This is a genomic window from Vibrio sp. La 4.2.2, from assembly GCF_027586995.1.
In the GTDB taxonomy this organism is placed as follows: Bacteria; Pseudomonadota; Gammaproteobacteria; order Enterobacterales; family Vibrionaceae; genus Vibrio; species Vibrio mediterranei.
Window position 1 is genome coordinate 1 of sequence record NZ_JAPPTJ010000019.1, and the last position, 55,791, is coordinate 55,791.

General features: G+C 45.0%; 55 protein-coding genes and 5 tRNA genes. 37 read left to right on the forward strand and 23 right to left on the reverse strand.

What is annotated here, in order from left to right; translation table 11 throughout:
• Positions 1-92: 92 nt before the first annotated feature.
• Together OH456_RS24815 and OH456_RS24820 are read left to right on the forward strand one after the other, a co-directional pair.
• Positions 93-183: transfer RNA gene (locus OH456_RS24815), tRNA-Ser, on the forward strand.
• 126 nt (positions 184-309) lie between these two features.
• Complete coding sequence (locus OH456_RS24820) at positions 310-1,302, forward strand: phosphotransferase (RefSeq protein ID WP_270034413.1); 993 nt, start codon at positions 310-312, stop codon at positions 1,300-1,302.
• A gap of 39 nt (positions 1,303-1,341) precedes the next feature.
• On the opposite strand, the gene OH456_RS24825 is transcribed toward OH456_RS24820, so the two are convergent.
• The 4 genes from OH456_RS24825 to hemC are packed head-to-tail and all read right to left on the reverse strand — an operon-like array spanning position 1,342 to position 5,394.
• Positions 1,342-2,523, reverse strand: coding sequence for a heme biosynthesis protein HemY (locus OH456_RS24825; RefSeq protein ID WP_270034414.1), 1,182 nt, complete (start codon positions 2,521-2,523; stop codon positions 1,342-1,344).
• Positions 2,523-3,707, reverse strand: a complete 1,185-nt coding sequence (locus OH456_RS24830) for a uroporphyrinogen-III C-methyltransferase (protein ID WP_006074692.1) — start codon at positions 3,705-3,707, stop codon at positions 2,523-2,525. Before OH456_RS24830 ends, OH456_RS24825 begins: the two co-directional genes overlap by 1 nt.
• Positions 3,691-4,449, reverse strand: a complete 759-nt coding sequence (locus tag OH456_RS24835) for a uroporphyrinogen-III synthase (protein WP_124940434.1) — start codon at positions 4,447-4,449, stop codon at positions 3,691-3,693. Before OH456_RS24835 ends, OH456_RS24830 begins: the two co-directional genes overlap by 17 nt.
• Positions 4,450-4,455: 6 nt before the next feature.
• Complete coding sequence (gene hemC / locus OH456_RS24840; RefSeq protein ID WP_062463229.1) at positions 4,456-5,394, reverse strand: hydroxymethylbilane synthase; 939 nt, start codon at positions 5,392-5,394, stop codon at positions 4,456-4,458.
• Between the two features lie 346 nt (positions 5,395-5,740).
• On the opposite strand from hemC, the gene OH456_RS24845 reads away from it, so the two are divergent.
• Positions 5,741-8,266 (forward strand): class I adenylate cyclase, encoded by a 2,526-nt coding sequence (locus tag OH456_RS24845; protein WP_270034415.1) that lies wholly within the window; start codon positions 5,741-5,743, stop codon positions 8,264-8,266.
• Here the strand turns inward: OH456_RS24845 and cyaY are convergent.
• Positions 8,263-8,577, reverse strand: a complete 315-nt coding sequence (gene cyaY, locus OH456_RS24850) for an iron donor protein CyaY (RefSeq protein ID WP_006074697.1) — start codon at positions 8,575-8,577, stop codon at positions 8,263-8,265. The genes OH456_RS24845 and cyaY overlap by 4 nt on opposite strands.
• Positions 8,578-8,651: 74 nt before the next feature.
• On the opposite strand from cyaY, the gene lptM reads away from it, so the two are divergent.
• From lptM to yigB, 6 genes are all read left to right on the forward strand, one after another.
• Positions 8,652-8,771 carry an LPS translocon maturation chaperone LptM gene (gene lptM / locus OH456_RS26015; RefSeq protein WP_006074698.1) on the forward strand — a complete coding sequence of 40 codons (120 nt, stop codon included), beginning with the start codon at positions 8,652-8,654 and terminating at the stop codon, positions 8,769-8,771.
• 36 nt (positions 8,772-8,807) lie between these two features.
• The gene (lysA, locus tag OH456_RS24860; protein WP_006074699.1) at positions 8,808-10,061 is read left to right on the forward strand and encodes a diaminopimelate decarboxylase; all 1,254 of its coding nucleotides are present in this window, start codon (positions 8,808-8,810) and stop codon (positions 10,059-10,061) included.
• A gap of 10 nt (positions 10,062-10,071) precedes the next feature.
• Complete coding sequence (gene dapF, locus OH456_RS24865; protein WP_107307522.1) at positions 10,072-10,902, forward strand: diaminopimelate epimerase; 831 nt, start codon at positions 10,072-10,074, stop codon at positions 10,900-10,902.
• A 97-nt stretch (positions 10,903-10,999) separates the two neighbouring features.
• A complete protein-coding gene (locus OH456_RS24870; protein ID WP_006074701.1) occupies positions 11,000-11,713 on the forward strand; it encodes a DUF484 family protein in 714 nt (237 codons plus the stop codon).
• Positions 11,691-12,632: a tyrosine recombinase XerC gene (gene xerC / locus OH456_RS24875; RefSeq protein ID WP_006074702.1), complete on the forward strand. Its 942-nt coding sequence runs from the start codon at positions 11,691-11,693 to the stop codon at positions 12,630-12,632. The genes OH456_RS24870 and xerC overlap by 23 nt, the downstream gene beginning before the upstream one ends.
• Complete coding sequence (yigB, locus tag OH456_RS24880) at positions 12,633-13,352, forward strand: 5-amino-6-(5-phospho-D-ribitylamino)uracil phosphatase YigB (protein WP_006074703.1); 720 nt, start codon at positions 12,633-12,635, stop codon at positions 13,350-13,352.
• Positions 13,353-13,358: 6 nt separating this feature from the next.
• On the opposite strand, the gene OH456_RS24885 is transcribed toward yigB, so the two are convergent.
• Together OH456_RS24885 and OH456_RS24890 are read right to left on the reverse strand one after the other, a co-directional pair.
• Positions 13,359-13,949 carry a tRNA-uridine aminocarboxypropyltransferase gene (locus OH456_RS24885; protein ID WP_270034416.1) on the reverse strand — a complete coding sequence of 197 codons (591 nt, stop codon included), beginning with the start codon at positions 13,947-13,949 and terminating at the stop codon, positions 13,359-13,361.
• A 2-nt stretch (positions 13,950-13,951) separates the two neighbouring features.
• Positions 13,952-14,980 carry a COG3650 family protein gene (locus tag OH456_RS24890; RefSeq protein ID WP_006074705.1) on the reverse strand — a complete coding sequence of 343 codons (1,029 nt, stop codon included), beginning with the start codon at positions 14,978-14,980 and terminating at the stop codon, positions 13,952-13,954.
• 54 nt (positions 14,981-15,034) lie between these two features.
• Between OH456_RS24890 and OH456_RS24895 the strand changes: the two genes are divergently transcribed.
• Positions 15,035-15,493 carry an EVE domain-containing protein gene (locus OH456_RS24895; protein WP_006074706.1) on the forward strand — a complete coding sequence of 153 codons (459 nt, stop codon included), beginning with the start codon at positions 15,035-15,037 and terminating at the stop codon, positions 15,491-15,493.
• Between the two features lie 80 nt (positions 15,494-15,573).
• Here OH456_RS24895 and OH456_RS24900 read toward each other — a convergent pair whose 3' ends face one another.
• Together OH456_RS24900 and OH456_RS24905 are read right to left on the reverse strand one after the other, a co-directional pair.
• Entirely contained in the window at positions 15,574-16,395 is an 822-nt protein-coding gene (locus OH456_RS24900) for a Cof-type HAD-IIB family hydrolase (protein WP_006074707.1), read from the reverse strand.
• 141 nt (positions 16,396-16,536) lie between these two features.
• Positions 16,537-17,529, reverse strand: coding sequence for an alpha/beta fold hydrolase (locus tag OH456_RS24905; protein WP_006074708.1), 993 nt, complete (start codon positions 17,527-17,529; stop codon positions 16,537-16,539).
• Between the two features lie 126 nt (positions 17,530-17,655).
• Here OH456_RS24905 and rhtB point away from each other — a divergent pair, with 126 nt between their 5' ends.
• Positions 17,656-18,273, forward strand: coding sequence for a homoserine/homoserine lactone efflux protein (gene rhtB, locus OH456_RS24910; protein WP_006074709.1), 618 nt, complete (start codon positions 17,656-17,658; stop codon positions 18,271-18,273).
• 16 nt (positions 18,274-18,289) lie between these two features.
• Positions 18,290-19,516 (forward strand): EAL and HDOD domain-containing protein, encoded by a 1,227-nt coding sequence (locus tag OH456_RS24915; protein ID WP_006074710.1) that lies wholly within the window; start codon positions 18,290-18,292, stop codon positions 19,514-19,516.
• Here OH456_RS24915 and OH456_RS24920 read toward each other — a convergent pair.
• Together OH456_RS24920 and OH456_RS24925 are read right to left on the reverse strand one after the other, a co-directional pair.
• A complete protein-coding gene (locus OH456_RS24920; protein ID WP_006074711.1) occupies positions 19,513-20,523 on the reverse strand; it encodes a hypothetical protein in 1,011 nt (336 codons plus the stop codon). The two genes, OH456_RS24915 and OH456_RS24920, sit on opposite strands and share 4 nt — an antisense overlap.
• 66 nt (positions 20,524-20,589) lie before the next feature.
• Positions 20,590-20,910 (reverse strand): DUF2500 domain-containing protein, encoded by a 321-nt coding sequence (locus tag OH456_RS24925; protein WP_124940427.1) that lies wholly within the window; start codon positions 20,908-20,910, stop codon positions 20,590-20,592.
• Between the two features lie 260 nt (positions 20,911-21,170).
• On the opposite strand from OH456_RS24925, the gene OH456_RS24930 reads away from it, so the two are divergent.
• From OH456_RS24930 to OH456_RS24945, 4 genes are all read left to right on the forward strand, one after another.
• Positions 21,171-21,542, forward strand: coding sequence for a hypothetical protein (locus OH456_RS24930; RefSeq protein ID WP_006074713.1), 372 nt, complete (start codon positions 21,171-21,173; stop codon positions 21,540-21,542).
• Between the two features lie 861 nt (positions 21,543-22,403).
• Positions 22,404-23,024 (forward strand): lysoplasmalogenase, encoded by a 621-nt coding sequence (locus OH456_RS24935; RefSeq protein ID WP_006074715.1) that lies wholly within the window; start codon positions 22,404-22,406, stop codon positions 23,022-23,024.
• An 89-nt stretch (positions 23,025-23,113) separates the two neighbouring features.
• Complete coding sequence (locus tag OH456_RS24940) at positions 23,114-23,350, forward strand: YecH family metal-binding protein (RefSeq protein WP_038231115.1); 237 nt, start codon at positions 23,114-23,116, stop codon at positions 23,348-23,350.
• A gap of 77 nt (positions 23,351-23,427) precedes the next feature.
• Positions 23,428-24,015, forward strand: a complete 588-nt coding sequence (locus tag OH456_RS24945) for a YhgN family NAAT transporter (RefSeq protein WP_268667807.1) — start codon at positions 23,428-23,430, stop codon at positions 24,013-24,015.
• A gap of 30 nt (positions 24,016-24,045) precedes the next feature.
• On the opposite strand, the gene OH456_RS24950 is transcribed toward OH456_RS24945, so the two are convergent.
• Both OH456_RS24950 and rsmD read right to left on the reverse strand, forming a co-directional pair.
• On the reverse strand, positions 24,046-24,351 hold the full coding sequence (locus OH456_RS24950) for a DUF1145 domain-containing protein (protein WP_006074718.1): 306 nt from the start codon (positions 24,349-24,351) through the stop codon (positions 24,046-24,048).
• On the reverse strand, positions 24,348-24,992 hold the full coding sequence (rsmD, locus tag OH456_RS24955; protein ID WP_268667806.1) for a 16S rRNA (guanine(966)-N(2))-methyltransferase RsmD: 645 nt from the start codon (positions 24,990-24,992) through the stop codon (positions 24,348-24,350). Before rsmD ends, OH456_RS24950 begins: the two co-directional genes overlap by 4 nt.
• A 206-nt stretch (positions 24,993-25,198) precedes the next feature.
• Here rsmD and ftsY point away from each other — a divergent pair, with 206 nt between their 5' ends.
• From ftsY to glpG, 6 genes are all read left to right on the forward strand, one after another.
• A complete protein-coding gene (gene ftsY, locus OH456_RS24960) occupies positions 25,199-26,431 on the forward strand; it encodes a signal recognition particle-docking protein FtsY (RefSeq protein ID WP_270034417.1) in 1,233 nt (410 codons plus the stop codon).
• Between the two features lie 65 nt (positions 26,432-26,496).
• Positions 26,497-27,168, forward strand: coding sequence for a cell division ATP-binding protein FtsE (gene ftsE / locus OH456_RS24965; RefSeq protein WP_038231118.1), 672 nt, complete (start codon positions 26,497-26,499; stop codon positions 27,166-27,168).
• On the forward strand, positions 27,158-28,114 hold the full coding sequence (gene ftsX / locus OH456_RS24970; RefSeq protein ID WP_006074723.1) for a permease-like cell division protein FtsX: 957 nt from the start codon (positions 27,158-27,160) through the stop codon (positions 28,112-28,114). Before ftsE ends, ftsX begins: the two co-directional genes overlap by 11 nt.
• A 301-nt stretch (positions 28,115-28,415) precedes the next feature.
• Positions 28,416-29,270, forward strand: a complete 855-nt coding sequence (rpoH, locus tag OH456_RS24975; protein WP_038231119.1) for an RNA polymerase sigma factor RpoH — start codon at positions 28,416-28,418, stop codon at positions 29,268-29,270.
• A gap of 470 nt (positions 29,271-29,740) precedes the next feature.
• Positions 29,741-30,061, forward strand: a complete 321-nt coding sequence (gene glpE / locus OH456_RS24980; protein ID WP_006074964.1) for a thiosulfate sulfurtransferase GlpE — start codon at positions 29,741-29,743, stop codon at positions 30,059-30,061.
• Between the two features lie 2 nt (positions 30,062-30,063).
• Complete coding sequence (glpG, locus tag OH456_RS24985) at positions 30,064-30,897, forward strand: rhomboid family intramembrane serine protease GlpG (protein ID WP_006074965.1); 834 nt, start codon at positions 30,064-30,066, stop codon at positions 30,895-30,897.
• A gap of 10 nt (positions 30,898-30,907) precedes the next feature.
• Here the strand turns inward: glpG and OH456_RS24990 are convergent, their stop codons facing one another.
• Positions 30,908-31,315, reverse strand: a complete 408-nt coding sequence (locus tag OH456_RS24990; RefSeq protein WP_006074966.1) for a flagellar basal body-associated protein FliL — start codon at positions 31,313-31,315, stop codon at positions 30,908-30,910.
• A 159-nt stretch (positions 31,316-31,474) separates the two neighbouring features.
• On the opposite strand from OH456_RS24990, the gene OH456_RS24995 reads away from it, so the two are divergent.
• On the forward strand, positions 31,475-32,014 hold the full coding sequence (locus OH456_RS24995) for a chorismate lyase (RefSeq protein WP_031494467.1): 540 nt from the start codon (positions 31,475-31,477) through the stop codon (positions 32,012-32,014).
• Positions 32,014-32,871, forward strand: coding sequence for a 4-hydroxybenzoate octaprenyltransferase (ubiA, locus tag OH456_RS25000; protein WP_006074968.1), 858 nt, complete (start codon positions 32,014-32,016; stop codon positions 32,869-32,871). Before OH456_RS24995 ends, ubiA begins: the two co-directional genes overlap by 1 nt.
• Positions 32,872-32,928: 57 nt before the next feature.
• On the opposite strand, the gene plsB is transcribed toward ubiA, so the two are convergent.
• The gene (gene plsB / locus OH456_RS25005) at positions 32,929-35,388 is read right to left on the reverse strand and encodes a glycerol-3-phosphate 1-O-acyltransferase PlsB (RefSeq protein WP_236111972.1); all 2,460 of its coding nucleotides are present in this window, start codon (positions 35,386-35,388) and stop codon (positions 32,929-32,931) included.
• Positions 35,389-35,672: 284 nt separating this feature from the next.
• Here plsB and lexA point away from each other — a divergent pair, with 284 nt between their 5' ends.
• From lexA to hemN, 5 genes are all read left to right on the forward strand, one after another.
• Complete coding sequence (gene lexA, locus OH456_RS25010) at positions 35,673-36,293, forward strand: transcriptional repressor LexA (protein WP_006074971.1); 621 nt, start codon at positions 35,673-35,675, stop codon at positions 36,291-36,293.
• A gap of 147 nt (positions 36,294-36,440) precedes the next feature.
• The gene (locus OH456_RS25015; protein ID WP_031493661.1) at positions 36,441-37,079 is read left to right on the forward strand and encodes a class I SAM-dependent methyltransferase; all 639 of its coding nucleotides are present in this window, start codon (positions 36,441-36,443) and stop codon (positions 37,077-37,079) included.
• Entirely contained in the window at positions 37,079-37,639 is a 561-nt protein-coding gene (yihI, locus tag OH456_RS25020; protein ID WP_006074973.1) for a Der GTPase-activating protein YihI, read from the forward strand. Before OH456_RS25015 ends, yihI begins: the two co-directional genes overlap by 1 nt.
• 14 nt (positions 37,640-37,653) lie before the next feature.
• The gene (locus OH456_RS25025) at positions 37,654-38,148 is read left to right on the forward strand and encodes a DUF2489 domain-containing protein (protein ID WP_006074975.1); all 495 of its coding nucleotides are present in this window, start codon (positions 37,654-37,656) and stop codon (positions 38,146-38,148) included.
• Positions 38,149-38,340: 192 nt separating this feature from the next.
• Positions 38,341-39,732 (forward strand): oxygen-independent coproporphyrinogen III oxidase, encoded by a 1,392-nt coding sequence (gene hemN / locus OH456_RS25030; RefSeq protein WP_038223144.1) that lies wholly within the window; start codon positions 38,341-38,343, stop codon positions 39,730-39,732.
• Here the strand turns inward: hemN and OH456_RS25035 are convergent.
• The 5 genes from OH456_RS25035 to glnA form a co-directional block, all read right to left on the reverse strand.
• On the reverse strand, positions 39,725-42,286 hold the full coding sequence (locus OH456_RS25035; RefSeq protein WP_270034419.1) for an EAL domain-containing protein: 2,562 nt from the start codon (positions 42,284-42,286) through the stop codon (positions 39,725-39,727). The genes hemN and OH456_RS25035 overlap by 8 nt on opposite strands.
• Positions 42,287-42,462: 176 nt before the next feature.
• Positions 42,463-43,866, reverse strand: a complete 1,404-nt coding sequence (gene glnG / locus OH456_RS25040; protein WP_270034420.1) for a nitrogen regulation protein NR(I) — start codon at positions 43,864-43,866, stop codon at positions 42,463-42,465.
• A gap of 50 nt (positions 43,867-43,916) precedes the next feature.
• A complete protein-coding gene (gene glnL / locus OH456_RS25045; RefSeq protein ID WP_031494559.1) occupies positions 43,917-44,966 on the reverse strand; it encodes a nitrogen regulation protein NR(II) in 1,050 nt (349 codons plus the stop codon).
• Positions 44,967-45,110: 144 nt separating this feature from the next.
• Entirely contained in the window at positions 45,111-45,629 is a 519-nt protein-coding gene (locus OH456_RS25050; RefSeq protein ID WP_270034421.1) for a DUF4124 domain-containing protein, read from the reverse strand.
• A 116-nt stretch (positions 45,630-45,745) separates the two neighbouring features.
• The gene (gene glnA, locus OH456_RS25055) at positions 45,746-47,155 is read right to left on the reverse strand and encodes a glutamate--ammonia ligase (protein WP_006074981.1); all 1,410 of its coding nucleotides are present in this window, start codon (positions 47,153-47,155) and stop codon (positions 45,746-45,748) included.
• Between the two features lie 510 nt (positions 47,156-47,665).
• Between glnA and typA the strand changes: the two genes are divergently transcribed.
• Entirely contained in the window at positions 47,666-49,498 is a 1,833-nt protein-coding gene (gene typA / locus OH456_RS25060; protein ID WP_006074982.1) for a translational GTPase TypA, read from the forward strand.
• An 85-nt stretch (positions 49,499-49,583) separates the two neighbouring features.
• Here typA and pssA read toward each other — a convergent pair whose 3' ends face one another.
• Positions 49,584-50,924, reverse strand: coding sequence for a CDP-diacylglycerol--serine O-phosphatidyltransferase (gene pssA, locus OH456_RS25065; protein WP_270034425.1), 1,341 nt, complete (start codon positions 50,922-50,924; stop codon positions 49,584-49,586).
• Between the two features lie 91 nt (positions 50,925-51,015).
• A complete protein-coding gene (locus OH456_RS25070) occupies positions 51,016-51,447 on the reverse strand; it encodes a GNAT family N-acetyltransferase (RefSeq protein WP_006074984.1) in 432 nt (143 codons plus the stop codon).
• Between the two features lie 59 nt (positions 51,448-51,506).
• Here OH456_RS25070 and murB point away from each other — a divergent pair, with 59 nt between their 5' ends.
• Positions 51,507-52,541 carry a UDP-N-acetylmuramate dehydrogenase gene (gene murB / locus OH456_RS25075; protein WP_006074985.1) on the forward strand — a complete coding sequence of 345 codons (1,035 nt, stop codon included), beginning with the start codon at positions 51,507-51,509 and terminating at the stop codon, positions 52,539-52,541.
• A complete protein-coding gene (birA, locus tag OH456_RS25080; RefSeq protein ID WP_006074987.1) occupies positions 52,538-53,497 on the forward strand; it encodes a bifunctional biotin--[acetyl-CoA-carboxylase] ligase/biotin operon repressor BirA in 960 nt (319 codons plus the stop codon). Before murB ends, birA begins: the two co-directional genes overlap by 4 nt.
• A 130-nt stretch (positions 53,498-53,627) precedes the next feature.
• Here birA and coaA read toward each other — a convergent pair whose 3' ends face one another.
• Positions 53,628-54,551, reverse strand: a complete 924-nt coding sequence (gene coaA, locus OH456_RS25085) for a type I pantothenate kinase (protein ID WP_006074988.1) — start codon at positions 54,549-54,551, stop codon at positions 53,628-53,630.
• A gap of 212 nt (positions 54,552-54,763) precedes the next feature.
• Here coaA and OH456_RS25090 point away from each other — a divergent pair.
• From OH456_RS25090 to OH456_RS25110, 5 genes are all read left to right on the forward strand, one after another.
• A tRNA-Thr gene (locus OH456_RS25090) sits at positions 54,764-54,839 on the forward strand.
• A 48-nt stretch (positions 54,840-54,887) separates the two neighbouring features.
• A tRNA-Tyr gene (locus OH456_RS25095) sits at positions 54,888-54,972 on the forward strand.
• A gap of 35 nt (positions 54,973-55,007) precedes the next feature.
• Positions 55,008-55,082: transfer RNA gene (locus OH456_RS25100), tRNA-Gly, on the forward strand.
• A gap of 13 nt (positions 55,083-55,095) precedes the next feature.
• Positions 55,096-55,171 (forward strand) — tRNA-Thr (locus OH456_RS25105).
• A gap of 137 nt (positions 55,172-55,308) precedes the next feature.
• The coding region (locus OH456_RS25110) for a GTP-binding protein (protein ID WP_270034423.1) at positions 55,309-55,791 on the forward strand (483 nt) is incomplete at its 3' end.

Genomic DNA, 55,791 nt, shown 5'->3' on the forward strand with positions numbered 1-55,791 from the left:
GGCTTCCCCATGTGAGAGTAGGACATCGCCAGGCTTTGAACAACATCGAACTAAAGCAATTAAAGTAAGACTTTAGGACGATTACATATTGTGGAGAGATGGCTGAGTGGTTGAAAGCACCGGTCTTGAAAACCGGCATACGTTAATAGCGTATCTAGGGTTCAAATCCCTATCTCTCCGCCACATTAAAAAGCCCGCTGAGTAATCAGCGGGCTTTTTTACATCTTGAGAAACGCTGATCTTTCGTTTCATCATTAACTCTGTCAAAGTAAGAGTCCGTTTTATGGCAGCCAACCTAGGAAGTCTACTTTGATATTATCTGACTTTACGGTCACTCCAACCCTTCGAGAAGTTATTGGTAATGAGGCTCAGGTTTTCTCCTGTGAGCTTATTCAGACTCTATGGAGTGGCTATGGGTATTTAGTTAGACTTGAGCTCGCACAATCCCATTTATCTAGTGTTATTGTCAAAGCGATTCAATTACCAGATGAAGTACCAGCTAGCCACCCTAAAGGATGGAATACTCAACTTTCACATCAAAGAAAGCTCCAGTCGTATCAAGTAGAATTTTCTTGGTATCAGGAGTTCGTATCGACAATGCCCTCAGGTTGGGCTCCACAGTGTTTCTCTGCTCATAAGTATCAATCTCACCTTGAGCTCATTCTTGAGGACCTGAAGTCATTAGAGCGCGCTAGAGTAGTGAAAACCGCAACAGAGATGGAGATAAAAAGCGTTCTAAAATGGCTTGCTCAGTTTCATGCTTTTTGGCTTGGAGCGAATACGAATGGGCTTTGGAAACAAGGTACTTACTGGCACTTAGCGACTCGTCCTGACGAATGGCAAGCAATGCAAGATGAACGCTTTAAACAAGCCGCGCACATCATTGATGATAAGTTAAACGTGTGTCCATACCAAACGCTGGTACATGGGGATGCAAAGCTGGCTAACTTCTGTTTCAATAAACAAGGCAATGCTGTATCTGCGGTAGATTTTCAATACGTAGGGGGTGGTGTAGGGGTTAAAGATGTCGCTTTGTTCTTTACCACAACATTAGACTTTTCAACGGCTGACTTAAACGTAGCGGGTTACCTTGACTATTACTTCATACAGCTGCACTCAGCGATAGAACATTTTAAACCGGAAATTAATGCTAACCGTGTTTGCGAGGAGTGGCGCGCACTATTTGGATTGGCCTGGGCTGACTATCAACGTTTCTTGCTAGGCTGGAGTCCAGATCACAGTAGAATTAATGCATTTACCAGCAAGTTTACTCAACAAGCATTAGATGATTTTCAGTTATAAAAAAAGCTCCGTTAGGAGCTTTTTTAACAGTAATAGTGCCTACTTACTATCAATAAGTGTCAACGCTTTTCTCGACACTTCACTTGCTGCTTTAGATAAATTCTGTTTTTCTAAAGTATCAGCTAGATAGGCATAGTCAGAAACATCAGGACGAAGCGATAGGGCACGCTCGAAATGACGTTGCGCTTCTGGCCACTTTTCTTCTCGGAAGTAGAATTGTGCTAGTGCACTTTGTGCTTCAGGTGTATCCGGTTGCTTTTTAACAACATCTTCAAGTAGCACAACAACAGGGTGTGTATCTGCAAGGTTTAGTTCTGGTAATACCTTATACAAGTCCTCATGACCCTGTTTTTTCAACGTTTCTTTAATTACAGTGAACGCTTCTGCATCAGCTTTTCGAGCGATAAGCTGTTTACTAAAACAGCCCACTAAGTGGGTACTTTGGCGTGTTTTACGTGGCAACTTATTCCAATGATTGATTAAACCTTCACTGCCTTGCTGACTAGCAATATCTTCTAGCAATCCACATTGAGCGCGTTCGTTCAGTTCATTTTGCTCTAGTTCATCAATGAGCTTTGCCTTATGGAGTTTAGGCAGTAAATCGATTAAGGCTTGCCACTCGCCAAGTTCTCGATAGGTTGTTTTTTGCAAGCTCAAAACAATGGAATTGTTTGGGTGTTCTGCTTTGAGAGTTTCTAAAGTACTCGCGGCAACTTCCCATTCCTCTTCTCGAACCGCTTGTTTCGCTCTAGTTAGCTGAACGGCAAGATCGGAGTTTTCCTGTTTAGCGGCCAGCGCTAGATAATGGTCACGCTTCGCTTTGTCACCTTGCCCTAAGGCAGCTTCAGAAGCGACGAGATAACATAAAAGCGGCATATCGTGATAGTTAGCCCAACGTGTTACCTTTTTCTCTGCAAGCTTCCAATCACCTTCTAGCAGCTTAACGATACCCTCATTGGTATAGCGGCGTGAACGACGCATTTTACGAACGCTGAAGTAATTAAATGTCGTGACGCTGGTGTAAAGCACTTTCTTGATGATGTATTCGAGCAGAAACAGCCCCGCCAAAGCCGCAATAACAAACACGACTAGAGTTGTAACGCTCATCTCGATGGTTTTATTGGCAATTGAGATGAGCACATAACCTTGCTGGCCCGAAAACTGGGTACCAACAAATAGACCCGCACCAAGTACGATGAAGAGAAAGATTAATCGAATCATTATTTCTCCTCCGTGATGATGGTGGTGACTTCACGGCGCAGACGTTCGTTGATGACATCGGATAATTGAGCTTGAGTTTCCAATTTGACAGGATAGTTAACTTGAATGTTTTGTTGGCTCAGTTTGCCTAGCGCAGCGTTAAACTCTTTAACGCTATTGTTGTCCATATCAAAAAACGATTCTGACCATTTCTCTGCGGTTTCTAACGACATCTTATAGATCTCGCCTTGTTCTTTGTATACCGCACGAATCGCAGTTTCTATCTTAGATTTGATGTTTTCTTTGAGATAGAAATGCTGCTCAGGTGAAAGCAGTGGGATTACATTGCCATCGCGAGTACGGAAAGTAATAAAGTTTTCTGAGAAGTCTTTTAACGACGTCATCAGGTTATCTTGCCAATCGTAGATGTCTTGTGAAACTTGGCGTTTCTCGACAGCAGGTGCATCAGGAAGGATAGCGTTGGCAAGAGGTAGCTTATCAACCTCTTGCTGTAGCGAAGTTAGTCGTAGTACGAGTCCGTCACGGTCAATAAGTGGAACAGTACGTAGCTTGGTGATGTCATTTGCCATTGACTGGCGCAGAGACACTAAGCTTGGATCGTTGAGTGCAGCGATACGCTGGTCAGCACTTTCCATCAAACGTGTCGCACTTACCACATCGTGCTCCAAGAACAGTTTTCGGCCCGCGAGTTTAACCAAATAGTCGGCCTCAGCCAGAAGCCAATCGTTAGGGCGACGACCTTTAACGTCAGCAACCGCTAGTTGCAGGCTTTCTATACTTTTTTGTTGTTGGCCTAACACAACTTCGGCTTTATGTGTCACTGTTTTTGCCTGTTCAAGCGTTTCCGACTGCACTTGCTGCATTTCGCTGCTTAAGCTGCTTGTTGTCGCTTTAAGTTGTGACTCTAGCTTGGCGATGCGAGCTTCATAATCGCTGGCTTGCTTTTGCATTTGGTAGCTGAGGCCGCCACCAAAAATAACCGCTAAAACAATGGCTACCGCACCAAGTTTAACACCACGTTTGCCCTGTTTTTCTTCAAATTCCGGTGCAGCCGTTGGTGGTTTAGCTTGTTCGTGTTGAGAAGTTTCTTGTTCAGCTTTTGATGTATCAGCTTCTGGGGCTAAAGCCTTAACGTCTTGTTGTTCTTCAGACTGGATTTGCTCGTCTTTATTTTTGTTGGTCATTGTTAAGTCCTATTTCTAGACGCTGGAGAGCAGCAAATATTGTAGAGTTCGATGCACCTTGGGTATTGGTAACGTTATTAAATCCCTTTGTCATCGCTAAAGTAGCAATTCGTTCACTCGGAACCAATAGCTGTTGTTGTGTTAACCAGTTCAATTCTGGTTCTGATACTTGAGACAATAAAAACTCAAGTTGTTCACCACTGGTAACGACCAGAGTGTCGATACCCATTGAGCGCCATTGTTTTATCGCGTCTATTTTTAGTGGCAGATATCTGCGTTGGTAGGTTTCTAGGTATTGAACATCTGCACCAAGTGCACAGAGCTGATCATAAATGAGTTCTCGGCCGCCGTTGCCTCGAAGAATGATGACATGTTTTCCTGACACATTCGCCAACTCTGGTAATGCCAGTAGGTGTTCACTATCACTTACCGTCGGATAGTTTACGTTTTGTTGGCTGAGTTTGCTTAATTCATGTGCTGTTTTTTGACCAACCCCTAGATAAATACAGGAGTCAGGTAACGAGAGTTGCTGATGAGAGAGAATATGATGGAAGGCATAGACGGCGTATTGGCTGACGGCAATGATGATATCCGAACGTTGCAGTTGGTCGTCATCTAAACAAAGCTGCAGATTGTCCTGAATATCAATAAGTGGTTGATGGAGGGCAATGCCCCCCATTTTTTCTATGAGATTGCAAAGTTCTGCGCCTTGATTTTCAGGGCGTGTAACCAATACTCTCATCAGTCATTACTCGTGCTCTTGATAGAGCTTTTCTAGGATTTCTTTTGCGCCATCATCCAGCAGTTGATTCGCTAATTGGACGCCTAAGGCTTCTGCATCCGCTCGTTTACCACGAATTTCACCACGAACGATTTTTGAACCATCTGGTTCACCGACAAGAGCTCGTAACCAAATCTCGTCGCCATCGATCAGTGAGTAGCTACCAATCGGCACTTGGCAGCCGCCTTCTAACGTTAAGTTCATGGCTCGCTCACACAGAACACGATCGGCTGTGTTAGCGTGATTAAGAGGTTCGAGTAATTTAATCAATCGTTCATCATCAAGGCGACACTCGATGCCAACCGCACCTTGACCAACTGCAGGCAAGGATTCTTCAGGTTCGATAAAGCTGCGAATACGTGATTCTAGTTCTAGACGTTTCAAGCCTGCGGCAGCAAGGATAATGGCGTCATACTCACCGTTATCCAGTTTTCCTAAACGAGTCCCTACATTGCCTCGAAGCTCTTTAATGACTAAGTCAGGGCGCTGTTCTTTTAACTGACATTGTCTGCGAAGACTACAAGTACCTACCACAGCGCCTTGAGGCAGTTCGCTAATGTTAGTGTAAGTATTGGAAACGAAAGCGTCACGAGGGTCTTCACGTTCGCAAATGGTGACAAGGCCTAGGCCTTCTGGAAAGTCTACAGGAACGTCTTTCATTGAGTGCACAGCAAGATCGGCGCGCCCTTCAAGCATGGCGACTTCCAGCTCCTTAACAAATAAGCCTTTACCGCCCACTTTCGCCAACGGGGTATCTAAAATGATATCGCCTTTGGTGACCATAGTGACTAACTCAACTTCCAGTCCTGGGTGCGCTGCAATAAGGGCATCTTTGACATAATGAGCCTGCCACAGGGCAAGAGGACTTTTTCGGGTAGCGATTCGGATTGGCTGAGTTTGCGTCATATCGTTCTCGTAAGCATTTCTTTGTTTTTGGTCGTGGCACAATCCTAACACTGTCTCTATGAAAAGCTTAGTGATTTCCCTAGGGCTCTCCCAAACGACAACTTTGCTTGTCACAAATATTGTTAATAGTGTGAGGTTAATCGCATTTGTTATTGCGACTACTGTTAGAATTGTCCGCTATGATTTGGAAGGCAAAACCAAATCCTCGATGTTGTGCTGTGAGGGGCTGTAGTGCCGAGTATTGCTTTACCGCCTATAATAAAAATGATACATTGATCACGTTTTGAACGCTTGTTTGTTTAAAACCTACGCAATATAGCAGTTAGATTAGACCTAGGAATCACCCTTGCAGGCATACACTCATACCCTTATCCAGAGACTTGATAATCTCAACCAGCAGCGAATTGAACGCGCGCTGGCGCTTATGGATATGCAAGGACAACGTGTTTTCCAACTGATTCCAGCGCTTTTCCACTTCAACCATCCTATTATTCCCGGCTTCTTTGAAACTGACAGCCCAAGTGGTCTTTACGGTTTTGAAGCAAATGACGTTCAACGTCAGTTCCTTGATGATATTGCATTAGCTTTGGGGCAACCGCTGCCAGAGCCGCGTCAATGCGATATTCTAGGCCTTTACACCATGGGCAGCACTTCGTCGATCGGCCAAAGTACATCAAGTGATTTGGATATTTGGGTTTGTATCTCTCCAGAGATGCCGACCGAAGCTCGTGAAAAGCTGAGCAATAAGTGTTTGTTGATCACCGATTGGGCCAAAGGCTTGGGTGTTGAAGCAAATTTCTTCCTAATGGATGAAGAGCGCTTTCGCAGCAATATTTCCGAAGAAATGACCGGTGATAACTGTGGTTCATCGCAGCACTTATTGTTGCTGGATGAGTTCTACCGTTCAGCCGTGCGTTTAGGTGGTCAAAGATTGTTGTGGCAAATCGTGCCACCGGAAATGGAAGAGTGCTACGAAGATTATGTCGAGCAGCTTTGCCAAAATGGATACATCAATTGTGATGAGTGGATTGATTTCGGTCGACTCAATCGAATTCCTGCAGAAGAGTACTTTGGCTCAAGCTTATGGCAGCTTTACAAAAGTATCGATTCGCCTTACAAATCGGTATTAAAAGCGATTCTGTTAGAGGCGTACTCGTGGGAATATCCACATACTCAGTTACTCAGTATCGATACTAAGCGACGTTTCTTTGCCGATGCGCCCGACCTATATGGTATGGATGCGTATTACCTGATGCTTGAAAAGGTGACGCGTTATCTAGAACGTATTGGTGACACGACACGCCTAGATTTAGTGCGTCGTTGTTTCTACCTTAAAACCCATGAGAAGCTATCTCGTGAGCCTGGTATAGGCTCAGTGCCGTGGCGTCGTGAAGCGTTAAGTGAAATGACTGCTCAATGGCAGTGGTCTCAAGAAGTATTGCAGGAGCTAGACAGTCGCCGTAACTGGAAGGTAGAGCAAGTGATGGTGGTGCACAATGCATTGCTAGATGCCTTAATGCTCAGTTACCGTAATTTGATTCAGTTCGCTCGTCGTAACGACATTACCTCTGCCATCAGTCCTCAAGACATCAGTATTCTAGCGCGTAAGCTTTACGCTGCTTTTGAGGTTCTGCCTGGTAAGGTGACACTGCTCAATCCCCAGATTTCTCCTGATTTGCACGAACCAGATTTGACCTTTATCGAGGTTAAAGAGGGCAAGAGCTACAAGTCCGGCTGGTACCTTTATAAGCAACCACTCATTCCGCATCGAATCTTAGGGCAACCTGCTCTTGAGCATAATGAATACCTGAGTAAGTTGGTGGCGTGGGCGTTTTTCAACGGCTTGATTACCGAATCGACTCACCTCAACTCTGTGGTGCGTGAAGCGCATATCGACATCGATAAGTTCTATCAGATGGTGAGTGATCTGCGTAATACTTTCTCATTACGTAAACGTCGTCCAAGTATGCAAGCGCTTGGTAGTCCTTGTGAAATCAGCCAGTTGGCGATGTTTATCAATTTTGAAAACGACCCAACCTCTGAACTGTCCGCCAAAACGTCCAAAGTCAACCTGAAAAACGTTGATATATTGAGTTTTGGACAGGAAGGAAAAAGTCTTATCGGTTCAGTAGATCTGGTTTACCGTAATTCGTGGCATGAAGTTCGTACTCTTCATTTTGAAGGGGAAACGGCGATGCTTGACGCATTAAAAACAGTGTTAGGTAAGATGCACCAAGATGCGTTACCACCTGAGTCTGTGGATGTGTTCTGCTACAGCAAAAACTTGCGTGGTGTCCTACGAAATACCGTCTATCAACTACTTGCAGAGTGTATTGAGCTACGCTTAAAACCTGTTGATCAAGAGAAACGTCGTCGTTTTAAAGCGATTAAAGTGGCGAACCAAATGTATGGCTTGTTCTTTGAGCGTCGCGGCGTGTCAGTACAAAAACTGGAAAACTCAGTAGATTTCTATCGTAGTATCTCGACCAACAAATTGCAGGGCTCACCACTTCTTATGCTGGATCGTGAAGAAGAGTTCCAACTACCCGATGTAGTGGATGGCTTTGCGAGTGAAGGCTTGATTCAGTTCTTCTTTGAAGATACCGATAATGGTTTCAACATCTACGTGCTTGACGAATCTAACCAGGTAGAAGTGTATCATCAGATGCGTGGTAGCAAAGATGAGATGATTGCGAGTGTAAACAGCTTCTACACGTCTAACGTTGATAGTGAAATGTCATCGAAGTTAATTAACTTCAACTTACCGCAGTATTACCAACTGATTCATCCTGAAGAGGGAGAACCTTATATCATTCCTTATCGTAATGATGGCTCTCCAAACTCTAAAACGTCTAAAGCGGTGAACGCTTAAACCCAATCAATGTCTTCGCCGGCATGTTTCACACACTCGGCTTTGACCATGTCCATAAGTTCAACATTGGTTTTTGAACAGGTCCAAGCGCCATCAATCAGTTTGAAATGAAATCCACCGGATTTAGACGCGAGCCAAATCTCGTGCATCGGCTCTTGGCGGTTAATGATGATCTGGCTACGGTCTTCAAATTCCAAAGTCATGACATTGCCAGACACTTCATAGTCGATATCTGCACCTGAATCATCAATTGCTTCTTCGATGTTTTGCATCTGCTCATCGACTAATTGGTGAAATTCCGTGTCGTTCATTTTGTAATCCTATTGCTTTTCTAATTCGTGGTGCGATTATAGGGGGCATTGATTCAATAATCACGATATGCAAAATGAAAAAGACGATTACCGCATTTTTTATGCTCGTCGTAGTGACATTAGCGGGATGTGGCCAAACGGGACCACTTTATCTTCCTGCTGATGACGCACCAGCAAACGAGCAAGCTCAATAATCACCGCCATCGATACAGTGTAAAGGGATACAGGATTTGGATTATTTCAACTATCAGGACGATGGCCAGCTTTGGGCCGAGGAAACGTCACTTACGCAACTTGCCGAGCAATACGGCACTCCGCTATACGTCTATTCACGAGCGACGCTAGAACGTCACTGGAATGCGTTTGATAAATCGGTGGGCGACCACCCACATCTCGTGTGCTACGCGGTAAAAGCGAACTCCAATATAGGTGTGTTAAATACGCTAGCACGTCTTGGTTCTGGCTTTGATATCGTTTCTGGCGGTGAGCTAGAACGCGTTGTGGCAGCAGGTGGTGAGCCAAGCAAAGTAGTATTCTCTGGTGTGGGCAAAACGGCACAAGAGATGCGCCGTGCTCTAGAGCTAGGCATTAAGTGTTTTAACGTTGAATCTGAACCTGAATTAGAACGACTTAATCAAGTCGCCGGTGAAATGGGTGTAGTTGCGCCGATTTCATTGCGAATTAACCCGGATGTAGATGCTAACACGCACCCTTATATCTCGACGGGTCTGCGTGACAATAAGTTTGGTATCGCATTTGATCGCGCTCCAGCAGTGTACAAGTTTGCTCAAAGCCTGCCAAACCTTGCAGTCCATGGTATCGATTGTCATATCGGTTCACAGCTTACTGATATTGAACCGTTTATTGATGCGACAGATCGTCTGCTTGCTCTTATTGACCAGTTGCGTGCTGATGGTGTCAATATTAAGCACCTTGATGTTGGTGGTGGCCTAGGTGTGGTTTATCGTGATGAATTACCGCCACAGCCTTCAGATTATGCGAAAGCGCTATTAGCTCGATTAGAGAATCACCCAGAGCTTGAGCTTATCTTCGAACCAGGTCGCGCTATAGCGGCGAATGCTGGTGTGCTGTTGACCAAAGTTGAGTTCCTAAAACATACCGAACATAAGAACTTTGCGATTGTTGATGCGGCGATGAATGACTTGATGCGACCTGCATTGTATCAAGCGTGGCAAGACATTATTCCGGTTTCACCACGAGAGGGTGAAGCGATAACGTACGACCTCGTTGGCCCTATTTGCGAAACGGGTGACTTTATCGGTAAAGACCGTTCTTTGGTCTTAGAGCAAAACGACTTACTCGCCGTTCGCTCAGCAGGTGCTTATGGATTCGTTATGTCTTCGAACTACAACACGCGTCCACGTGTTGCAGAAATCATTGTCGATGGAGATAAGGCGCATGTCGTGCGTCAGCGCGAATCTCTGCAAAGTCTTTGGGAATTAGAAAGCATCTTACCGGAGTAATAGAACCACTATGCATTTCCACTTTTCTAAAATGCACGGTTTGGGTAACGACTTTATGGTTGTTGATTGTATTACCCAGAACGTATTTTTCTCACCCGATCTCATTCGTCGCTTGGCGGATAGGCATACTGGTGTGGGTTTCGATCAGCTTTTGATTGTTGAAGCGCCGTATGATCCAGAAACTGACTTCCACTATCGCATTTTTAATGCCGATGGCAGTGAAGTTGAGCAGTGTGGAAATGGTGCGCGTTGCTTTGCGCGTTTCGTGCAGATGAAGGGTTTGACCAATAAGTACAGCGTGAGTGTTAGCACCAAGAAAGGCAAAATGGTCTTGAAGTTGGAAGAGAACGACTTAGTGACTGTGAACATGGGACAACCTGAGTTTGAGCCAAACAAGATTCCTTTCAAAGCGAAGCAAAAAGAGAAAACCTATATCTTACGCGCTGGGGAGCATACGCTGTTCTGTGGTGCGGTGAGTATGGGTAATCCACATGTTGTAACGGTGGTCGATAGCACTGAAGAAGCTGATGTTGATAGACTCGGTCCATTGCTTGAGTCGCATGAACGTTTCCCTGAACGCGTTAACGCAGGCTTCATGCAGATACTGAGCCGCCATGAAGTGAACCTTCGTGTGTACGAGCGTGGAGCGGGAGAAACTCAAGCTTGCGGTAGTGGCGCTTGTGGTGCTGTCGCAGTTGGTATTGTCCAAGGGTTACTGGATGAGAATGTTACAGTGCACCTGCCGGGTGGCGACTTAAAGATTAGCTGGAAAGGTGAAGGCCACCCGTTAACTATGACGGGACCTGCAACTCACGTGTTTGATGGGCAGATTTCTTGCTAGTCAATGCACCTTGAGGTCACTTGGGTATATACTAATGGCGGGTCCTAGAAATAGGCCCGCCACTTTTATCTACTGACAGGGAATAAAGGGAAACATTTTGTCTGAGTTTGAAGCGAACCACCTTACAGCAGAAGTGGTAGCACAATATCTTTCTGATCATCCAGATTTTTTTAAGGGTAGAGAGTCGCTAGTTGAATCCCTTTCCCTACCGCACCAACAGCAAGGTGCTGTTTCTCTCGTAGGTATCCAATTACAACGACAGCGCGAACGTATTGAAGCGCTGGAAGAAGAAATTACTGCCTTGATGTCTCTGGCCGCTCGCAATGACAAAACCTTTTATGAGTTTATGTCACTGCAAGAGAATCTACTCAAGTGCCGAGATCTGCAAAGTGTTGTAAATGCGATTAAGCAAACGGCTCAAGGGCTTAACCTTAATGGGTACTTGAAGCTAATTGATGAACAAAGTGCCGACCCGCTTTCTATGGAAAGTTGGCAGCGTTTTACTACCAATCATCTCAATGGAAAAGACGCTTATCTAGGTCGTCTTCGTCAAGCCGATAGAACCATGCTGTTTACTGAGCAGCAGATTGCCAACGGAAAAGTTCCTGAACTCGGTTCGTATGTAGTATTGCCATTAAAGCGTCAATTCGCCCAAGGTTTATTGATTTTTTCTAGTGAGGATGGCGGTCATTTTCAGCCGGAGATGGATACCTTATTTTTAAGACACTTAGCGCTGGTGGTCTCCTATCTTTGTGAAAGTTTAGAGTGGCAGGCGCAAGAGGAAGACGATGTCAGACCAAGTACTGCCTAGCGGGTTGCAAAAGCCGCTAGAGCGTTTCTACGAGTACCTTCGTAGTGAGAAAGGGTTAAGTCTCCACACGCAACGTAACTACCGTCAACAGTTAGAAACCATGGGCATGCACTTGCATGAAATGGGTATTGGTGCGTGGACGCAAGTTGATGCAGGCTGGGTAAGGCAGCTTGCGGGTAAAGGCATGCGTGAGGGCATGAAAGCCAGCAGCATCGCCACGAGGCTTTCATCGCTGCGAAGCTTCTTTGATTTTCTGATTTTACGTGGCGAGCTCACAGCAAACCCAGCGAAGGGTGTAAGTGCACCGCGTAAGCAACGTCCATTGCCGAAAAACCTCGATGTCGATGAAGTGAACCAACTGCTTGAGGTTGATGAAGATGATCCACTGGCGGTACGTGATCGCGCCATGATGGAAATGATGTACGGTGCTGGACTGCGTTTGGCAGAAATGGTCAGTATTGATGTCAAACACCTGAACTTATCCAGCGGCGAGCTTCGCGTTATTGGTAAGGGTAACAAAGAACGCAAGGTGCCATTTTCAGGCTACGCCACTGAGTGGGCGAAGAAATGGCTCAAAGTTCGTGGAGAACTAGCCAAGCCAGGTGAGGTAGCGTTATTTGTGTCTAAGCTTGGTACCCGGATCTCTCATCGCAGTGTGCAAAAGCGTATGGCGGAATGGGGGCAGAAGCAGTCTCTTGCTAGCCATGTTAGTCCACATAAACTGCGTCACTCATTTGCTACGCACATGCTCGAGTCGAGCAATAACCTGAGAGCAGTGCAAGAACTGCTTGGCCACGAAAATATCTCGACCACTCAGATTTATACTCACCTCGACTTTCAACATTTGGCTCAAGCTTATGATCAGGCACACCCTCGTGCCCATAAGAATGGTACGCCCAAAAAGAAAGAGGACGAGTAAATGCGCTTTTATCGTAGCTTTGCCCCTATCGAGGCCATGACATTCGATCTTGATGATACGCTTTACGATAACTTCCCGGTGATAATCCGCGTAGAACAGCAAGCGGCACAATGGTTATATCAACAGCACCCAATTAGTCAGCGTTGGGATAAAAAGCAGTGGCATGAGTTTAAGATGGCATTGGTTAAAGCGGATCCTGCGTTAAAACACGACGTGACCCAATGGCGATATCAGCAGATTAAACAGGGTTTGGAGCATTTGGGTTACGATGATCTAAAAGCAACCAAGGCTGCACAAACGCTGATAGAAAAGGTATTGATTTGGCGTAGCGATTTCGATGTTCCACATGAAACACATGACGTGCTGTCCGCGTTGAGTAAACAGATCCCATTAGTAGCTATCACCAATGGTAATGTAGACGTGGAGAAGATAGGGCTCAGTCAGTATTTCGATCTGATCCTTAAAGCGGGTCCCGATGGACGAGTTAAGCCTTACCCCGATATGTTTGATAAAGCGGCACAACACCTAGCCATGCCACGTCGTCATATCCTGCATGTTGGAGATCATGTGATCACTGATGTTGCTGGAGCGATACGTAATGGCTTCAGTGCTTGCTGGTTTAACGACAAAGCAAAATCGCCAAGGCAGACGGTGCGTCTCAAGCAACTGCCTGATATTGAAATTAATCATATCCAACAGTTACTTGAGCTTAAGTTATAACGTGCTTTATTGAGAGCAACTAGACAGAGCGTGCCCACTGCGCTCTGCTTGAAACCACTGCAAATACTGTCCAAAGAACGTCAGCATTGCGTTGGCGTCATCACTGCTTTCTAGCTCTCTGACCATTTGTGCACACACTTCAAACGTGCATAGATTACCCACTTCCTGATTACGTCTTAGTTGATATTGAGAGCTTTGCGTCGCTTCAAGATGAACTTTAGGTAAGTTTTGTAGCCACTGGCTGCGATTCAACATTTTCTTCGCTTCTTGCCACGTTCCGTCCAGTACGATGAAATTACTTGCTGAGGGATGCTGTGTTTGCCACTGTGTTAGTGGCATGCTGTCTTGACCAGGAAACACCAAGACTGGTGTTAGTACACTGCTTCCAGGCAGGCAGTATAGGTCAGGTTGCTTACGCTGCCATTCGCGGATATTGACCTGTTTGATTACCCGCGCAACAAGCTTGCCGGTATTAGTTTCTCGCTGAAATTCATTAGGATGAGTTAGTAGGGTGAAACAAAGATCTGAAGCGATCGTCGGGATCGCTTCACAGTAGCAATTGTGGATAAAACCACAAGTTGTGCACACTTGCGTCATGGTTAATTACTCTTGAACAATACCAAGCCGCCATTAGCGATCGGATAGAGTACATCACCAACTTTTTCTTGAGTTGCTGTTAACTGGTTATCTGACAGCGTGAAAATTCGCTGTGACACAAGGTACTGCTGTTGGTGGCGAGTCATGATGACTTGAACCTGTTGGTTGTTGAGTTGCTGCCAAAATCCGCGTTCTTCCGTTGCGGGTGAGTTGTCTGGGTATTCATAGCGGGTAATGGCTGTATGATCAGGAAGTAGCGTCATAGAGACTGTAAAACCGGCGGTCTCTGTGGATTGCGCAAGATACTCGCCTGTCCATTTAAGGGTGTTGTCACTATTCGATAAGGTGCCACAGCCTTGTCTTGTCTCTTCACCCATGGTAAGCGCCGCACTCCATCCATAGATGGTGTCACTCATGGTATCGCTGCACGGCTTACTGCTCATTTGCAGATTAGCATTATCAAATTCATAGCGACGTGTGGTTTGAGTAATGGCGGTGTCTTTCAGCTTTAGGGTTTGCTTATCTTCACCTAATAAGGTGAAGCTGGCTTGCTGCGCATTATCAAACTTTAGTGACCAAAATGGTTCGTTCCCTAACACCTGCGTGGAACGAAGTGGCTGCTCGCAGCGTTTTGGGTTTTCTGCGGTGATCATATTGACCTGTTTCACGACAAAACGACCCGTGTAATCAGAATCAAACCCACGATGACTTGGCGGTTCTAGATAACCAATGACTTCAGCATAAACTGGTTGGTAGGGCCTTTGTGTGAGTTTTTCTGCTTGTTCTCGCACTTCTTTCGGTAATTGAAGCCAATATTGATGTTGGCTACCACACGGCTGAATAGTGCGAGTTTCGTGCCCGATAACCGCTTGGCCACGCATCACATAGGTTTGCGGTGTGATAGTTTCTGGGCGAGACAGTTCAGCTTGAGGAACCTGACTGTCCTTGCTTGAATCAGTAGTGTTGAAAGAAGAACACGCTTGAAGCAATATGAGTGGAGCAAATGCGAGCGGTAAACGCGACATTTTCATTAATCTCTTCCTTAGTCAGTCAAAGTTACAAGAAACACAGATACAAGGACCATTATGGCATATTGGTTATTTAAAACAGAGCCGGACGAATTTTCGATTGATACATTACGTGTCAAAGGTACAGCCTGTTGGGAGGGCGTTCGCAACTATCAAGCTCGAAACATGATTCGTGATGAAATGAAGGTGGGTGATTTGGTATTGATCTACCACTCTTCATGTAAGCAAATTGGTGTAGCTGGTTTAGCGACGATCACCAAAGAGGCTTATATCGATCATTTTCAGTTTGATATTGAAAGCGATTATTACGATGCGAAGTCTGATCCCGAAAATCCTCGCTGGTTAATGGTAGACATTGAGTTTGGCGAAAAGTTTAAGCGCGTGTTGCCGTTGAGCGTACTTAAAACTATGCCGGAGTTAATGGAGATGCCTTTGGTGAAAAGAGGCAATCGACTTTCAGTGATGCCCGTTACTGAATCTGAATGGCAAGCTATCTTAAGCCGAGTCGCCAGATAACAAAACTCCCATTCTCGATAGCTAGGATATGCGCTACATAGGGACGAGAATGGGAGTATTTGACGGTTGAAATCGTCGCGTTAGATAAGGTTTTGTTTTAAAAACTCAGCGACGGCATCATCGGCGTTACTACCAATGACTTCATTGTTAGGTAGAGCACGTTTCACTTTGTCGTGCGCATTTTCCATAATGTAACCATGGCCTGCCATGGTTAGCATTTCCACATCGTTCATCCCATCACCAAAAGCGATGCAGTTTTCTAAGCCAAACCCAAGCTTTTCTGCCACGGCTTGCAGAGCGTCACCTTTCGACACCTCTTTTGCCATGACTTCTAAACACCAAGGTGTGGAGAACGCGATGTTTAGGGAATCACCAAACTTGGCGCGTAAAGCATCTTCAAATTCCACTAAATGTTCATGGTCTTGCTTTGGATGAGTAATGAAGATTTTTGCAATACCAGAAGTCGGTGCTTGGGTCGCATCGAATAGGTGGTAAGTAAATCCAGTTTCAGTATGGAATTTACGTAAGTATTCATCTTCCTGATTGAGTAGCCACTTTTCATCCTGATACATATGAACAAATAATTCGCTGTCTGTACTTAGCACGTCAACAATCGGTTGTACCAGTTCCTCAGGCACGTTTTGGCTGTACAGCAATTGATCGTTTTGGTCGTGAACACGTGCACCATTTGATGTGATCATGTAAGCAGGAATACCCACTGATTCACGAATCCCAGCCACATCAACATGGTGACGACCAGTGGCAAAAATAAACGTATATCCCTTCGCGTGAAGTTCCTTAAGTGTTTGTTTGGAGTTATCACTAAGCTGGTGGTTCGTTGCCAGTAGTGTACCGTCTAAATCAGAAGCAACAATTTTAATGGAATCGCGGTTAAGGGTCATAGTTCTCTCTTTGTCATTGGAGGATAGGGTGAATTCGCAGCATTGTGGAATGGCTCTATTGTAGGGGATATTAAACCAGAAAAAGAGGGTAAATGGGTTACAGAAATATTTCCTCATTTACCCAAACTGTTACCAGTTGCGTTAGCACTTCTCGGCGCTAAAGAAATGGCAAATTGCATCCATTGCTTGATTGCGATACTCATCTTTTTCAAACAGTACTTCGTGTTTAGCCCCTTCAACCGTGATCATTTGAGCTTGGTGATTAGTACGTGAAAGCTTATTGATGAACTTGCTTTGGTCTTGATTGCTAACAATTTGATCCGCGCCTGCTTGCACGAGGAGAAGCGGTATTTTCACTTGTCGAGTTTGTTGAATGCACTGTTTTGCAGCCATTAACCCCTGCCAAACCCAGCGAGTGCTTGGTCCACCAATTTTCAGTTCTGGCATTTTCTCGTACAGGTCTCGGAACCAGTGATAGCGTACTTCACTTTGTGAAAGAGGGTTGATATCGAAGGGTTTAGCGACATAACCTTGATACCCTGGTGCAAACGTTGGTTTCGGGTAGATAGCGGTCATAATCTGCGCAACTAGGGTCGCAATGGGCTTGAGGTACCATGGCACACTCACGCCATACATAGGAGCGCTAAGCGCTATTTTATCGAATGAATGATGAGGGCGAGTTTGAATAAAACGTGTGGCAATGTTTCCGCCCATTGAATGGGCAAGTAGGTGGCGTTGCTGATAGCGCTCAAGTTCGAACGTATCCAATATCATCTGCATATCGTCAAGATAGTCATCAAACTCATGGACGTGGCCCATTTCAGGGTTAGGCGCTAGGTGAGTTGAGAGTCCTTGTCCACGATGATCAAAGGAATAGATGTCATAGCCTTGCTGAAAGAAGTCGTAGAACAGCTCCTGGTATTTCCAAGCCGATTCAATGCGGCCATTCACAACGACAAGTGCTTTTTGATGTTCCGGGCGAGTTAACTTACACCAAAAGAGCTTGGTGCCGTCTTTTGCTTTTAGCGTACCTTCTTGTCGATTCTCCCATAATTGAGCAATTTGTGAGTTTATAACTTGCTCAAATTGTGGCTCTTGAGTATAAGTGACATCGGTAGCGTTTAATTTGCTCATAAATTAGCCTATCTGGTGCATTATGTGTAATATGCTGTTTTTTCGATATTTTTGAATCGAATAGAATGCTTTTTGCCCACTATCCTCATTACTAGGATACGAGTAAATCAGTGGTAAGGAAATACAATGGATTATCATGTTTGGTTAGCGTACGTCGTAACTGCGATTGTTTTTAGTTTAGCGCCGGGTTCTGGCACGGTGAACTCGATTAGCAATGGTATCAGTTATGGGACGCGTAAATCGTTAGCCGCGATTGCTGGACTGCAGATAGGCTTAGCGATACATATCGTGCTCGTTGGTGCAGGCATTGGGGCATTAGTGGCTCAATCGGCGATTGCTTTTAGCGTGATTAAATGGATTGGCGTGGTCTACTTGATTTGGTTGGGTATTCAAAAATGGCGTGATACATCGTCGGTTACCGCAATGGCGGAACAGGACAGTCGCAGTGCATGGAACTTGATGCGCAGTGCGGTTTTTATCAACCTGACTAATCCCAAATCTATCGTGTTTTTGGTGGCGTTATTTCCTCAGTTTATTGATCCGAATGGCGATCAAGTAACACAGCTGGCCATTCTGGGTGTGACCACGGTAGCGATTGATGCAATGGTCATGCTTGGCTATACCACTCTAGCGTCGCAAATGGGACGCTTTATTCGTTCTGACCGTATCATGGCGAAGATAAACAAGGTGTTTGGTTCGATGTTTGTCGGTTGTGGTGCGCTGCTGGCCGCCGCAAAATCATAGCCTGATTGGCTTAGATATGTACGCTACTTACGTTGCTCGCCAACCCATTTTTAATGCTCGTCGTCATACACTAGGCTACGAGCTTCTTTTTCGAGACGGCGAAAAAAACGCATTTCCTGCACACGTTGAAGCGAATAGGGCGACCTATCGATTGATAGCAGAGAACTATCTTTCATTAGGGACCAACCCTAGCATCACTGCGTCGCGATGTTTTATTAACTTTCCACACCAGAGCCTTATACGTCGCTTGCCGTTAATTTTGCCCAAGCAGAACGTGGTGATTGAGATCCTAGAGACTTGCCAGCCTAACGACGAGCTCTATCAGGTTGTCAAAGAACTTCATCAACTGGGCTATATGATAGCGCTTGATGATTTTGTCTACAGAGAGGCTTGGGAGCGATTCTTGCCGTTTGTGCAGATTGTAAAGCTAGACATTATGGCGATGGGTGTAGAGAAAGCGTGTGCTTTTGTTATACAACAAAAGGCGAAAGGAAGCCCTCGTCACTACCTTGCTGAACGTGTTGAGACTGAAGAAGAGTTTCTACAGACTAAACAAGCGGGCTTTAAGTTTTTCCAAGGTTTCTTTTTTAGTAAGCCTATTATGGAGAAGCAAGTTTACATCAGCTCTGAGCAGCTGGTGGCCATGGAGCTTTTCCAGCAAGTGTGTGTACCTGAAGTCGACTTTGATAAGGTTGAGCAAATTGTTTCCAAAGACGTGACGCTCTCTTATAAGCTGCTGCAATTTGTGAATACGCTCAGTCCTCGCTTAGATTCTGAAATTTCCTCTTTTCGCCAGGCACTTATTTATCTCGGTCAAGAGAAGCTTAAATTGTTTGTCTCTCTTACGGTTGCATCCTTTATTTCTAGTAATAAGCCGAAGGCACTGTATGAACTTTCATTGCAGCGAGCTCAATTTTGCCGTTTGATGACCAAACATCCTCAATTCAAACAGCACCGGGATCAAGCCTTTATGATTGGTTTGTTTTCTATCTTAGATGCTTTGATGGACCTCTCCTTAGATAAGTTGCTGCATCAGCTTCCTCTCTCTAATGAGATTAAAGGCGCACTTCTGGAGCGTGAAGGTCCGTATGGCTGTTTATTGTCTCTAGGAGAGTGCTTTGAAATGGCAGATTGGCAAGGTGTGGAGCGTCATCGAGCGCATTTAGGTTTGTCGCAAAATGAGGTGTTCTCAGCGCTGGCAGATGCGCAGCGCTGGAGTCAAAAAATGCAATCGCTTAGCTAGCGAGTCTTGGGAAGTACGTCCAACATATTTTGGTAGGCCATTTTGTCTGCGATGTTCTTAGGCAGCGCTGACAAAATGGGATGCCAAGTGCTTAATGCGGTTTGCTGATAACCAAATGCTCCAACTACGTCGCTGCCAACCATAAATCGATCTGGGTAAGCCTCAATAAGTGCTAGCCAGCGTCGATCCAATTTGCCCTCAGGCATCATGACGTCGATCAGAGTCCACGACGCCAAAATATAGAGATTATCATGCTCGCTGAGTAAATCTGAGACGGTTTCATAGAGAAACTTCATTTTAATAGTGCGAGTAAGAGTGGACGTGGTACCTGCGTGAGCCCATAGAAAGCGGGTGTCTGGATTGGTGCTCAATGCTTGCTCGAGTTCTTGTAAATAAAGTGGATTATCTTCTCTTTGCGACGTGATATTGGTGTGCAACAGCACGGGCAAGTCGTATTGTGCGGCGAGCTGATACACTTTTTGCAACGCAGGGTGATTAGCGCGCGGTTTCTCGTCGGCAGTCAAAGCTGTTAAATGATCATGTCTAGTAATCACTTCGCCAATACCTTGCCAGAAACCAGATCGATACTTGAGTTCCTTTTCAATAAGCTCTGCGGCATTGAGATCGGTAGTATTAAAGCCGCTCAGGAAAGGATGTAATCTGGCTTGGCTTACCGCGGGTAACGCTTCAACTTCGCGGGCAATCAATTCGTCTGTGTGCGAATAATAGTAGACCGGGGTATCATCGCCATAGACAAAACGCGGTGCTTTAGGAGCAGAAGCATCCCACTTCTTAATAACAGGTAGCCCCATAACATAGGCGTGTTCGATATTTAGCTTATCCATGTTATCTATCAGAGCTTGAGCGCCTTCTGAACGCTGAAAGTAGTCGACAAGATGGACTTCAGCGTCGTTGACTCTTCCTTGATAGGCTGCGCTGCAACCAGCCGACAAAATGGTGATAAGCGCAACAGATAAATGCTGACCTAGCTTTACTCGCAGATCCATGAGTCACTTCCATGTTTAGTTAGATAATTAAAGCTAGCATGAGTCTTACTAGCAAAGCTAAATAAATTAGCGAGTTAGTGAGAAGTGTAGGAATTTGTCCCCTTGATAGGTTAACTCTCCTTTATCACCTGGGTTGAGGTGGTGATAGTAATGAACACCAATTTGAAATTCGCGTTTAGGACCAAATGTTCCTTTCTGGATGTAAATCCAATATTCATCTTCTTGGGTAGGATCGTCGGTAACGACGATTTGTTTATCTAAGATAGTGACTGCCGCTTTTCTCTCTGGAGCATTAACACCCACAGTGTGCTTTTTTTGTACATAAACAAAAAGATAGCCAGCAAGGATGATCAAAACGATGAGAATAATAACCAGTGATATAGGCATGTAAACCTCGTATGTCTAAGTGGCCTGGAACTAAGATCGCACATATTCAGAAGAAAATAATCTGCAACTCCCGACCATCGAGTCAATTTTAGGGTCATATCACACAAAAAATCGCATTTTTAGGCTTAAATCTTTACTTGAATTTACCTAACAATTGTCGAATTCTTAATACAGATAGTTAACAATGGAGTGAATGAAATCTTTGGATAGTAGCCAGCGCACCTATTTTCACATTTTTGCTGGTTGTGGGAGGGATGCTTATGTCTGACATTGAAAGTGTAGTGTTGCGAACGAGACGCTTAGAGAAGTTATTGAGGCAGCAATATCGTGCTGATGGAAAAGGTTTGCATCAACTTGTCTCAAGCTGCGAAGAACGGCTGCCACATGATGTCATTAGCAAACTGAGATATATTGCCACTATCCGCAATAAAATAGTCCATGAAGATGATTATGAGCTAGACGATAAATCTGGTTTCATGAGAGCTTGTGATGAGTGTGAACAGGAGTTAACCCCGAGGAGCAGCCGATTCATTTGGCGCACAGCCATGTGGCTGATGGCACTGATCACATTGCTTGCGATGGGCTTTTACTATGTGCACTGGGAAAAAGTGCTCCATATCTTATCTAAGTAAATAGTTAAAATGAAAAAGGGACGCGAAAGCGTCCCTTTTTTTGTCTTTCTAGCGTTGGCTAGTAAAGAATCGGCAGTGTCATTAATCCAACCACGACGGCTATCATCACTAGACCCTGCTTCTGAGAAGATGAAATCATAACACTGCTCCTTTCTTGAATTCCTATCTTGTTAAACAGAATAGCACTGTTTTTTAATGTTTGGCAAGTTAGAAAGTAAATATCTTCTATTTTTTGCAGTTTTCTTTCCATTAACTAGCGATTAATGGTCAATAAAACAGTGTATTTTCGTAGCTTTAAATCTGTTCAATGTTGTGTTTTTGATGGTTTGTTGTTTTTAACTTAATGATATTAAAGAAAAAATATAGATCACAAAATTGATTATTATTAAAGCTTTGGATTATATTGTCTTCGATCGCTTTGTTTGGTCTAAGTGGGCTTTGTGTTGGTAAGTGGTCAGGATGTTGAAGAAAATCTTGTTCAGTGAGAGTGAGGGGCAAAAAATTCTTAGTATAAGAGAAGAAAAGTTGCAATTTGAACTATAGTCTAAGTGCAGTGGACTCTTGGTTGTCATCTTTTAAGTATTGAAATATAAAGATATTAGTGACTTTTTGTTTCGTAGTTCTCTTCGCTGATTTTAGTTCATTAGTGGAAACTGACTTCCGATCTCTATGTTAAAGGGAAAACGTTTGCTTTTGTTTTTTAGCTAATGATTAACAAGAGTCAGTTCATTTTCGATGATCTGGCCCACTGTCAACGGCAATCTTATTTAATTTAAAGCAAGTCCAACTTTTCAACCTTACTACTGGACAGCAAAAGTGAGCTCCATACACTGGCGTGGATAACAAGAATTAGGTGTGTGTATGTGGAGTTGGCTGGCGATAGCTTTATCGTGTTTGCTGTTTATTTTTGCTGTAGAAAAAGGTGATAAGTCTCGAAGTGTGCTTTTTAGCGCTTTGACTCATAGTTTACTAATTGTGCTGTTGGCGACTTCAGGTTTAGAAACCAAGTATGAGCTTTTGGTGCTACTGGGGTTAGTTGTCTTCTTATTTAGTGATGCTTCTGGTCAATACACTCGGTTTGCCAAGCTTAGTTTTGTTGGGTATCTAATTGCTCAATCTCTCTATGGCTGGGCGATGTGGGGACAGGTGAATAGCCAATTTGTGCTGTGGTTGCCCGCTTTGATGCTATGTATCGCTATAGTCACCTTTTTTCTACTGTTACCTCGCCTTGACTCATTTCTGGTTCCAGTGACCGTGATGGGCATTTCTTTAGTGCATTTAGTGTGTGCAGCAGGTGAAGCCTGGTTAGCACAAAGTGGCATGTCATCTTTATTAGGCTTCTTGGGAGCGCTCACCATGGCCCTATCTGCCATGTTATTGGCGTTAGATAAATATCGTTTTCACTCGCGCCGTGCGCGCTATGCCATCTCTGGAAGCTATTATTTAGCTCATGCGTTAATCGTGGCTTCTGCGATTAGCTAGCACAAAAAAGTGTGCGATTGAGGTAGATCATCACGGAAGGGACCACTTTAACGTTAATATTCAATCGTTGATTTAATGAGGATTACCAAATGACCGCTGCTATCCATGCTCATAAAGTGCTTAATCTGTTACGTGAACAACCAATGACACGCGAACAGTTAGAACAAACCGTTATCGAGCAATTTGGAACTGAAGCTCGTTTCCGCACTTGCAGCCGTGAAGGCTTTGACCTTGATTCGCTGTTGGCCTTTTTTGTTGAAAAGCAGAAAGTGATTGAGAATCAGGGAGTATGGGAGCTAAACATAGAGAGAGTTTGTTCTCATTAGACGAGATTGTTTCGACTAAAAGACGACAACTAAGCCTGCTATACTTCACGAAAATCTATCGTTAGCAGGCTGTATTCATGGATATACTCTCCGCGGCGACCATGTTGTTCCTCATCATGGACCCGCTCGGCAATCTCCCTATTATTCTTTCCATCTTAAAACATCTAGATCCGAAACGAAGGCGGAAAGTTCTAGTACGCGAGTTATGCTTCGCTCTACTCATTCTGATGTTGTTCCTTTTTGCGGGGCAGAGCATACTGACTTTCCTTCATGTTAAACCAGAAACATTGAGTATCTCTGGTGGTATCATTCTATTTATTATTGCGATAAGAATGATCTTCCCACAGGCGGGCAGTGTGGCTGGCTTGGCGGCGGGTGACGAACCGTTTATTGTTCCTATGGCTATCCCGATGATTGCTGGGCCTTCAGTGATCGCCTCCATTCTATTGTTATCAACACAAAACCCCGACAGTTTAACGGAACTGTCGTTTGCAGTTCTCATCGCTTGGGGTGCTACTTTCTTTATTTTGATGTTCTATAGCTTCTTCCATAAGTTGTTAGGAGAAAGAGGTCTGAAAGCGGTCGAGCGATTGATGGGCTTACTGCTCGTTATGATTTCGACACAGATGTTCTTAGATGGGATAAAGAGCTACTTGGGAAGTTAAAAAAGAAAAGCCGCATTCGCGGCTTTTCTCTTATTTGTTTTCAGTATCTTCTGCTTTATCGGGAGCAGGTCCCATCATGTGTTTTTGTCTAATATCGAGCAGAGCGAAAATACCGAACGCTAGAATAGAGTATTTTTCCCATGTGCCTAGCTTGAGCTTGTCACCAAAGGCGCCAAGGAAAATGGCCATCTGCACACCATGCATTAAGAACAGAAAGGCTGTCATGATATACAGCGCTATCGCACCTTTTCCTGGGAATGGATGGAAAATATTTAGTATCAATACAAACCAAACAAATCCAAAGGCGATCTTCGCCAGCATTAACAGTGCTTTCATTTTGTTTCCCTCTCAAATAATCGATAACAAACCTGACCTGCCGTTTTTTCTTTTAATGGATCCCAGTGCTCAGGGATGAAGTCGAGTTGTAATTCTTTTTCCGTTTCAATATAGATTAACGCATTGTCGGCAAGCCAACCATTATCTTCAAGTTTTTGAATCACTTCTGGTAGCAAGCCTTGACGAAATGGAGGATCAATAAACACCACATCGTGTGGTTGTCCTGGTTGGTCTAAAAAGCTTAGTGCATTGCCGTGATGGGTGACGATATTGTCTGCCTTAACAAGCGCTACATTACTGATAATCTGTTGGTAAGCTTTGTCGTTGAGCTCAATCATAGTGACTTGCGCAGCTTGCCGAGAAGCCGCTTCAAATCCTAAGCTGCCTGAGCCAGCGAATAGATCTAATACCTTAGCGTGTGGAATATCTTGCGCTAACCAGTTAAACACCGTTTCTTTGACTCGATCGGTGGTTGGACGGAGTCCTTCTGCATCGTGAACCGGCAGTTTTCGTCCGCGCCACAGTCCGCTAATAATGCGCACACTCCCCATTGGTGCCTTACCCCCGCGAGTGGCGCCTGAACGAGATGTCGTCTTCTGGGACGGTTTTTGTGATGGAGTTTGCTTGCGACGTCTAACCATAGATTTTTTGACCGACAATTAAGTGTTACTATAACGGGCTCATTAAAGAGCTTAATTGGATAAGTGACGAAGTGTACCAATCTCTGACAAAAGTTTTCACTGCTTTGTCGCAATTATTTTTTGCATCGCTTGTCGTAAATAGATAGCGTTTTAAGCAAATCCGAATTTAAGACCATTTGAAAAGACAGTATTCAGGATAGTTTCAGATGACAGAAAAGAAAAAACGCGGGTTACTCTCGTGGCTTGGCTTTGGTGATGAAGAGCAAGCACCGCAAAAACAACAAGAGACATCTGCTGACGTTGAAGCCGAACAACCGCAGCAAGAAAGTAGTGATGTTGAGGTCACCGCAGAAACAGCACCTGAAACGGTAGAGCAGGAACCAACAACTGCGGAAGAGGTTGCAATACCTGAAGCGGAAATCAACACTGAAAGAGCAGAAGCAGAAGCAGAAGCAGAAGCAGAAGCAGAAGCAGAAGCAGAAGTGATTGCTCGAGTTCAAGAGCAAGAGAAGCCAACTGAGAGTTTCTTTGCGCGCCTAAAGCGTAGCCTAAGTCGCACAAAAGCCAATATTGGTGCAGGTTTCTTTGGCTTATTCAAAGGCAAAGAGATCGACGATGAGCTGTTTGAAGAGCTTGAAGAGCAGCTGTTAATTGCTGACGTTGGTATGAACACCACGGTTAAGATTATTGATAGCTTAACTGAAAAAGCCTCTCGCGCTGATCTTAAAGACGGTGAAGCTCTGTATGGTCTGCTTAAAGAGGAAATGGCAGAGATTCTAAGCCATGTTGAGAAGCCTCTGGAAGTTGATAGTACTAAGATGCCTTTCGTTATACTGATGGTAGGGGTTAATGGTGTTGGCAAAACAACCACCATTGGTAAGCTTGCTAAGCAGTATCAAGCCCAAGGTAAGAAAGTCATGCTGGCTGCGGGTGATACCTTCCGTGCTGCAGCTGTTGAGCAGCTTCAAGTATGGGGCGAACGCAATGACGTACCGGTTATAGCTCAGCATACTGGCGCGGATAGTGCGTCAGTAATTTATGATGCTATTGAAGCCGCAAAAGCGCGCGGTGTTGACGTTGTGATTGCTGACACCGCAGGTCGCTTACAAAACAAAGCCAACCTAATGGAAGAATTGCGCAAGATCGTCCGTGTTATGAAGAAGATTGATGAGTCGGCACCGCATGAAATCATGCTAACGCTAGATGCTGGCACCGGTCAAAATGCGATTAGCCAGGCGAAACTGTTTAGCGATGTAGCACCGCTGACGGGCATTACGCTGACGAAGCTGGATGGAACCGCGAAAGGTGGGGTTATCTTTGCCTTAGCTGACCAGTTTCAAATCCCAATCCGCTATATTGGTGTGGGCGAAGGTATTGACGATTTAAGACCATTTGAAACACAAGACTTTATCGACGCACTGTTTAGCCGAGAAGACTAAGTAAAACTCAAGGGATGCGCAGCATCCCTTGTCAAAAATAGGCATCCAATCAGGGGAATGATTCGGTGATCAAATTTGAGCAAGTGAGCAAGGCTTACCGCGGTGGTAGACAAGCGTTGCAAAAAGTGGATTTCCACCTTCGACGCGGCGAAATGGCGTTTTTAGGTGGCCACTCTGGCGCAGGTAAAAGTACGCTACTAAAACTGATCTGTGCGATTGAACGACCAACCGATGGTCGTATCCTTTTTAACGATCACGACATCAGCCGTTTGCCATCAAAGGATATCCCTTTCCTTCGTCGTAACATTGGTATCGTATTTCAAGACCATCGATTACTAATGGATCGCAGTGTATTTGATAACGTGGCGCTGCCAATGCGTATCGAATCTATCTCTGAAAATGAAATCAAGCGTCGAGTTTCCGCAGCCCTAGATAAAACGGGTTTACTGGATAAGGCCAAATGTCTACCGAGTCAGTTGTCTGGTGGTGAGCAGCAGCGCGTGGGTATTGCTCGAGCAGTTGTGAACCGACCTACTATGCTATTAGCAGATGAGCCTACCGGTAACTTAGACCCTGAATTGTCCAACAAAGTGTTAAAGCTGTTTGAAGAGTTTAACCGCGCAGGCGTATCCATTTTGTTGGCGACACACGATATCCATTTGGTTCGCTCTAGACCTCAATATCGTTACCTTGAACTGAACCAAGGATTCTTAAGTGAGGTCAGTGATGGTGTTTAAACGTAAAAATAGCAAGCCAAAAAAGCATCGTTTAAAGTCGGATAATTTCTTTACTGTGCATTGGAAGCAGGCAAAAGCGTCTTTAGTAGAGATGTGGCAGCGTCCATTGGGTAACATTCTAACTCTGGCGGTTATTTCTATGGCGCTAACCATGCCAGCTTGTCTTTACCTCCTAGGTAAGAACGTCGTGGCAGTGACCTCTAACGTGGCGAGCCAATCGCAAGTCACCGCGTTTATTTCCGTCGGTGTGCCAGATGCAAGAGTGTTGGTACTTAAAGACGCAATTGAAGGTTGGGAAGAGGTCAGTTCGGTTAAGTACATTACGCCGCAAGAGGGTTTAGCTGATCTCAGTGAGCACTCTGGTCTGGATCAGGCTCTGAGTTTGCTTGACGGTTATGCGCTTCCTGGGGTGCTTACCATTATTCCAGTGAATGCCGACGTACAGACTGACCGAGACTTAGTAGCTAAACTGCGTACTCAAGAAGAGATTACCGATATTCGCCGCGATGAAGATTGGTTGAGTCGATTTGATGCAATCAAAACCTTAGCCTCAACATTAGTCGTGACGTTATCGGTGCTGATGTTGGTTTCTGTATTTTTGATTGTGGGCAATACATTGCGCTTTAACGTATTAGCCAATAAAGAAGCCATTCAAACCATGAAATTGATTGGTGCGACCGATGCTTATATTTTGAGGCCGTATCTCTATTCAGGTATGTGGTTTGGGTTGTTAGGTGCGGTTGTTGCTTGGTTGTTGACGGCGTTGATTACTGTCCTACTCAATAGCGCTGTGACCGACCTTGCTACTCTGTATGATAGTGATTTCCGACTCCTTGGCCTCGGCTGGGACGAGACCTTGCTAATCCTGATGCTCGGACTATTCTTGGGGACGGGCGCAGCAAGAATTTCAGCTAAGCGTCACTTAAAAGAAATTGAACCGGTCTAGAAAACTCAGGTCAGAATATTGATTGAGCGGCAAAGCTGCTCAATCCTGACGCAGAGTGTAACAATTGTTCGCTTGTACGTGACTATTAATAATTATGTAGTTATTCAGTGAGATAGTGGGAGCTCAGTCCCATCTGGGCAGAAAATACCTATTAATGAATGAAATTTAATCGGCATTTACCCTTGTTTAGACCAATTGATTATGCATAATTACTAACCCCTTCTTGAATCTCAGCCTATTAAGGTTCAGTATTGATGGATTGAGAAGGCGTTAATCCCACTCGACACGAATGAGGAAGTGAATGGCAAACCAAGCGTATCCAATGGCATTAGTGACACAAGATAGCCTCGATGGCTACATCCGCTCAGTCAACAGCTACCCAATGCTGACGGCTGATGAGGAGCGTGAACTAGCAGAGCGATTACACTATGATGGTGAAATAGAGGCAGCGAAAGGGCTGATTTTGTCTCACCTACGATTTGTTGTTCATGTTGCTCGTGGCTATTCTGGCTATGGGCTTCCTATGGCTGACTTAGTTCAAGAAGGCAATATTGGTCTGATGAAAGCTGTGAAGCGCTTCAACCCTGAAGTAGGGGTAAGACTGGTATCTTTCGCGGTGCATTGGATTAAAGCGGAAATCCATGAATACGTATTACGTAACTGGCGTATCGTGAAGATTGCGACGACGAAAGCTCAGCGCAAACTGTTTTTTAACCTACGTAAGTCGAAAAAACGCTTAGGTTGGTTCAACAATGGTGAAGTAGAAACGGTAGCAAAAGAGCTGGGAGTCGAGCCATCAGAAGTCAGAGAGATGGAATCACGTCTCGCGGCTCAAGATTCAACGTTTGAAATGCAAAACGATGATGACGATACCGGTTCATACACTGCTCCTGCGCTTTATCTTGAAGATAAGAGCTCAGATCTCGCAGAAGACTTTGAAGCTCAGAACTGGGAAACTCACACCAATAACCGTTTAGGCCACGCGCTTGCGACGCTTGATGAGCGTAGCCAACATATCGTGCGTTCTCGTTGGTTGGATGACAACAAATCTACGTTGCAAGATTTAGCCGATACCTACGGCGTGTCTGCGGAGCGTATTCGCCAGTTAGAAAAGAACGCAATGAAGAAACTTAAGGCAGCCGTCGGCGAGTTTTAAGCTTGGTTTAAAGCAGAATAAATGATTAAGGCCGAGATCGAGAGATCTCGGCCTTTTTACTTTTGATCGGAGAATCAAAACGATCGAATTATGTGATCACATTTTTCACTTGTGTCCTGTGGATAAGTCTGTGACAAAATTATTTACCAACTGTCAGAAAGCAGCGATAAACGGTCGATTGAAGCGCTTTTGGAACTGGGGATACCTTTTGCTTTACACACAGATAGATCAAGATCATACCTAGATGTTGTGGATCATTGGATCTAAAAGCACCTTATCAACGCAATCCACAGAGTTACACACAGATGGTGGTTTTTTAAGCTTAAGTGGATAACCTTATTGATTATCGGTACTTTGACAACACTGAATAGTGATACTATCAGACGTGAAATAACAACGTATAAAAAGCATCGAATCCAAACTAAATTTGATATTGATTGGTGCACAAAGAAAGTGAAGGTTTAGACTCTATGGAGCAGTTTCAACACATCGATGTGGTCAACGCACATCAACTACTGAGCAGTGACTCAGAAGCACGATTGGTGGACATTCGTGATATTCAGGCATTTACCGTGGCGCATGCCTCGGGTGCATTTCATCTTACCAACGACAGCATTGTTGATTTCATGCAGCAAGTGGAGTTTGAGTCGCCAGTGTTGGTTATGTGCTATCACGGCATCAGTAGCCAAGGTGCGGCGCAATATTTGCTAAACCAAGGTTTTGAGCAGGTATATAGTGTTGATGGTGGCTTTGAGGCTTGGCAGCGCGCCGAATTACCAATAGAGAAATAACTATGATTAGATTGATCACGATTCAAAACCCGAGAATGGGTCAGGCATTTATCGATTATATGGCATCGAGAAAGATTGATGTACAAATGATGCCTGAAGGAAGTGGTCAATTTGCCTTGTGGCTGATACATAGTGAAGACCAAGTCGAGGCGGAGGCTGAACTCAAGCAATTTCTGACCGAACCTAATCATCCGAAGTACCAAGCCTCTTCTTGGGACATGGCTGAGACGCGACAGAATAAATTCCATTATCAAACACCCAGCTTTATGTCATTGCTTAAGGCAAAAGCCGGCGTGGCGACTTTGAGTATCATGCTCATCTGTTCAGTGATTTTTATCTTGCAACAGCTTGGTTGGGGGGAAGCTATCTTTGCATCTTTGCATTTCCCTGCTCTCGACGGACAGCAATGGCAAATCTGGCGTTGGTTTACTCACGCACTGCTGCATTTCTCGGCATTACATATCATCTTTAACTTATTGTGGTGGTGGCAGCTAGGAGGCGATATTGAGAAACGTCTTGGCTCTTTGAAGCTTATTGAGATATTTTTGATATCGGCTGCGGTATCTGGAACCGGACAATACTGGGTTGAGGGTGCAAACTTTGGTGGCCTGTCAGGCGTAGTTTATGCGTTGGTGGGATATCTTTGGATGCTCACTTGGAAACGACCTGAGCTTGGTCTTATCATTCAAAAGCCTATCGTAGGCTTTATGTTAGTTTGGCTTATTCTCGGTTTCTTCCAACCTTTCTTGGCGATTGCCAATATGGCGCACCTAACTGGTCTAGCAAGCGGTATCGTATTAGGGTTGGTGGACAGCCAGCGTTTGAAAGCGCGTTAGGTTGCGCTTCCTATTGGTATAAGTATTTGGTAAATAAAAGGTCGGCGATGACGGCCTTACCGGTTTCTGCTAACAGTAGGTTGTTGAGATTTTCAACTAAGGCGTGACGAATTTCTTCTCGACCAGCCAAAGATTTGATGACATCTGCATTTTGACGACCGAGTAGCTCTACAACCGCATCACGAATAAGTGGTTGATGATGTTCAATAATAACAAGGTCGCTGGCATCTGCGACCATAACGTCGATTCGTACTTGAACATAACCGAGTCGCTTGCCCTCAGTATAAAAGTTCGTCGTCAACTCTGGTTCTAAAGTAAAATAAGCGAGGCTAGGAGCAGTAGAATCTGCCGAAAGAGCAGGGAATGTGACAGTCAAGCCCATGATAAGGAAAAACTGGCTTAGGTAACGTTTACGCATATTTCTCTCTTTCTAACTCCATTTAGCCGATATTCCATAAGCCTAATTTTGTTACAATAGCACGATACAACTAGAGTTTATGGCCTCTTCGAGTGGTACAATACGCCATTCAGAAGAATAATGATTGTACGCCTTAAGCGCGTGTTATTGAATAGCAAAATGAATGATTCAGTTTTCGATTATCTGAAAGTATTAAGCCACGCTCAATGGCAATCTCCAGAACAGTTTCGATTTACCAATGATAATGTCTTGCAATGGTTAACAGAGCAGGGCTCTTTGTCACATAAATTAAGTGCTCATTGTGATCACTTCGCAGTAGAAGTGGTGCGCAACGAAGCCAGTACTCCACAATGCATGTCACATGAAGAAGTGGAGTTACTTGATCACGAAGCCTGCTGGCTACGAGAGGTGGTGCTATCAGGCGATGATGTGCCTTGGGTCATCGGTCGCACATTGATGTCGCTCGATGCCATGGATAGAAGCCAATACGACATTTCACAACAAGGAACTGTACCTATTGGGGTCACCGTGTTTTCAAGCTCAGATACTAAGCGTGATGCACTGCAAGTGGCTATGATCTCGACTCCGCAAGGGGACTTGTTTGCTCGTCGTTCTCGTTTGTGGGTCTCAGGACATCCAATATTGGTCGCGGAGCTTTTTCTTCCCGACTCGCCGGTCTATAACATGGAGAGTGAATAATGACCTCGGCAAAGGCAAAAGCCTATTGGCAGTTAATGCGAATGGACAAACCCATCGGCTCGTTACTGCTGCTCTGGCCAACACTTTGGGCGCTGATTCTTGCGGCCGAAGGGATACCAGATTTGCATGTATTAGTGGTCTTCTCATTGGGGGTGATCATGATGCGCAGTGCAGGTTGTGTGATTAACGACTTTGCAGATCGCAAGGTGGATGGTCATGTAGAACGCACCAAACTTAGACCGCTTCCAGCAGGTTTGGTGTCATCAAGAGAAGCTATAGCGCTGTTCCTTTTCCTCGCTATTGCGTCGTTTATCCTTGTATTGACGATGAATACTCTGACGATACAGCTGTCGTTTGTTGGACTATTTTTAGCGTTTATTTATCCATTTATGAAGCGCTATACCCATCTACCGCAATTGTTTTTAGGACTGGCTTTCAGTTGGTCGATTCCGATGGCGTGGGCTGCACAAGCAAATGAGCTGCCACCTATGGTTTGGTTTGTCTTTGTGATTAATGCCCTTTGGACCATTGGCTATGATACTCAATACGCCATGGTTGATCGTGACGATGACTTAAAAGTAGGGATCAAATCGACGGCAATCTTGTTTGGTCGCCGTGACAAACTCATCATTGGTTTATTGCAGTTTGCCACGTTACTTATGCTGTACACATTGGGTGGATGGTATGAACTCGGTGCGAGTTATTATTGGAGCTTGCTGGTGGCTGGGGCATTGTTTGTTTATCAACAATGGCTCATTAGACAGCGTGAGCGAATGCCGTGCTTCCAAGCTTTCCTCAATAACAACTATGTAGGCATGGTGGTGACGATCGGTTTGCTAGTAGCATTTTGGCCGTAGCAAGATAGAGAATAAAACAAAGGCGCTATTGAATAGCGCCTTTGTTATTTATGGGATTTACTCAGAAGTAGGTGCTTCTTCTATAGCATTTTCTACATCGCTTTGATGCACACTCTCCTGAATAGTTAATCTCACCTCAGGGTAGAGCAAGCTGTATAGCAGGCTAGCTAACGTTTCGGTAGCGGCGCTATCACAGTTACCTTCTACGTCAAGGTAGCCTTGTTCCTTCAGGGTGCTGAACAGAGCTGCAAAGGCTCCTTTATCAAAGAACTCCGGAGCATTAATGCCATGAAGACGACCAAGACGCTGGGCAATTTCTTGGCTCTTCTGCTCCAAATCACTCTTGCCTAGCTCAGGGTAGCTGGCCAGTAGGTTAAGTGAAATCGCATAACGTTGAAGCGTCTCGGAAATCGTTCTACCTAGTAACATCAAGGTTTGAGTGTTGGATTGGTTCATTGAGACAAAACCTTGTTCCACTACAACCAGTTGCTGGCGCTCAAGTTCTACAACGATGCCGTCAACGGCCTGTTCCAACTCTGCCTGGTCTAGATTCAAGAACAGCTCTTTCTTGAGGAAAGGATATAGCTTTTCCACATTGTACTTGATAGCTTCAAGTGACAATTTATGTTGGCGAATCAACATTTGTGCAATCAAAGATGGCAATGCAAACAAGTGGATGATGTTGTTGCGATAGTAGGTCATCAGAATCGACTGGTGACGATCTAGGGAAATAATGTCACCTAAGGTATCAGATTCAATGACAAACTTGTCCAATGACTCGGCGTGAGCTACCAATTCTTCTGCTGAATCGTTAGGCAGCGTGCTAGTTTGTGAATAAGGAACATGCTTAAGCAGCGACAGATAACAATCAATCTGTGACACCAAGCTGTCACGAGATAACGCCCGTTGACGTGAGGCAAGCAAGGCTGTGGCACACAGCGTTAATGCATTAGTTGCCGCAGCATCGTTAATGTTAGTCATCATCTTGGTCGCAAGATCGTTTACTGCAGGTACCAACCACTGTGGTTTACTGGTGCCCATTGGATCAATGTCTTGCGTCCAGTTTGGCGCGGCTTCATTGAGATATTGATTGAGTGGAATTGGCTCACCAAAGTTCACATAGCCTTGACCAAAGTTGCGCAGTTTACGAATGGTCTTGATTACTTGGCCTGCATTCTCTTTTTCTTTGCGCTTACCACGTAGCTCTTTGGCGTAGGTGCTCACTTCCATCACATGTTCATAACCAATGTACACGGGAACTAGAGTGACAGGGCGGTTGAGGCCGCGTAACATCGCTTGAATCGTCATTGCCAGCATGCCGGTTTTTGCTTGCAGTAAACGGCCAGTACGTGAACGACCGCCTTCGCTGAAATATTCAACGGAATAGCCTTTGGCAAATAACTCTGCCAAATATTCGCGGAAAATCGTCGAATAAAGCTTATTTCCCTTGAAACTGCGGCGAATAAAGAACGCGCCACCACGACGGAAAATAGGCCCTGCTGGGAAGAAATTGAGGTTAATACCCGCAGCAATGTGCGGTGGTACCATGCCTTCACGGTAAAGAACATAGGACAATAATAGATAGTCCATATGACTACGGTGACAAGGTACATAAACAATTTCATGACCGTCTTGCGCTAAACGGCGCACGGTAGAAGCGTTATTGACGTTGATGCCTTGATAGAGTTTGTTCCACAGCCAATGAAGGATATGGTCGCCACTTTTTATCAGCTTATATGAGAAGTCAGCAGCAATTTCATCCATGATTTGATGAGCTTCTTTGCGTGCTTTTTGTTCACTAATATCGTTAGCTTGCGCGTAGTCTGTGATCGCTTGCTCAATCACTTGGGAGTTGAGTAAACGATGGAATAGTACTTGGCGGTTTGGCAGGTTAGGGCCAGAGGCAGCGAACTTCTGTCTTGAGAAGTGGATACGGGCTACACGCGCCAGTTTGTGAGCGATAGATTCATCCGTGCCATGTGAATCTGCCATATAGCGTAGCGACACTACTGGGCTAAAGCGCACCATGCAGTCCCGACCTGAAGCAATAACCGCGAAGGCTTTTTGCAGACCGTTCATCGGTTGCAGGTAAGGCTTTGGTGTTTCTTCTTTACCAGGTTTACGGCCCCAAAGAACGGTGGTCGGAATAACCTGAACATCAAGTTCACGGTCTTTCTCGTGCTCTTTAAGTAAGTCAGAAAACAGTGCGATGGATTCGTTCGGAACGTTCTGGTCGCTACTAATGAGAGTTGGTCTTGAGGCGATGAAGACAAAGCGACTACGCTCTTCTCCATTGAGCACGATAGGCTCTAATGGATCCGGTAACCCAACGGCCAAGGCTTGCTCTTGTAATGCGAGCAGATCGACATTGGAGCTAAACGGAAGGGCGTACACCACAGGTTTCGTTGCATCGATATTGTGGTCTTCGATAGGGTTAGATGGAATCGCCGTCCCTTTTACCAATACCGACATTGGCAGTTTAAGAAAGGAACGGAACAGTGATTGTCCTGAAGACATAAAGGTTCACAGCCTCAATTTGTTCGAAAGAAACAATGCCTGAGAAGCACACATACTATGAATTGTAGTGTGTTAATCCTAGGCACTATATTTAGAGCGGTGCAAGCATACCAGAAACTGGTCTTACCTTTTAATGAAAAAACTCGTTACATCCTAATTCGGTGTTTTTTGCTCTGTCTGAGTTAGATATGGTGTTAAGCCGCTAAAAAAACAACCAATTGTCTTTGCAATTAAACCATTACTGGATATACTCACAGTTAACTGTATAAACAGACAGGTGAATTATGAAGCCGCTAACGCCACGACAACAGCAAGTTTTTGATTTAATCAAAAGCAAAATAGACGATGTAGGTATGCCACCTACTCGTGCCGAGATCGCGAAAGAGTTGGGTTTCCGCTCTGCGAATGCGGCAGAAGAACACCTAAAAGCTCTAGCACGTAAAAAAGCCATTGAAATTATCCCTGGTGCATCTCGAGGCATTCGTATTCTGCTTGAAGATGCTGCGAACGAAGACGCCGGCCTGCCATTGATTGGTCAAGTTGCTGCGGGTGAGCCTATTTTGGCGCAAGAGCATGTTGAAGCACACTACCAAGTTGATCCGAGCATGTTTAAACCACAAGCTGATTTTCTGCTGCGTGTTAATGGCGAAAGTATGAAGGACATCGGAATTATGGACGGCGACCTACTTGCAGTACATAAAACGCAGGATGTTCGTGATGGACAAGTGGTGGTTGCACGTGTCGATGACGATGTGACGGTAAAACGACTCGAGCGCAAAGGCGCGACCGTATTGCTGCATGCAGAAAACGAAGAATTTTCTCCGATTGAAGTCGATCTAACTGCTCAGCACCTTGCTATTGAAGGGGTTGCGGTTGGTATTATTCGCAACACTGATTGGATGTAATAGCACTAAGGCAGATAAGCAAACGACTTCTCTGCCTTAAATTCTACGCGTTTTTGATGAAATTGTAGAAAAAATACCCGTCTCCACTCCCCACCGTGCTCACTTTCTGGTATGTTTCGCATCCTTGTATCGTTCAGGAGATAAATTGTGGAAGCTTGCCCACTGTGTGCGGGACTTTCTGTACACCATTATCACAGCGATAAGAAGCGAGATTACTTGCAGTGTGGTTCCTGTCAGTTGGTGTTTGTACCAAGGCAGCAACGACTTGATGCGAGCGCGGAAAAAGCGATTTATGACCTTCATATCAATGATCCTAGTGATGCTGGCTATCGACGTTTTTTATCTCGACTAGTTTCACCACTACAAGAACGATTATCACAAGGCTCAAAAGGTCTCGATTTTGGCTGTGGCCCGGGCCCAACCTTGTCTTTGATGTTCGAAGAGCAAGGCTATGACATGTCGCTGTATGATTTGTACTATTATCCAGAGAGTTCGGTATTAGATAATAGCTATGACTTCGTCACAGCAACGGAAGTTATTGAGCACTTGTATGAGCCAGACTTAGTTTGGCAACAATGGTTATCGCTCATTAAGCCTGCGGGATGGTTAGGCTTAATGACTAAAATGGTGGTTGATGTGGATGCCTTTGCCAAATGGCACTACAAGAACGACCAAACCCACGTTGTATTCTTTAGTCGAGCCACCTTTGTGTATTTGGCACAAAGAGATGGGCTGGAGTTAGAATTCATTGGTAATGATGTCATTTTACTGAGGAAGCTTACGTAATGAGTCGTAAGAAAAAATCGAGAAAGCCAGGCGCGAATCCAGAGCCTGTAATTGTTACACGCAACCGCACTGAATCGGATGTGGAAGGTCGCTTACGCAAGCGTTTGAAAAAGCGCAAAGGCCAGAAGTCTGGCAGTCGTCATTCAGAAGGTTCAAAAACCAAACAGGCAGGCAGCGCAGCAAAGCTAGACCCGCGTTTAGGTAGCAAGAAAAAAATCCCACTTATCGTTGATGATAAGAAAAAGCCAAGTAAACAAGAGCGTCGTTTATCTGCTGAGCAAGAACTTGAAATGCTCGAAAATGATGCACAGCTTAACGTATTGCTTGATCGTATTGAAAGCGGTGAAAACTTGGGTGCAGGTCTGCAAAAATACGTTGACGAGAAACTTGACCGAATTGAAGTACTGATGAACCGTCTTGGCCTAATGGAGCCAGAGATTGAAGATGAGTTTGAATCATCTATGGCTGAAGAACCTCGTCAGACAAAGGGCAAAGCAAGCAGCGATGCTGATTTGTTGTCTCAATTTGAAGAGCTAGACATCGACCAATTCAAGGATTAATAAGGGTAGAGTAGATGAATACCTTCACACTGTTAGCCATTGCTGGTGCCATCATTATTGTCGGCTTGGCTAGTTATGCGGGCTATTTGCTACTGCAACTTAAAAAGCAAAAGGAGTTGCAACAGCAGCACCGCGACTTGGCTATCCAAAAGCGAAATGCCAACATTTTTGAAAGCGTCGATACGATTTGTTTAGCGACGATTCAAGGGCAATGTGATGTATCAGAAGCGGCGATTAGACTCTACAACATCATGGACTACGTTCAAGGTAATGACCGTGTCGATTTTGATGAGAGCTACCCTGCGACTTCTGAGCTATATCATATCGTTAAAGATATGCCACGCGGTGATGCGCGACAAGAGATGAAAAAGCAAGACCGAATGCGGGATAACCTTACACGTCAGAAGGCAGAAGCGCGTTTGAATGACGCAATTATCGAAGAGCTCAAAGACCTTCAGCAGAAGGTTAAGCCACTGAACAATGCCATTGATATTAAGCTTGTAGGATAGCCTTTTCGTTTCGTTGGTCATGACTAGTGATCAAGCTAGCATTTTTGTTGACGATTTGAGCAAAAATGCAGTTAACGGCGCTCCCTGTCATATTCCTGTGGCAAAATAGCGCCTAGTTGACGCACCGCCAATCTGCGTTCGTTAGGTTGCGATTGGGGCGTCAAGAAACACATGTTTATTGGAAGTATTACCATGTCTCAAAGTCAATCAGAAACTAAGCAACAGATAGTCTGGGATCAAGCGATTCTCGATAAGTATAACTACTCGGGTCCTCGTTATACCTCATATCCGACCGCTGTCGAGTTCCACGAAGCTTATACCATCTCTGATTACGACATGGCGTGTACTCAATATCCAGAACGTCCACTATCGCTGTACGTTCATATTCCGTTCTGCCATAAGCTTTGCTATTACTGTGGCTGTAATAAAGTGATTACCCGTCATGCACACAAAGCCGATGAGTATCTCGATGTTATCGAACACGAAATTCGTCAGCGTGCATCATTGCTTCAGGGTCGTAAAGTGACTCAGTTGCATTTTGGTGGCGGTACGCCAACCTTCCTAACCAAAAGCCAGATCAGTCGATTGATGGCAATTCTTCGTGGTGAGTTCTTCTTCCAAGAAGGTGCTGAGATCAGTATCGAAGTTGACCCGCGTGAAATTGAGTTGGATATGTTGGACCATCTGCGCTCAGAAGGCTTTAACCGCCTGAGTATTGGCGTTCAAGACTTCAATAAAGAAGTGCAAAAGCTGGTGAATCGTGAGCAAGATGAAGAGTTTATCTTTGCCATGGCTGAGCGCGCCAAACAACTAGGTTTCCGTTCAACCAACCTCGACCTTATCTATGGTTTACCGAAGCAAACGAAACAGCGTTTTGCCGAGACACTTGAGCAGGTTCTGACCATGCGTCCAGGACGTTTATCGGTGTTTAACTATGCTCACATGCCAAACTTATTTGCCGCGCAGCGTAAAATTAAAGACGAGGATCTTCCTCAAGCTGAAGAAAAAATGGCGATCTTGCAAGATACTATTGCGACGTTGACTGGCGCAGGCTATCAGTTTATCGGTATGGACCACTTCGCTCTTCCTGAAGATGAACTAGCGGTTGCACAGCGTGCGGGTGAGTTGCATCGAAACTTCCAAGGTTACACGACGCAAGGTGATTGCGACCTAGTTGGCTTTGGTGTTTCTGCGATTTCTATGATTGGCGACAGCTACGCACAAAACCAGAAAGAGCTGAAAAAGTACTACGCTCAAGTGAATGATTTGAGACATGCACTGTGGAAAGGTGTGGTCCTTGATAAAGATGACTTGATTCGCCGTGAAGTGATCAAGCAGCTTATCTGTAACTTCAAGCTCGACAAAACATTTATAGAAAAGACCTTTGGCATTGGCTTCTCAAGCTATTTCGCTGAAGATATGAAATTGCTGCAAACGTTTATTGATGATGAATTAGTTGCAGTGTCAGACGATTCGATTGAAGTGACACTGCGTGGTCGTTTATTGATTCGTAATATCTGTATGTGTTTTGACAAATATCTACGTCAAAAAGCGCGTCAGCAACAGTTCTCCCGCGTTATTTAATACCTACCGGATTTTTCATTTTGGTCGTAGCAGCCTGCTGCGGCCATTGTTCTAACGGTGTCGGTCGACCATACAAATACCCCTGTGCATGATGACAGCCAAGGTCATGAACGAGCTTAGCTTGCAGTGGTGTTTCAATCCCTTCAGCCACAAGCGTAAACCCAAAGCTGCTTGATAGCTTAGTGATTGCTGCAACAACACTCTGCTCAGCATTGTCTGGAGTCAGTCTATCTACAAAGGCTTTATCGACCTTCAGGCTATTAAATGGCAGCTTGTGGAGATAGGCGAGGGAAGAATAGCCAGTACCAAAATCGTCGATAGCAATATTAACGCCAAGCGCTCTAATTTTGCTGAGGTTGCCAAGGGTGATTGGGTCATTGTCAGCTAGTCGCGATTCCGTCACTTCGACGGTAAGCTGACTTGGCGAAAAACCTGCTCGTTTGAGCAGTCCTGACAATTCATCCACATAGCTTGCGCTCGCTAGTTCAATGACTGAGACATTAATGTGTAATTGAAAGTGCGCAGGTAACTGTTGTTGTTTGATAGCTTTGACAACGGTTTCGAGGCTTTTCTCTGCCATAATCCGACCAATACTGCTAATCAGTCCCGAACCTTCAGCAATAGGAATGAAATCCAAAGGAGAAATGAATTGTCCTTCATCATCACGAAGTCGCAGTAGAGCTTCAGCACCTAAAGTTTGGCCATTGTCGAGTTCAATAATGGGTTGGAAATGCACCTCAAACTTATTGTTATCAATGGCATGACGTAATGTCGCTAACAAGCGCGTTTTCTTTTTCGAACTCTCTGCCATGTCGGGGGTATAAATGCAGCAGCGCTGACAATCAAACTTTGCGTGGCTATGGGCAATGCCTGCATTTCGCAGCGTTGTGTCTGTTGTGTCCTCTCCGGTAATAGGTGCGATACCAATAGAGACCTGTAACATTAATGGCTCACCTTGCATCACGAAGGGGACGCTGAATATCTGTCTAATTCGATGTTGATAACACATCTGTTGCTGTGGCTTCACATCAGGTAGGTAGATGGCAAACTCGTCACCGGCAACTCGCCCTAGCACACCATTTTCAAGCAACACCCACGCTTTGAGTCTCTCTGCAATGACGGAGAGTAAAATATCACCTTGATGGTGACCTAAGCTGTCATTGATATCTCTAAATTGATTAATACCGAGCAGCATCATACAGCCGCTGTTGCTTTTCATTGCATTGCAGGTCTCAATAAAGCCTTGTCGGCTATACAGCTTGGTCAAGCTGTCACGGGTGAGCTGTTCTCGCAAAGTATGAAACGATGCTTGCAAGTGTGAGCGCATGGCGGAGAAGCTTTCTACGAGCAGCGAGATCTCTTTGATACGATTGTTTTTGGGTAATGGGTAGTCCCAAGAGCCATTAGAAATCTGTTTTGCCGCCTCAGCGGTTTCAGACATAGGCAGAATCAGTCGGTTGATGATGACGATACCGACAAGTAACCCCAGCACGCCTAAAATCAAGCCCGCGATTAGCGTTTGGTTGCTAATCATGGGTATATCGCCAAGCAGAGCGTGATTGGAGATAGATACCACAACGTACCAACTTAAATTGGTATCAGTTTGATAATGACTAACCATCACATAATGGGTGTCTCCCCGGTAAGGAAAGGCGAATAAGTGAGGTTCAGTCAGTTCGGTATTATCTAAAGTTTGATCAAGAAAGGTCAAAGCAGGATGCAAGCGGTCAGCCATTGATAGCCTTTGCCCGTTAGCATCGAGAATCGATTCATCATCGGCTTGTGCGATGAGCTGACGCTGGTTATCAATAATAAAGACTTGCGCGTTATGGGCGTGTTTTAATTCATTGAGAAAGAGACTAAAAGTATCGATCTGTACATCAACAGCAGCCACTCCAACGAAGGTTCGAATGTCTCCGTCTGAGCTAAATACCGGAGCGAGAGCAGAAATTGTCACTTCTTGTTCCGCGTCGGCGTTGGCATACAGCTTTGACCACATAGCCACGGGGTTTTCTTTGACCGGCTGGTACCAAGGGCGCAATCTTGGGTCATAAGGTTTTATGGTATCGATGACTTGAGACTGTCGGTTTTCACCTTGGTAGATATTAAGCTGCTCACCAGTATTCGCGTCCTTTACCATCAAAGAGTAACCGTTTGGGGTATGAATGGACTTTGCATCTCGTATGGCAAGGAATTCACCTAACTCGCCGCCAAAACCCAATAAGTCAATTTGCGAAAACTCAGTATGAAGGGATTTAAAACTGGACAGCAAATAATCTTCGATAGCTAGAGCATCATTGGCGGAATACAGCTGATGGTATTCAATCGCATGAGCTAATGCGTCGGCCGCTGCCATCGGCCTTTCAAGATAGATATCTAAGCTCTGAATCACGTTGTAGCTTAAGCTAGTAAGCTGCTTTTCACTTATCTCCAGCGCAAGGTCGTCGTAGTGCTCTTTCTGTAGCCATAAAATGGTGCCGATCGAGCACAGAAACACCAAAATAAATGGTGTGATTAGGGCTTTCTTGAAGGAGATTTTCAGTAAACCTGGCATATGCTCTGATGTTGTGTGGCAACGAGCTCGCAGATAGGCCTGAGGCTTTGCCGTAACGTATTAATAATCAATAGTTATAAATCGGCCGATTGATAGAATTATTTAGGTCATTTGAGACTAAATGACCTAAATAATGGCGGTGCGTTAGGCAAGTCGATGATCTAATAAGAACTTTGTTAGTAGAGTTCTTTTAGCTTTCTAGTAAGAGTATTCCGTCCCCAGCCGAGCACTTTCGCTGCATCTTGCTTATGGCCATTGGTGTGGCTAAGAGCTGCTTCAAGCAATATACGCTCGAATTGCGGTTGTGCATGGTTAAGTATTTCTGTCTCACCAGACTCAAGGGCCTGCTGAGCCCATGAAGAGAGTAGTGACTGCCAATCCCCAGCACCGATATCAGTAATGCGTCTTGGCTCTTCTAATAACTCGGTAGGCAAATCACTTGGTAGAATTTCACTGCCGCTGGCCATTACCGTGAGCCATCGACAGGTATTCTCAAGCTGGCGCACATTTCCCGGCCAGTCGAGCTTATTTAAGATATCCACTGTGTCCGGATTAAGAGACTTGGTCTCCACACCGAGTTCTTCTGCTGCTAAAGACAAGAAATGCAATGTCAGCTTTTCAATATCCTGTTTGCGTTCTCGAAGAGATGGGATATGGATACGAATGACGTTAAGGCGATGGAATAAATCCTCACGGAATTCGCCTTCGGTCACCAGCTTTTCGAGGTTTTGGTGAGTCGCGGCGACGATACGTACATCTACTTTGACTGCAGAGTGCCCACCGACACGATAGAACTGTCCATCGGCTAAAACGCGCAGCAATCGAGTCTGAATATCCAATGGCATGTCACCAATCTCATCTAAGAATAAGGTCCCACCGTTGGCTTGTTCAAAACGTCCTTGGCGCACGCTATTTGCACCAGTAAATGCACCTTTCTCATGGCCAAATAGCTCTGACTCGATAAGGTCTTTGGGAATTGCCGCCATATTGAGTGCGATAAAAGGTTTGCTAGAGCGAGGACTGTGGCGATGTAAGGCTTGCGCGACAAGCTCTTTACCCGTACCTGATTCACCATTAATGAGTACAGAAATGGAGGAACGAGATAAACGGCCAATCGCTCGAAACACTTCTTGCATAGCGGGCGCTTCACCAATAATTTCCGGTGCATCAGCTGCGATCACCTCTTCCTGTGAAAGAGCACTTTTCTGCTCTAGGCTGTGAGTAATAGCGCGCTCGACCAGAGTGAGGGTCTCATCGATATCAAAAGGCTTAGGTAGGTACTCAAAGGCGCCTTTTTGGTATGCGTTTACCGCCGCATCGAGATCAGAGTGTGCGGTCATTATGATGACTGGTAAATCTGGGGCGCTTTCTTGAACTCGATTTAGCAGTTCAATGCCGTCAATACCGGGCATACGGATATCGGACACCAATACATCCGGTGTTTCCCGCTCCAATGCCATTAGCACGCTTTCTGCATCGGCAAATGTCTCGCATTTGATATTTGCTGATGAAAGGGTTTTATCCATTACCCATCGTATTGAGCTGTCGTCGTCGACGACCCATACATATCCTTTACTCATAGCCAAACTTCCTTACAGCAAGCCATATTAAGTCCTCTTTCTCCTTGAGGTTAAATAGGCAGATAAATAGTAAAAATGGTGCGACCTGGCCAACTTTCTACATCTATTTTTCCATTATGTTGGTCGATCAAATTTTGCGAAATGGACAGCCCAAGACCCGTTCCGCCTTCTCTGCCACTTACCATGGGGTAGAACAGCGTATCTTGGAGTTCGGCCGGAATGCCGGGGCCATTGTCAATAATCTCTATCCGAGCAGCGAGTTTATGGCGCTGTCCATGAATATTGGCTTGATGCACAGTGCGCGTGCGCAAGGTGATTTGCCCATTATCTTGTTGTTTTAATATTTGCGCGGCATTACTGGTAATGTTCAATAACGCTTGTTCGATTTGGTCGGTATCCATCAAGATCGCCGGTAGACTAGGGTCATAGTCTCGTTCTATGGTCAGGCTGGTTCCTGCATCAAGCTCTACCAACTGACGTACCTTTTCTAAAATGAGGTGCAGATTTTCTTCTTTTTTCGTTCCTGGACGTTGTGGCCCAAGAAGCCTATCGACCAGCGCTCTTAATCGGTCTGCTTGTTCAATGATGATATTGGTGTACTCATTAAGTGAGGGATCAGGCAGCATCTTTGATAAAAGTTGTGCCGCACCTCGCAGGCCACCAAGCGGGTTCTTTATCTCATGAGCAAGGCCTCTTACCAGCAACTTTGCAGCTTGTTGTTGGGCATGCTGGTTGAGCTCCTGAGTCAGCCTTTTTTGCTGACCAATCTTACGCATTTCCACCAAAAGCATCAGTTCCTTATTCCAAGATAAGGGGCTAACAGTCACCTCTAATAACAGCGGTTTGCCATCAACAACTAAAGTGACATCGCTATCGGTAATACTTTGACCACTTTGTAGAGGTTGGGTTAGCAAGGCCAAGTCTAGAGAAGCGTGTTGAATAAACTGAGAAAGGTGGCAATTAAGCAGTCTCTTGGAACTTTGCGAGAACAATTGCTCTGCGGCAGGGTTAGCGTATTGAACTGTTAATCCCTCATTGAGCATCAAGGTCGCCGTTACCACATTATTGAGTATTGCACTGGTGAGTTCACAGTTTGCCACACGCTATCCTTAATCGATTTTGCATTGCGTTGCTCTATGATGGTGCGCTGCACGCAATGTCTTTTGTTTATGCACTAAAATGGTGCATTGATAATTCCAAGTATGGCGCAATTTTTTATAGAGTAAAAGCGTAAACGCTGATGGCTATGGCGATTGCACCGATGCACGATGTAAATGCACTGTTATCGTATTGGACGATGCAATAACCTTGCCGTTTTGTTGCGCTTGAATGGTTAGGGTGTGAGTTCCTCGGTCAATGGCGGTTAATGACCAATGAGGAGTAGTTTTCGGTGCACCATATACCTTGCCATCGAGAAGAAGTTGCAGCTTGGCTGCGACGTGAAGCTTGCCATCTATGTGACCAATAACATCGAAATTACCAGCGTTGTTGCGAATGGTGGCATCGTGAGTGGGATTGCGGATGCTGACTTTTAGCCTGATAGGCTTGGGGGTTGGCGTTTCTGAGAAAGAATTTGTTGCTGGGGAAACGTCATTGCTGGAGTAAGGGGCGGGAGGGTCAGGCAACACAACTAACGACGATTGCGGGTTAGTAGGATGATCACTGAAGTGCTGCACACCTTTTTCATCGACCCAGGTGTAGATCTCTATACTCCAAGATAGGGGACTCAGGATACACAGTATCAATATCAGGGCAGATTTCATGTTAGCGGAACCTTGCTTTACTTAAGAGTCCTGATGGTAATGCTGCAAGAAATAACACGGACATAAAAAAGGCCCGCCTGCGAGGCGAGCCTAATAATTGGTTGTAAACCTTTGAATTATACTGAGTAGTATAGTTCGAACTCAAGTGGGTGAGTTGTCATGTTTACTTTCTCTACGTCTTGAGACTTAAGATCGATGTAAGAATCGATAAAGTCATCAGAGAATACACCGCCAGAAGTTAGGAACTCACGGTCAGCGTCTAGACACTCTAGCGCTTCTTTTAGTGAGTAAGCCACTGTTGGGATCTCTGCAGCTTCTTCAGCTGGTAGATCGTAAAGGTCTTTGTCCATTGCTTCACCTGGGTGGATCTTGTTCTTGATACCGTCAAGACCAGCCATAAGCATTGCAGCAAAGCATAGGTATGGGTTTGCTGATGGGTCACCGAAACGTAGCTCGATACGACGCGCTTTCGGGCTTGGTACCACTGGGATACGGATAGAAGCAGAACGGTTACGTGCAGAGTAAGCAAGCATAACTGGTGCTTCGAAGCCTGGTACAAGACGCTTGTACGAGTTAGTTGATGCGTTGGCAAATGCGTTGATTGCTTTAGCGTGCTTGATAACACCACCGATGTAGTAAAGCGCCATTTCAGATAGGCCGCCGTACTTGTCGCCAGCGAATAGGTTAACACCGTCTTTCGCTAGAGATTGGTGAACGTGCATACCAGAACCGTTATCACCTACTAGAGGCTTAGGCATGAATGTCGCTGTCTTACCAAATGCGTGAGCAACGTTGTGTACAACGTACTTGTAAACTTGGATTTCGTCCGCTTTAGCGGTTAGCGTGTTGAAACGAGTAGCGATTTCGTTCTGACCCGCTGTTGCTACTTCGTGGTGGTGAGCTTCAACAACTTGACCCATTTCTTCTAGAACTAGACACATTGCAGAACGGATGTCTTGAGAAGAGTCAACTGGAGCTACTGGGAAGTAACCACCTTTAACGCCTGGACGGTGACCTTTGTTACCACCTTCGAAGTCAGTGCCTGTGTTCCAAGCCGCTTCTACGTCGTCAATCTTGAAGAATGAACCAGACATGTCTGTTGCGAATTTAACATCGTCAAATAGGAAGAACTCTGGCTCTGGACCAACAAGTACAGTATCTGCAATGCCAGTAGAACGTAGGTAGTCTTCTGCGCGCTTAGCGATTGAACGTGGGTCACGGTCGTAGCCTTGCATTGTTGCAGGCTCAAGGATGTCACAACGAATGTTCAGAGTTGCATCTTCAGTGAATGGGTCTAGAACTGCGCTTGCCGCGTCAGGCATCATTACCATGTCTGATTCGTTGATGCCTTTCCAACCAGCAACTGATGAACCGTCGAACATTTTGCCTTCTTCAAAGAAGTCTGCATCTACTTGGTGTGCAGGGATAGAAACGTGCTGCTCTTTACCCTTAGTGTCTGTAAAGCGTAGATCTACGAATTTAACTTCGTTCTCTTGGATCAGCGATAGAACATTTTCTACTGACATCTTGGAAAACCTCCAGTGTTATTAAAGCGGTTAAGTACTCGATTAGTGCTAATCGGCATTGATTAACGTCTGCTTATTGAAGTGCGTTAATCGATGCTGATTTTACTAAAGCTAAAACCGTGCCAAAAAATAAATCCGTTATTTTTCATAGTGTTACAAAATTACTCATCATAATGGAGCAAGATGATGCACCAAAATGATCATTGAATGCACCTTTATGGTGCAATGTTAAATTTCTGCACCAAGTTGAATCAATGATGCCATACATTCAGCATGGTTTTTGAATCGGTGTCAACTGCAATCCTACGATGAGCAGATCGGCTGCGCTAAAATAGTGAATTTGGCGCTAGCGCCCGATATTTACGGCAAAACTAGCTTAAACCGACTATGTTTAAGCAAGATTTCAACGAAGAAGATCACAACTCTCGTAATTTCTGGTATATTGCGGGCGTTTTTTTAATCGAGTCAGCGGCTATCGTGCGGCGACTCTTGACTGAGTGAAAGAAATCTATGTCAACTCCACAGATTGATAAGTTAAGAAACATTGCGATTATCGCGCACGTTGACCACGGTAAAACTACCCTTGTTGACAAGCTACTTCAGCAATCCGGTACTCTAGAGTCTCGCGGTGAAACTGAAGAGCGAGTTATGGACTCGAATGATATCGAAAAGGAACGTGGTATCACGATCCTTGCTAAAAACACAGCGATCAACTGGAATGATCACCGCATCAACATCGTAGATACTCCGGGACACGCGGACTTCGGTGGTGAAGTTGAGCGTATTATGTCGATGGTAGACTCTGTACTGCTGATCGTTGACGCTGTAGATGGTCCGATGCCGCAAACTCGCTTTGTAACGCAAAAAGCATTTGCACATGGCCTTAAGCCTATTGTTGTTATCAACAAAATCGACCGCCCAGGTGCTCGCCCTGATTGGGTTATGGACCAAGTATTTGACTTGTTCGACAACCTAGGTGCATCTGACGAACAATTAGACTTCCAAGTGGTTTACGCATCAGCGCTAAACGGGTGGGCAACGTTGGAAGAAGGCGAAGAAGGCGAGAACATGGAACCATTGTTCCAAGCTATCGTTGATAACGTTGAAGCACCTGCTGTTGACCCTGAGGGTGCACTGCAAATGCAGATCTCTCAGCTAGACTATAGCTCTTACGTTGGTGTTATCGGTGTCGGCCGTGTGACTCGTGGTACGGTTAAGCCGAACCAACAAGTAACGGTTATCGGTGCTGATGGTAAGACTCGTAACGGTAAAGTAGGTACAGTTTTAGGTTACCTAGGCCTTGAGCGTCACGAAGTTCAGCAAGCAACTGCAGGCGATATCATCGCAATCACTGGTCTTGGCGAGCTAAAAATCTCTGACACTATCTGTGCGCAGGGTGAAGTGGAAGCGCTACCAGCACTGTCTGTTGACGAACCAACAGTAACCATGACATTCCAAGTAAACACGTCTCCATTCGCAGGTAAAGAAGGTAAGTTCGTGACTTCACGTAACATCCTTGAGCGTCTAGAGAAGGAACTGGTACACAACGTAGCACTACGCGTTGAGCAACTGGATGATCCAGATAAGTTCCGTGTATCTGGTCGTGGTGAACTACACCTATCTATCCTGATCGAAAACATGCGTCGTGAAGGCTTTGAGTTAGCGGTTTCTCGTCCTGAAGTTATCATCAAAGAAGAAGATGGTCAGAAGCAAGAACCATACGAAACTGTAACTATCGACGTAATGGAAGAGCACCAAGGTAGCATCATGGAAGCTATCGGCTTACGTAAAGGTGAGCTAACGGACATGGCTCCAGATGGTAAAGGTCGTATTCGTATGGACTTCATGATGCCATCTCGTGGTCTAATCGGTTTCCAAACTGAATTCATGACACTAACGTCTGGTTCTGGTCTTCTATACCACACGTTCGATCACTACGGTCCATTCAAGGGCGGTGAGATTGGTCAGCGTGTAAACGGTGTACTTATCTCGAACGGTGCTGGTAAAGCGCTAACAAACGCACTGTTTAACCTACAAGAGCGCGGCCGTATGTTTATCGGTCACGGTGTTGAGGTTTACGAAGGCATGGTTATCGGTATCCATAGCCGTGACAACGACCTAACGGTAAACCCGCTTAAAGGTAAGCAGCTAACTAACGTTCGTGCTTCTGGTACTGATGACGCACAGGTTCTTACTCCGCCAATCATTATGACTCTAGAGCAAGCACTTGAGTTCATCGATGATGACGAGCTAGTAGAAGTAACACCTGAAAGCATCCGCATCCGTAAGAAGTTCCTTTCGGAAAGCGATCGTAAGCGTGCAAGTCGCGAAGCTAAGTCTTAATTGATTTAGGTGAGATGTAAAAAAACCAGCCGCGAGGCTGGTTTTTTTGTGTTTGCTTTTTCGAAGACGCTAAAGGTTGAATAACTTAAAGTAACTGTTTCAATACTCTATCAGCTTGAACTCGAGTAATTTTCTTCAGCAATTTTTGTACAGGCGCTGGATAGTTTTCCACTTTTTCCAACTGCTTATAGGTACAGATCAACTGGGTGTGTTCAAGGATGTTTTCCACCTCAGCCTCAAACTTGTCGACAAGATGCGAGTAATGATCCTGAATCAAAATGGCATTCTCTAAATCCAAGCTCCAAGCTCGTGGATTTAGGTTGTTGCCTGTAATCAGCATATAACGCTTATCGACCCAAATACCTTTTAGGTGGAAGCTGTTGTCATCATGTTTCCATAGGCGAATGCACAAATTGCGACTCGCGATATGTGCTTCGTTAGCTTTAGCAAAGCGACGCAGATTCATTTCATAGAGGTAAGGCAAACCACCAATGGTTTTGAAGTCTTCCTCTGGAGAAATGTAGAAATCGTTCGCCGTCTTATCACCCACCACGATTTTCACTTTAACACCGCGTTTCAGGGCACGCTTGATTTCTTTTGCTACCGACTTAGGGAAGTTGAAGTAAGGGGTACAAATAAAAATCTCGTCTTTAGCGCTAGCTAATAGCTGATTGATGCTTTGGTTAAGCTTGTTTCGACGCTTACCAATACCAACAATAGGTGTCACCGCTACTTGGTGTTCATTACTCGGCTGGGCATTAAATTGATAACGTGCCTGAGACAGTGAACCACGCAGTTGTCGGATTTCTGCCTTAATATCTTTTGTCGTTGGCTTTTCTGGCAATGACAGGTCGTTGACGGCAGGATTGGCAATCAGTTCGATTGCAACAAACTGAGCCATACTATTTGCTAGTTCAGGGTTGTTCAGAACATGGTAGCGGTCGAATCGGTAACGCTCATCGTAATTTAAGTAGATGTTGTTAAGACTAGCGCCGCTGTATATCACTTTATCATCGATAATAAAGCCTTTAAGGTGCAAGACCCCAAATACTTCTCTGCCACGCACTGGAATACCGTAAACAGGAACGGCATGCTCGTGGTTTTGTCTAAACTCGCGATACATCACTGCGTTGCCATCAGACTGGTCAGCGCCAATCAGACCACGTTGTGCACGGTGCCAGTCAACACAAACAGCAATATCGAGAGCCGGATTCTTTTGCTTTGCTTGATAAAGTTCAGTCAGGATTTGGCGTCCAGCGTCATCATCTTCTAAATACAAAGCGACTAGGTAGATTCTTGATTGTGCTTCGCGTATCGCTTGAATTAAATACTCGCGATAATCTTTAGCGGAATACAATACATCCAGTGCATTGGGATCCTGCGCGATTGAGGGAAGCTGTTCAAAAGAGTTCCTAAGAGCCATCATATGAGGGACTGTACCTTTGGTCATTGCAAAATTGCGAACCTAGAATTTTACCAAACTCTTGCCCTAAATGGGTAGTAAAGCGTTGATAAGTTTAACGGGGATCAATGTATCGCATAGCTGCCAGTGCTTTTCCGCCGTGAATATAACGAGAAAACAGTTGCTTAAGAGGACCTGGTAGCTCTTCTTGGGTAATCACTTTAAAGCCATGTTGTCCATAAAATCCCTGTAAATGTTCTAGTGCAAAACAAAAATCGTTATTGGTCAGCTCATTTTGTCGCAGTTGTGCCATGAAATGATGACCGATACCTTGTTGGCGGAAGTCTGGAAGAACCAGCATGCCGGTCATCAATCGATACTGCTCGATGGTACGAAATCGTACGAGGGCACAGAGGCTGTGGCCTTGGCTAAGAGTGAGAATACGTTCATCACTTTTTGGTTTGCCAGCTGGGTAGTGTGCTTTATACAGTTTTTTGGCAATCGGCAGTTTAATGGGGTCTAGCATACCGAATTTTAACGTATCCATAGCCAATGCTCGTTTCAAAAGGATAGAATAGCGGCAGTGTAAGCCATCAATGAATGCCCATGCAAACTGAAAACAATGCCCAACTTCGCCCATTTCACACCTTTGGTATCTCACAGCAGTGTCAGGTGCTAGTAGAAGCTGAATCGGTCGACGACCTAATTGCGATTTACCAAAACCCAGACTGGCAAGCGCTACCTAAACTGATGTTAGGTAAGGGCAGTAACATGTTATTTACGGAGCCTTATCAGGGCGTTGTTATCATTAATCGATTGCAAGGTATTTCGTACTCCAGCTCAGAGACTGAACATCTTTTGCATGTATCAGGGGGTGAAGACTGGCCGAGTTTGGTGGAATGGTGTGTAGAGCAGGGTTACGCTGGTGTTGAAAATTTGGCTTTAATCCCTGGCTGTGCTGGTAGCGCACCTATTCAGAATATTGGTGCTTATGGCATAGAGCTCCAGCAAGTATGTGATTATGTGGAGTACCTTTGTTTAGACAGCTATACCATAAAGCGGCTGTCTAATAATCAATGTCGTTTTGGTTATCGTGACTCCATTTTTAAGCACGAGCTGAAAGATAAGGCGCTCGTGACCGCCATTGGCCTTAAGCTAAACAAAACATGGCAGCCTATATTAAGTTATGGTCCGTTACAGTCTCTTGACCCAGAAACGACCACGCCAAAAGAAGTGTTTGATGTGGTCGTGAATGTGAGAAAAGAGAAGCTGCCAGATCCAGCTGTGACTGGCAATGCTGGAAGTTTCTTTAAAAACCCGATTGTCAGTATCGAACAGCATGAAACGCTCAAAGCGCAATACCCAGCGCTAGTGGCGTATCCATCGGGTGACAAGATGAAGTTGGCTGCTGGTTGGCTTATCGATCAGTGTGGTCTGAAAGGGCATACTCAGGGTGGCGCCATGGTGCATCCTAAACAGGCTCTTGTATTGGTGAATGCCAATAATGCCAAGGCGGAGGATATTGTTAACCTTGCCGCTTATGTCCGCGACTGTGTGCTGAAGAAATTTAATGTAGAGCTTGAGCATGAGGTACGCTTTATGGGTGCTCAACAAGAAGTGTATTTAAAGGAGCTGCTATGAGAGAGCATCATGTGAAATTAGCGATTTTAGAGCAGCTTTCTCAAGGCGGATTTCACTCGGGTGAGATGTTGGGTGAGCAGCTGGGTATTTCTCGTGCCGCTGTAAGTAAGCACATTAAAGGCATTCGTGATTGGGGGGTTGATATCTTTCGCGTTCAGGGGAAAGGCTATCAACTAGCGGCCCCTATGGAACTGTTGTCCAAAGAGAAACTATCGCGAACTGTTACCTCACCATTTGAGTTGATTCCTATTATCGACTCTACCAATCAATACTTACTCGACAAACAAAACAGCTTAGAGTCGGGTGCGGTGTGCATTTCTGAGTACCAGTCTAAAGGCCGTGGCCGCCGTGGCCGCCAATGGGTATCACCATTCGGTAGTAACCTTTATCTCTCCATGTATTGGAAGTTAGAAGCAGGAATGGCAGCGGCGATGGGGTTGAGTCTGGTGATTGGCGTGGCGATAGTTGAAGCCTTGGAACAACTTGGGATTGATGGTGTAAAACTTAAATGGCCGAATGACCTGTATTTTAATGACAAGAAGTTAGCCGGCATTTTGGTTGAAATGTCAGGCCAAGCTGGTGGCGCGGCAAACCTAGTCATGGGTATGGGTATGAATCTAAATATGAGTGAACAAGTAGAAGGCATCGATCAGCCTTGGACCTCACTCAATGAAGTGGCAGACAAACCATTTAGCCGTAACGATTTGGTGGTGGCCTTTATCAAGGCTTGGCAGAACGCTCTAGAAGATTACGAAATGTGTGGCTTACACGGTTTTGTTGAACGTTGGAATCGTCATGATAACTTTTTGGATCGAGAAGTTCGTCTGGTGATGGGCAATCGAGACATTCAAGGTATTGTGCGCGGCATCGATGCCACTGGCGCCGTTTTACTGGAAACAGAAGCGGGCATTCAACCATTTATTGGTGGTGAGATCTCTCTGCGTAAACTGAACTGATGTGGCTTAACTTATCACTAATTTAGCAACTTCACTCACTACATCAAATATTGTTACCACACTAGATATTGTTATCCCTGCGTAGGCAGGGATCTACCTTTGGCGCAAACAACCCCTCGTCAAAAACAGCCTACTTCCTCAAATAAACCGTCTCAACATTATGATCTTTACCTTTCTGTAAAATCAATTGAGCCCGCTCTTTGGTTGGCAAGATATTCTGCACTAAGTTGATCCCATTAATCGATGCCCAAATATTCTTCGCTTTGGTTTTCGCTTCTTGTTCATTCAACTGGGTATAGTGGCTGAAGTAAGAGCCAGGCTTAGTAAAGGCGCCTTGGCGGAATTTCATAAAGCGCTGCACATACCAGTTTTCAATGCGTTCACTATCTGCATCGACGTACAAAGAAAAATCGAGAAAATCAGAGATAAACACGCGATGTGGATCGTGAGGGTAGTCCATGCCACTTTGCAGGACATTGAGACCTTCGATGATTAGCACGTCAGGTAGGTCGACGACTTTCTGCTCATCAGTAATATCGTAAGTTAAGTGTGAATAGACGGGAGCGACAACGTTACGCTTACAAGCTTTGACATCGGAAACAAACTGCACCAATCGACGCATATCATAGGACTCGGGAAAGCCCTTTTTCGCCATTAACCCTTTTTCTAACAGTACCTTATTAGGATGAAGGAAACCGTCAGTCGTAATAAGTTCTACCTTAGGGTGGTTTTCCCAGCGACTGAGTAACGCTTTTAGCAAGCGAGCCGTGGTACTTTTCCCGACCGCAACACTACCGGCAATACCAATAATGAATGGTGGCGTATGGTCACTTTGTCCCAAGAACTCTTGAAGAACGGAGTTGCGACTCTGTCTCGCGGCAACGTACAGGTTAAGCAGACGAGAAAGAGGCAAGTAAACATCAGTGGCTTCCTGTATCGTCAGGTTTTCATTAATACCCTGAAGCTCTTTCAGATCATCTTCTGTTAATGTCATAGGGACAGCGTTGCGAAGTGCAGACCACTGCTCGCGACTAAATGACATAAAAGGGCTCATAACTCACCTAACTTAAGGTTTCCATACACGTAGAGTGCTGAACATACCTGAACAAAGGGATAAATCAAATATTTCATGCGACACTGCGTGCGTAATTCCCCGAAATGTGTACAAAAAGTCGTCAAAAAGGAAGAATGTGTGAAAAAACGAAATTTTTTTTGATTTAACGGTTGCATCAGCAAGATTCATTCAATAGAATGCGCTCCACTTATGCCGACTTAGCTCAGTAGGTAGAGCAACTGACTTGTAATCAGTAGGTCACCAGTTCGATTCCGGTAGTCGGCACCATTTTCACTTTGCCTAGGGCAATGATGACGAAAATGGTAAGTAAAATTTGGGGGGGTTCCCGAGTGGCCAAAGGGAGCAGACTGTAAATCTGCCGGCACTGCCTTCGATGGTTCGAATCCGTCCCCCCCCACCATATTCTTTAGGGAATAGCTCTCAGAGTTACGTGTTGCGGGCATCGTATAATGGCTATTACCTCAGCCTTCCAAGCTGATGATGCGGGTTCGATTCCCGCTGCCCGCTCCAACTCATTTAGAGTGCTGATATAGCTCAGGTGGTAGAGCGCATCCTTGGTAAGGATGAGGTCGGCAGTTCGAGTCTGCCTATCAGCACCAGCTCTCAAAGCAATATTTCCTTTTGATACTTTCTTTTGCCTCAACTATGTTTAGAGGCTAAGAGAAGCTTTATTACCAAGATTTTTTGGTTGCGTGGTCTTCAAAGCCACCTAAATCCGTACCTAGAGGGACAACTCATGTCTAAAGAAAAATTTGAACGTACGAAACCGCACGTAAACGTTGGTACTATCGGCCACGTTGACCACGGTAAAACAACTCTAACAGCTGCAATCTGTACTACTCTTGCAAAAGTGTACGGCGGTGAAGCGAAAGACTTCGCATCTATCGATAACGCTCCAGAAGAGCGTGAGCGCGGTATCACAATCGCAACTTCTCACGTTGAGTACGATACTCCAACTCGTCACTACGCACACGTAGACTGCCCAGGACACGCGGATTATGTTAAAAACATGATCACTGGTGCTGCGCAAATGGACGGCGGTATCCTTGTAGTTGCTGCTACTGATGGTCCAATGCCTCAAACTCGTGAGCACATCCTACTAGGCCGTCAGGTTGGTATTCCTTACATCATCGTATTCATGAACAAGTGTGACATGGTTGATGATGAAGAGCTTCTAGAGCTAGTTGAAATGGAAGTTCGTGAACTTCTATCTGAGTAC

What these genes read in the sequence shown, in the direction of transcription:
- OH456_RS25070 (WP_006074984.1), bottom strand. Translation starts at nt 51,447, where the DNA reads ATGGATACGTTAAAATTCGGTATGCTAGACCCCATTAAACTGCCGATT.
- cyaY (WP_006074697.1), bottom strand. Translation starts at nt 8,577, where the DNA reads ATGAACGACACGGAATTTCACCAATTAGTCGATGAGCAGATGCAAAAC.
- birA (WP_006074987.1), top strand. Translation starts at nt 52,538, where the DNA reads ATGAGAGAGCATCATGTGAAATTAGCGATTTTAGAGCAGCTTTCTCAA.
- OH456_RS24905 (WP_006074708.1), bottom strand. Translation starts at nt 17,529, where the DNA reads ATGAGCAAATTAAACGCTACCGATGTCACTTATACTCAAGAGCCACAA.
- hemC (WP_062463229.1), bottom strand. Translation starts at nt 5,394, where the DNA reads ATGACGCAAACTCAGCCAATCCGAATCGCTACCCGAAAAAGTCCTCTT.
- rpoH (WP_038231119.1), top strand. Translation starts at nt 28,416, where the DNA reads ATGGCAAACCAAGCGTATCCAATGGCATTAGTGACACAAGATAGCCTC.
- glnA (WP_006074981.1), bottom strand. Translation starts at nt 47,155, where the DNA reads ATGTCAGTAGAAAATGTTCTATCGCTGATCCAAGAGAACGAAGTTAAA.
- OH456_RS24830 (WP_006074692.1), bottom strand. Translation starts at nt 3,707, where the DNA reads ATGACCAACAAAAATAAAGACGAGCAAATCCAGTCTGAAGAACAACAA.
- murB (WP_006074985.1), top strand. Translation starts at nt 51,507, where the DNA reads ATGCAAACTGAAAACAATGCCCAACTTCGCCCATTTCACACCTTTGGT.
- OH456_RS24835 (WP_124940434.1), bottom strand. Translation starts at nt 4,449, where the DNA reads ATGAGAGTATTGGTTACACGCCCTGAAAATCAAGGCGCAGAACTTTGC.
- OH456_RS24930 (WP_006074713.1), top strand. Translation starts at nt 21,171, where the DNA reads ATGTCTGACATTGAAAGTGTAGTGTTGCGAACGAGACGCTTAGAGAAG.
- OH456_RS24900 (WP_006074707.1), bottom strand. Translation starts at nt 16,395, where the DNA reads ATGACCCTTAACCGCGATTCCATTAAAATTGTTGCTTCTGATTTAGAC.
- OH456_RS24885 (WP_270034416.1), bottom strand. Translation starts at nt 13,949, where the DNA reads ATGACGCAAGTGTGCACAACTTGTGGTTTTATCCACAATTGCTACTGT.
- OH456_RS24935 (WP_006074715.1), top strand. Translation starts at nt 22,404, where the DNA reads ATGTGGAGTTGGCTGGCGATAGCTTTATCGTGTTTGCTGTTTATTTTT.
- OH456_RS24920 (WP_006074711.1), bottom strand. Translation starts at nt 20,523, where the DNA reads ATGGATCTGCGAGTAAAGCTAGGTCAGCATTTATCTGTTGCGCTTATC.
- ftsX (WP_006074723.1), top strand. Translation starts at nt 27,158, where the DNA reads ATGGTGTTTAAACGTAAAAATAGCAAGCCAAAAAAGCATCGTTTAAAG.
- rsmD (WP_268667806.1), bottom strand. Translation starts at nt 24,992, where the DNA reads ATGGTTAGACGTCGCAAGCAAACTCCATCACAAAAACCGTCCCAGAAG.
- pssA (WP_270034425.1), bottom strand. Translation starts at nt 50,924, where the DNA reads ATGATGGCTCTTAGGAACTCTTTTGAACAGCTTCCCTCAATCGCGCAG.
- yihI (WP_006074973.1), top strand. Translation starts at nt 37,079, where the DNA reads ATGAGTCGTAAGAAAAAATCGAGAAAGCCAGGCGCGAATCCAGAGCCT.
- glnG (WP_270034420.1), bottom strand. Translation starts at nt 43,866, where the DNA reads ATGAGTAAAGGATATGTATGGGTCGTCGACGACGACAGCTCAATACGA.
- hemN (WP_038223144.1), top strand. Translation starts at nt 38,341, where the DNA reads ATGTCTCAAAGTCAATCAGAAACTAAGCAACAGATAGTCTGGGATCAA.
- xerC (WP_006074702.1), top strand. Translation starts at nt 11,691, where the DNA reads ATGTCAGACCAAGTACTGCCTAGCGGGTTGCAAAAGCCGCTAGAGCGT.
- glpE (WP_006074964.1), top strand. Translation starts at nt 29,741, where the DNA reads ATGGAGCAGTTTCAACACATCGATGTGGTCAACGCACATCAACTACTG.
- yigB (WP_006074703.1), top strand. Translation starts at nt 12,633, where the DNA reads ATGCGCTTTTATCGTAGCTTTGCCCCTATCGAGGCCATGACATTCGAT.
- typA (WP_006074982.1), top strand. Translation starts at nt 47,666, where the DNA reads ATGTCAACTCCACAGATTGATAAGTTAAGAAACATTGCGATTATCGCG.
- coaA (WP_006074988.1), bottom strand. Translation starts at nt 54,551, where the DNA reads ATGAGCCCTTTTATGTCATTTAGTCGCGAGCAGTGGTCTGCACTTCGC.
- OH456_RS24995 (WP_031494467.1), top strand. Translation starts at nt 31,475, where the DNA reads ATGAATGATTCAGTTTTCGATTATCTGAAAGTATTAAGCCACGCTCAA.
- OH456_RS25035 (WP_270034419.1), bottom strand. Translation starts at nt 42,286, where the DNA reads ATGCCAGGTTTACTGAAAATCTCCTTCAAGAAAGCCCTAATCACACCA.
- glpG (WP_006074965.1), top strand. Translation starts at nt 30,064, where the DNA reads ATGATTAGATTGATCACGATTCAAAACCCGAGAATGGGTCAGGCATTT.
- dapF (WP_107307522.1), top strand. Translation starts at nt 10,072, where the DNA reads ATGCATTTCCACTTTTCTAAAATGCACGGTTTGGGTAACGACTTTATG.
- OH456_RS24825 (WP_270034414.1), bottom strand. Translation starts at nt 2,523, where the DNA reads ATGATTCGATTAATCTTTCTCTTCATCGTACTTGGTGCGGGTCTATTT.
- rhtB (WP_006074709.1), top strand. Translation starts at nt 17,656, where the DNA reads ATGGATTATCATGTTTGGTTAGCGTACGTCGTAACTGCGATTGTTTTT.
- plsB (WP_236111972.1), bottom strand. Translation starts at nt 35,388, where the DNA reads ATGTCTTCAGGACAATCACTGTTCCGTTCCTTTCTTAAACTGCCAATG.
- OH456_RS24990 (WP_006074966.1), bottom strand. Translation starts at nt 31,315, where the DNA reads ATGCGTAAACGTTACCTAAGCCAGTTTTTCCTTATCATGGGCTTGACT.
- lptM (WP_006074698.1), top strand. Translation starts at nt 8,652, where the DNA reads ATGAAAAAGACGATTACCGCATTTTTTATGCTCGTCGTAGTGACATTA.
- OH456_RS24915 (WP_006074710.1), top strand. Translation starts at nt 18,290, where the DNA reads ATGTACGCTACTTACGTTGCTCGCCAACCCATTTTTAATGCTCGTCGT.
- OH456_RS24945 (WP_268667807.1), top strand. Translation starts at nt 23,428, where the DNA reads ATGGATATACTCTCCGCGGCGACCATGTTGTTCCTCATCATGGACCCG.
- OH456_RS24950 (WP_006074718.1), bottom strand. Translation starts at nt 24,351, where the DNA reads ATGAAAGCACTGTTAATGCTGGCGAAGATCGCCTTTGGATTTGTTTGG.
- ftsY (WP_270034417.1), top strand. Translation starts at nt 25,199, where the DNA reads ATGACAGAAAAGAAAAAACGCGGGTTACTCTCGTGGCTTGGCTTTGGT.
- OH456_RS24890 (WP_006074705.1), bottom strand. Translation starts at nt 14,980, where the DNA reads ATGAAAATGTCGCGTTTACCGCTCGCATTTGCTCCACTCATATTGCTT.
- OH456_RS24940 (WP_038231115.1), top strand. Translation starts at nt 23,114, where the DNA reads ATGACCGCTGCTATCCATGCTCATAAAGTGCTTAATCTGTTACGTGAA.
- OH456_RS24925 (WP_124940427.1), bottom strand. Translation starts at nt 20,910, where the DNA reads ATGCCTATATCACTGGTTATTATTCTCATCGTTTTGATCATCCTTGCT.
- OH456_RS24895 (WP_006074706.1), top strand. Translation starts at nt 15,035, where the DNA reads ATGGCATATTGGTTATTTAAAACAGAGCCGGACGAATTTTCGATTGAT.
- lexA (WP_006074971.1), top strand. Translation starts at nt 35,673, where the DNA reads ATGAAGCCGCTAACGCCACGACAACAGCAAGTTTTTGATTTAATCAAA.
- OH456_RS25025 (WP_006074975.1), top strand. Translation starts at nt 37,654, where the DNA reads ATGAATACCTTCACACTGTTAGCCATTGCTGGTGCCATCATTATTGTC.
- OH456_RS25050 (WP_270034421.1), bottom strand. Translation starts at nt 45,629, where the DNA reads ATGAAATCTGCCCTGATATTGATACTGTGTATCCTGAGTCCCCTATCT.
- ubiA (WP_006074968.1), top strand. Translation starts at nt 32,014, where the DNA reads ATGACCTCGGCAAAGGCAAAAGCCTATTGGCAGTTAATGCGAATGGAC.